Origin of the sequence: Arenibacter sp. P308M17, from assembly GCF_003426735.1 — a bacterium.
GTDB lineage: Bacteria > Bacteroidota > Bacteroidia > Flavobacteriales > Flavobacteriaceae > Arenibacter.
Window position 1 is genome coordinate 230,687 of record NZ_QVON01000002.1, and the last position, 57,671, is coordinate 288,357.

General features: G+C 41.4%; 33 protein-coding genes (2 of these 33 running past the window's edge). 25 read left to right on the top strand and 8 right to left on the bottom strand.

The window, feature by feature from the left end:
- The 6 genes from D0S24_RS04990 to D0S24_RS05015 all read left to right on the top strand — a co-directional run.
- Positions 1 to 7,423, top strand: the 3' portion of a protein-coding gene (locus D0S24_RS04990; protein WP_117018765.1) for a gliding motility-associated C-terminal domain-containing protein. The gene continues 101 nt to the left of window position 1, outside the view; the window shows 7,423 of its 7,524 coding nt (coding positions 102-7,524); its start codon lies off the left edge, out of view; the stop codon is at positions 7,421 to 7,423.
- A gap of 29 nt (positions 7,424 to 7,452) precedes the next feature.
- A complete protein-coding gene (locus D0S24_RS04995) occupies positions 7,453 to 8,451 on the top strand; it encodes a PorP/SprF family type IX secretion system membrane protein (protein ID WP_181938028.1) in 999 nt (332 codons plus the stop codon).
- Positions 8,452 to 9,317: 866 nt separating this feature from the next.
- Positions 9,318 to 12,416: a TonB-dependent receptor gene (locus tag D0S24_RS05000; protein WP_181938029.1), complete on the top strand. Its 3,099-nt coding sequence runs from the start codon at positions 9,318 to 9,320 to the stop codon at positions 12,414 to 12,416.
- 18 nt (positions 12,417 to 12,434) lie between these two features.
- Positions 12,435 to 13,904 carry a RagB/SusD family nutrient uptake outer membrane protein gene (locus tag D0S24_RS05005; RefSeq protein ID WP_117018768.1) on the top strand — a complete coding sequence of 490 codons (1,470 nt, stop codon included), beginning with the start codon at positions 12,435 to 12,437 and terminating at the stop codon, positions 13,902 to 13,904.
- A gap of 301 nt (positions 13,905 to 14,205) precedes the next feature.
- Entirely contained in the window at positions 14,206 to 15,051 is an 846-nt protein-coding gene (locus tag D0S24_RS05010) for an endonuclease/exonuclease/phosphatase family protein (RefSeq protein ID WP_181938030.1), read from the top strand.
- A 53-nt stretch (positions 15,052 to 15,104) separates the two neighbouring features.
- Positions 15,105 to 15,953, top strand: coding sequence for an endonuclease/exonuclease/phosphatase family protein (locus D0S24_RS05015; RefSeq protein WP_117018770.1), 849 nt, complete (start codon positions 15,105 to 15,107; stop codon positions 15,951 to 15,953).
- Positions 15,954 to 16,160: 207 nt separating this feature from the next.
- Here D0S24_RS05015 and D0S24_RS05020 read toward each other — a convergent pair whose 3' ends face one another.
- Complete coding sequence (locus tag D0S24_RS05020) at positions 16,161 to 16,490, bottom strand: hypothetical protein (protein WP_309545090.1); 330 nt, start codon at positions 16,488 to 16,490, stop codon at positions 16,161 to 16,163.
- Between the two features lie 12 nt (positions 16,491 to 16,502).
- A complete protein-coding gene (locus D0S24_RS05025; RefSeq protein ID WP_117018771.1) occupies positions 16,503 to 16,991 on the bottom strand; it encodes a DinB family protein in 489 nt (162 codons plus the stop codon).
- A 463-nt stretch (positions 16,992 to 17,454) separates the two neighbouring features.
- Between D0S24_RS05025 and D0S24_RS05030 the strand changes: the two genes are divergently transcribed.
- Positions 17,455 to 18,411, top strand: a complete 957-nt coding sequence (locus D0S24_RS05030; protein WP_117019315.1) for a YafY family protein — start codon at positions 17,455 to 17,457, stop codon at positions 18,409 to 18,411.
- Positions 18,412 to 18,681: 270 nt separating this feature from the next.
- Here the strand turns inward: D0S24_RS05030 and D0S24_RS05035 are convergent, their stop codons facing one another.
- Together D0S24_RS05035 and D0S24_RS05040 are read right to left on the bottom strand one after the other, a co-directional pair.
- A complete protein-coding gene (locus D0S24_RS05035; RefSeq protein ID WP_117018772.1) occupies positions 18,682 to 19,374 on the bottom strand; it encodes a LytTR family DNA-binding domain-containing protein in 693 nt (230 codons plus the stop codon).
- 367 nt (positions 19,375 to 19,741) lie between these two features.
- Positions 19,742 to 20,203 (bottom strand): Lrp/AsnC family transcriptional regulator, encoded by a 462-nt coding sequence (locus D0S24_RS05040; protein WP_117018773.1) that lies wholly within the window; start codon positions 20,201 to 20,203, stop codon positions 19,742 to 19,744.
- 155 nt (positions 20,204 to 20,358) lie between these two features.
- On the opposite strand from D0S24_RS05040, the gene metE reads away from it, so the two are divergent.
- Together metE and D0S24_RS05050 are read left to right on the top strand one after the other, a co-directional pair.
- On the top strand, positions 20,359 to 22,671 hold the full coding sequence (gene metE, locus D0S24_RS05045; RefSeq protein WP_117019316.1) for a 5-methyltetrahydropteroyltriglutamate--homocysteine S-methyltransferase: 2,313 nt from the start codon (positions 20,359 to 20,361) through the stop codon (positions 22,669 to 22,671).
- 629 nt (positions 22,672 to 23,300) lie between these two features.
- Positions 23,301 to 23,630 carry a YegP family protein gene (locus tag D0S24_RS05050; protein ID WP_117018774.1) on the top strand — a complete coding sequence of 110 codons (330 nt, stop codon included), beginning with the start codon at positions 23,301 to 23,303 and terminating at the stop codon, positions 23,628 to 23,630.
- Positions 23,631 to 23,723: 93 nt separating this feature from the next.
- On the opposite strand, the gene D0S24_RS05055 is transcribed toward D0S24_RS05050, so the two are convergent.
- The 4 genes from D0S24_RS05055 to D0S24_RS05070 form a co-directional block, all read right to left on the bottom strand.
- Positions 23,724 to 27,914, bottom strand: a complete 4,191-nt coding sequence (locus D0S24_RS05055) for a PAS domain S-box protein (RefSeq protein WP_117018775.1) — start codon at positions 27,912 to 27,914, stop codon at positions 23,724 to 23,726.
- Between the two features lie 188 nt (positions 27,915 to 28,102).
- Positions 28,103 to 28,510, bottom strand: a complete 408-nt coding sequence (locus tag D0S24_RS05060) for a response regulator (protein ID WP_117018776.1) — start codon at positions 28,508 to 28,510, stop codon at positions 28,103 to 28,105.
- Positions 28,511 to 28,832: 322 nt separating this feature from the next.
- Positions 28,833 to 30,182, bottom strand: a complete 1,350-nt coding sequence (locus D0S24_RS05065; protein WP_117018777.1) for a PAS domain-containing sensor histidine kinase — start codon at positions 30,180 to 30,182, stop codon at positions 28,833 to 28,835.
- Positions 30,172 to 31,545, bottom strand: a complete 1,374-nt coding sequence (locus D0S24_RS05070; RefSeq protein ID WP_117018778.1) for a sigma-54 dependent transcriptional regulator — start codon at positions 31,543 to 31,545, stop codon at positions 30,172 to 30,174. The genes D0S24_RS05065 and D0S24_RS05070 overlap by 11 nt, the downstream gene beginning before the upstream one ends.
- Positions 31,546 to 31,865: 320 nt before the next feature.
- Between D0S24_RS05070 and D0S24_RS05075 the strand changes: the two genes are divergently transcribed.
- From D0S24_RS05075 to D0S24_RS05150, 16 genes are all read left to right on the top strand, one after another.
- Positions 31,866 to 33,215 (top strand): TolC family protein, encoded by a 1,350-nt coding sequence (locus D0S24_RS05075; protein WP_251795718.1) that lies wholly within the window; start codon positions 31,866 to 31,868, stop codon positions 33,213 to 33,215.
- Position 33,216: 1 nt separating this feature from the next.
- The gene (locus D0S24_RS05080) at positions 33,217 to 34,467 is read left to right on the top strand and encodes an efflux RND transporter periplasmic adaptor subunit (protein ID WP_117018780.1); all 1,251 of its coding nucleotides are present in this window, start codon (positions 33,217 to 33,219) and stop codon (positions 34,465 to 34,467) included.
- Between the two features lie 161 nt (positions 34,468 to 34,628).
- Complete coding sequence (locus tag D0S24_RS05085) at positions 34,629 to 35,324, top strand: ABC transporter ATP-binding protein (RefSeq protein WP_117018781.1); 696 nt, start codon at positions 34,629 to 34,631, stop codon at positions 35,322 to 35,324.
- A 474-nt stretch (positions 35,325 to 35,798) separates the two neighbouring features.
- Entirely contained in the window at positions 35,799 to 38,231 is a 2,433-nt protein-coding gene (locus D0S24_RS05090; protein ID WP_117018782.1) for an ABC transporter permease, read from the top strand.
- Positions 38,232 to 38,847: 616 nt separating this feature from the next.
- A complete protein-coding gene (locus D0S24_RS05095; RefSeq protein WP_117018783.1) occupies positions 38,848 to 41,256 on the top strand; it encodes an ABC transporter permease in 2,409 nt (802 codons plus the stop codon).
- Positions 41,257 to 41,703: 447 nt separating this feature from the next.
- On the top strand, positions 41,704 to 44,073 hold the full coding sequence (locus tag D0S24_RS05100; RefSeq protein ID WP_117018784.1) for an ABC transporter permease: 2,370 nt from the start codon (positions 41,704 to 41,706) through the stop codon (positions 44,071 to 44,073).
- A gap of 201 nt (positions 44,074 to 44,274) precedes the next feature.
- Positions 44,275 to 44,940, top strand: coding sequence for an ABC transporter ATP-binding protein (locus D0S24_RS05105; RefSeq protein ID WP_117018785.1), 666 nt, complete (start codon positions 44,275 to 44,277; stop codon positions 44,938 to 44,940).
- Between the two features lie 842 nt (positions 44,941 to 45,782).
- Complete coding sequence (locus tag D0S24_RS05110; protein ID WP_117018786.1) at positions 45,783 to 46,187, top strand: hypothetical protein; 405 nt, start codon at positions 45,783 to 45,785, stop codon at positions 46,185 to 46,187.
- 53 nt (positions 46,188 to 46,240) lie between these two features.
- Entirely contained in the window at positions 46,241 to 47,134 is an 894-nt protein-coding gene (locus D0S24_RS05115; protein ID WP_117018787.1) for a pirin family protein, read from the top strand.
- A 295-nt stretch (positions 47,135 to 47,429) separates the two neighbouring features.
- Positions 47,430 to 48,014: a TMEM175 family protein gene (locus D0S24_RS05120; protein ID WP_117018788.1), complete on the top strand. Its 585-nt coding sequence runs from the start codon at positions 47,430 to 47,432 to the stop codon at positions 48,012 to 48,014.
- Positions 48,015 to 48,593: 579 nt separating this feature from the next.
- Positions 48,594 to 49,307, top strand: a complete 714-nt coding sequence (locus D0S24_RS05125; protein ID WP_117018789.1) for a FadR/GntR family transcriptional regulator — start codon at positions 48,594 to 48,596, stop codon at positions 49,305 to 49,307.
- Positions 49,304 to 50,224, top strand: a complete 921-nt coding sequence (locus D0S24_RS05130) for a dihydrodipicolinate synthase family protein (RefSeq protein ID WP_117018790.1) — start codon at positions 49,304 to 49,306, stop codon at positions 50,222 to 50,224. Before D0S24_RS05125 ends, D0S24_RS05130 begins: the two co-directional genes overlap by 4 nt.
- A 108-nt stretch (positions 50,225 to 50,332) precedes the next feature.
- Positions 50,333 to 53,599: a TonB-dependent receptor gene (locus D0S24_RS05135; RefSeq protein ID WP_117018791.1), complete on the top strand. Its 3,267-nt coding sequence runs from the start codon at positions 50,333 to 50,335 to the stop codon at positions 53,597 to 53,599.
- A 25-nt stretch (positions 53,600 to 53,624) separates the two neighbouring features.
- A complete protein-coding gene (locus D0S24_RS05140; RefSeq protein WP_181938031.1) occupies positions 53,625 to 55,073 on the top strand; it encodes a RagB/SusD family nutrient uptake outer membrane protein in 1,449 nt (482 codons plus the stop codon).
- Positions 55,074 to 55,143: 70 nt separating this feature from the next.
- The gene (locus D0S24_RS05145; protein ID WP_117018793.1) at positions 55,144 to 56,337 is read left to right on the top strand and encodes a sialidase family protein; all 1,194 of its coding nucleotides are present in this window, start codon (positions 55,144 to 55,146) and stop codon (positions 56,335 to 56,337) included.
- A 269-nt stretch (positions 56,338 to 56,606) separates the two neighbouring features.
- On the top strand, positions 56,607 to 57,671 hold the 5' portion of the coding sequence (locus D0S24_RS05150; protein ID WP_220377729.1) for a sialidase family protein. 600 nt of this gene lie beyond the right edge of the window; only the first 1,065 of its 1,665 coding nucleotides appear in the window; its start codon is at positions 56,607 to 56,609; the stop codon falls past the right edge of the window.

Here is a 57,671-nt window from a genome sequence, read left to right on the forward strand (position 1 = left end):
TTTCTCTTCCTGTGGCAGCAACCTACCACAGACCGAACTAAATCTTGGCAACTTGGTGCTTTCCGAAGCTCTGGCTACGGATTTCGGCTCGGGTACCTTTACCTTTTATATACAGGCTCCCTCCAATTTTGAAATTAATGCAACTTCATTTACGGAAACGGGCACCGATATTGGCAGTGCCTCCGTAGCCCAGGACCCAGGCAATGCCTCAAGATTGGAAGTCACCATAACCACCAACGCCCAAGGTTCTTTGGATGTATTTACAATCGAAAACATTAGAATTCAACTTATCCCCGGTTCAACAAGTACCAATGGCAGTTTACGCTATGTATTGGCAGGCAACGCCAATAAGTTGAACGGCCTTACCGACAATCAGTCGCTCGCAAATATTTCTTTCACCGCCCTTACCGGAGGAACAGGGGTAGACCAACAGGTTTGTGCCATTAGCGACGTACAGAACATCAGTATTACCGGTTCCAATATTACCCAAAGCAGAACGTTTGAATGGGAAAGGGACATTAACGGTACCTGGACCGCAATTGCCAATTCCAATACGGAGATTTTGGTAGTGGACAAGCCAACTTTTCCTAACGGCATAAGTAGATATCGTAGACTTACCACCTTCATGCTCAACGGGGAATCCTGTACCCAGGTCAGCACCGTTGCAACCGTTACCGTAAATGAAATATATGCCGGAACCATAACGGATGGGACCGGTCAAAATGTTTGTGCCACCCAAATACCGGCGCAATTAAGTACTTCCGGCGATGTGGCGGTTACCCCTTCAGGGACCACTACTTATCAATGGTACAAAAACGATTCAGGCCCATGGGATTTAATTACCGGGGCAACGGACAATTTTTATCAACCTGGCGCCCTGTCCAAAACAACCTCCTTTAAAAGAAGGGTTACCAACGTTTTAAACGGATTTAGTTGCTTTAAGGAAACCCCGGCGGTTTCCATCATTGTAAATGCTGCCGTATTGGGAGGTACGGCCACCAATCAAAATATATGTGCGCTGGGCGAATTACAACTGTTGACCGTAAACAATGGGGAAAACAACGGTACCTACCAATGGCAGAAATACGACGGAAGTAACTGGGTAAACATAAATGGCGCCACACAAAGCAACTACAATGCCAGTGCCAACCTAAATCCGGGAATAGAGCAATTTAGAAGGGTTACCACCATTTCAGGGGCTAGTTGCCAGGGTGTTAGTACAGTGGCCACCATTACGTATACCAATTTTTCCGTGGGAAGTATTACGGGTACCGATACGGTCTGTTACAATGAAGTTCCAAATGCGATAACATCCATCACCAATGCCTCCGGATCAGGTACTATTTCATATCAATGGGAACGATTTAACGGAAGTACATGGACCGCCATTTCGGGGGCCAATAACGCCGAGTATCAGCCAAGTGCCCTAAGCCAGACCACATCCTTTAGAAGACAGGATAACATACTCCTTAACGGGTATAGCTGTTCGGCTTATACCAATGAAATAGAGATTACCGTATTTAATCAAATCAGCGGAGGAACCGCAAGTGCGAACCAAACTATCTGCGCCGGGGAATTACCCAATTCCATTTCCATAAGCAACGGTACCGCTGCAGGCCCCAACATAAGCTATCAATGGCAATCTGCCACCACAGGTAATTTTACAAATATAAACGGGGAAACCAATGCCGTTTATAATTTTTCAGTAGCACCTGCGGTTACTACCAGATATAGAAGACAGACCATAGTTTCCAATAACGCCAAAGTATGTTTGCAAAATTCAACGGTAAGCACTGTATTTGTAAACAGCCTTAGTATGGGGATCATTGGTAATAATCAGGATGTTTGTGCCGGACAGGCGCCCGGCACTATTATTAATTTAGGGAATACTACCGCCCTGGGCAATCTAACCTATGCTTGGGAGGTATCCACCGATAATGGGACAAGCTGGAGCCCAATAGCTTCCGCTACAGGACCTACATATACCCCTGGACTGCTTACCATGTCTACCAAATATAGAAGACTGGATACCTCCACTCTAAACGGCTTGGCATGTACAGATTACACCAACGAAGTTTCCATCAACGTAGCCGGAGTTATTTCAGGTGGCGAAGCATCGGCAGACCAAGCTGTCTGCGAAGATGAAGCCCCAGCTACCATCACAGTTGCCAATGGCACACCGGCCGGACCGGGAATAAATTTCCAGTGGTATTCCTCAACGGATAATATCAATTATACCTTGATGAACGGGGAAGCAGGCGAAAACCTAAGCTTTTCCACAGGATTGGCCACATCGACCTATTTTAGGAGAAATGTTACCAACACCAACAATGGAAATATTTGTGAGGCCTCCAGTCTTCCAACCTTGGTTACCCTAATAAGCTTATCAGAAGGGGCAATTTCACAAACCCAGACGGTTTGTGGGAATGACAACATAGGTCCAATTACAAGTACGGCCAATGCCACTTCCAATGGAACTATTAGTTATACATGGCAGAGTTCCCCGGATGGAAACATCTGGTCCGATATTGCCAATACCGATCAAGCTACTTATACTCCTGTAAATTCTGGCGATTTACAGACGTATTATAGAAGAAAGGCCAGTTCAACTTTACAGGGCATCACTTGCGAGGCCATAACCACAGCGGTTATAGTGTATGTAAACAAATTTGACAATCCATCTGGACATAATATTACTTTTTCCTCCGGGGCCACCGGAACTACCGAAGTTTGCAATGGTGGGGATCCACAGCCTTTTAGCGCCAACTTTCCATTGATTGCCTCTGGAACCGTAAGCTACCAATGGCAGGTTTCCAGTGATAATGTATCCTTTTCGGATATTCCTGGGGCAACCTCCGTTACCTACGATCCTCCTGCCGTAACACAGGACAATTACTACAGAAGAATTACGACCTCCACTTTAAATGGCCTATCCTGCAGTGTAACCAGTAATGTCCTGACCATCATTAACGGTGGAAATGCAACAGGGGGCACCATTGGTACCACCCATGCCAACGGCACCAATGGACCAAATGAAGAGGTAATATGTAAAGGAAACGATCCCAGCCTAATAGAGGAACTTGCACCGTCTACGGGCCAGACATTGACCTACCGATGGTATGCCAATGGGGCCTTGATTCCAAGTGCCACGGGAACAAGCTATGACCCACCTAACATCACGTTTACAACAACATATATTAGAACTACTATCAGCACCGATATTTCCGGGGTGGAATGTACGGTAAACAGTAATCCTGTAACCGTCTTGGTGCCCCAAGCGGACAATATAGGCAATAATATCACGCTTTGCCTCAATTCCATGGCCCCGGCCCTGGGCAACCCGAGCGCCATAGAAGGACTCCCTTATTTGGATTTTCAATGGTACGAATCCATTGACGGAAGTACTTTTAATTCCATCCCTGGTGCAACAAATGCAACATATACCCCTGGAAACCCATTTACCGCCGATAAATGGTACCGTAGGGATTATCAAGCCACCGTAGATGCCGTTGTATGTGCTCCTTATGCACCAAGTAATGTGATCAGAATTCTTGTCAATGATGTGGACGCAGGCACCATTTCAGGTGACCAAAAAATTTGCTATGGGGAAGATCCTGCCGTTTTAGGAAATACCGTAGGGGGTACTGCAGAAGGAATATTGAAATATCAGTGGTATTCCTCAACGGATAACACTAATTGGGGTATTATTAATGGGGCAGTTAACAGTACTTATGACCCGGTTGCCGGCAGTTATCCCACTACCTATTTCAAAAGGACTTCATCATCAACCTTGAATAATGTGGTCTGTACGGAAGACAGCAATACCGTTGTGGTACAGGTTACTGAAGAATTGTTGCCAGGAACCCTGGTGAACGATCAGACTATCTGCGAAGGGGTTGTACCCGGAGCATTAACGGTAACCGGTGGCAGCACCTTTGTGGACCAGACCTATGACTGGTATGCTTCCCCTGATGCTAGCGTATGGACAGATCTAAACGTACATTCCGCTTCCTATACGCCTCCAGTCCTAACTTCTACCTTGTATTATAAGCGGACCATTACCAGAACCAGTTTGGTAGACCAGACCTGTGTGGTGGAGACCAACCCTATCCAGGTTATCCTTAACGCCGTTTATGCTGGAAAAATAACGGACAATCAGTCGGTTTGCGAAGGAAGTCAGCCTTTGGCCATTGTGGAACAGGAATCGGCAACGGGTGCGGGGGTACTCACCTATCAGTGGTGGTCTTCCCCTGACAATCAAACCTATACCGCCGTAGGCGGTGCCATACAGCAAAATTATACCCCTCCAAGTACCCTTGCCACCTCTACCTATTTTAAAAGAGTGGTTACCAGCACCTTAAATGGAGTGGCCTGTGCGGATGAGACCTCGCCAAAAATAGTAACCGTAATTCCCTATGCCATTATAGATAATGATGCCATTATTGACAACGACATCACCAATGTAAGTTGCAATGGTGGAAATGATGGAAGTATTGTAATTCCCAACTCCAGGATTACCGGAGGTAATACGGCCCAAAAGCAAATAAACACCATAACCCTTTTTGGCACCCCAACTTTTAACAATACCTATAGTATCATTATCGATAATAAGGTCTATGATCACCAGGTTACACTGAACGGTTCCAATCAGCCCCAGGATAACAATGAAGTGGCCGTAGCACTTGCACAAAAGATAAATACGGCAACCGGACCTAATTTAAGCGCTGTTGTGGCAACGACCAATTCCAATGAAATTATATTGACTGCCAAAGTTGAGGGAATTGGATTTACGGCCTTTGTGAGTACGGGAACCGATCCCAATGTTAGTACTTCCAATGTAATAACCCAATCCAATGCGGTTGCAAACACCTATGTATGGTCCAAAATTGGGGATAACAGCTTTACGGCCTCTACCTTAAGTATAAGCAATCTTACGGCAGGAGCCTACCAATTAACGGTATATAACGAATTCTGTGGAATTACGTCTTCCCCTTTTATAGTATCGGAACCGGAGGTTCTGACGCTGAACATTGGGGATACCTGTAATGCGGCCATTACGGCCTATAGCACTGGAGGTATTGCACCATTCACCTATACGATAACAGGGCCCAATGGTATTCCCTTGGTGCAGACATCAAATAATCCAAATATTACCTACACCAATTTAATAGGGGGGGCTACCTACAATATAAGTGTACAGGATGCCTCTTGTGGAATACTGGAATCGCAATCCGTAATCCTGCCGTTGGGACTACAATTTGATCAGGCCTCCGTGGTAGTGGAAAATGCCACTTGCTTTGGTCAAAATGACGGTAGCATTAGTTTGAACATTGGAGCTACAACGGTGACAGGGGGTAATCCTCCCTATAACTTTAGTTGGACCGGTCCGGATAATGCCAATTTTACCACACAGAACATTTCCAACCTGGCACCAGGGGTATATATCCTATCCGTAACGGACCAACTTGGTTGTTCCGCAACCTATACTGCCAATGTAGCCTCCAAAGCCCAATTGGAAATCAGTAGTGTCCAGGTGATCAACCAGCAGTTACAATGTGCCGGGGATGCCAATGCCGAAATTAGCATACAGATAAGTGCCGACCCTAGCAGCCAATTACAGATAAACTGGTTCAAAAATGGAACTAGCTATGCTACCAACAATACCAGTCTTACCAATTTAGGGGGAGGCAGCTACGAAGTGGTCATTATTGATACCAACAGTGATGCCAACGCACCATGTACGGTGAGACAAACCTTTAATATCGTGGCCCCGGCCATTTTTAGTGCCACTGCCATTACTACAGGCAACGGAAGTTGTGTAGATCCCAGTGCAGGACGTGAATTCACCTTTAGTGTACAGGGCGGTACGGCTCCATATCAATATACACTGGATAATGGAACAGCTGTAATCTTCAATAGTACGCAAATTACCATAAGCTCGCTTTCCAATAGCAGTCATGTAATAACGGTAACCGATGCCAATCAGTGCGTTGTACAAACATTTACCATGGATAGTTATGAAGCTATGGATTATAGCGGTGCCAAATCGTATACCATTCCACCTTGTGAAGCCGAATACGCCTTTAGCCTAAATACCAATTTAATAACGGGGGGAAAACCTTTTGTGGACGGAAACAATAATCCATATTATTTTTATGACTGGCGGGGTCCCAACAATTTTGTGGCCCAGGACATTACCAGTTTTGATGCGGTACCAGGTTCCTATTGGTTGACCATAACGGATAGTAATGACTGTTCTTCCGAAGAAATTGAGTTTACCTTCAATACCACCTATGCACCAATAGTTGTAAACAGGACCATTACCCCGGTAAGCTGTGGAGCCACCAATGACGGAACCATTTCCATTTCGGTGAGCGGTGGCCTAAGACCGTATTCTATTGTATGGGAGAAAGAAACTGCCGGTACGGCCAACAATCCCGATCCGGTGTTTACTCCTTTCGGCCAGAACATAACTCAATTGAGCGGATTGGAAGAAGGAAGGTTAAGACTTACCATTACCAGTAATATCAATGGTTGTACCAATGCCGACCCGGCTTATTATTATCAGGAGATCATTACGATCAACAAAGCGGAATCCCTTCAGCTGTTGGACGGACCTTATTTGGACCAGTCCCTTTGTTTGGGGAATCCGGGTAGTATTTCCGTATCGGTTTTCAATAGTCAACCAGGCGATTTAAGTTTTTACTATGAAGGTGCCTTGGTACCTTCCGTAAAAACGGGAACCAATACATATGCTGTCCAAATTGGAAGTCCGTTGGAGAATGCCAGTCTAAATGTGGTAAATGACCAAGGGTGTGGAATAACCATGCCGATAAGTGCCGGGGTAACAGACCCTTCGTTTACCTATAGCTCGGACGAATATGAAATTACAGGTCTTTTAATGGCCAAAGAAGATATTCGGTTCAGCATCAGCAGTGAAGCCGGTTTTGGTAATGCCTCGTGGGATTTTGGTGATGGGAGCCCCATTGTCAATATAGATCCAGCTGCGGACGGAATAATGACCACACATGTATTTAGCTACCCAGGTATTTTTACCACCACCCTAACATTGTTCAACGATCAGGGCTGTAGTAAAACAGTGCAACAGGATGTACAGGTGGGCAACGGCTACGACGTAATGTTTCCCAATGTTTTCTCGGCCAATACGGATGGCATAAACGATTACTTCCAAGGCGAATTTACGGGGATAGCCTCCTTTACCTTTCAGATTTATGATATGTGGGGCGCCTTGGTCTATAGTGTTGCCTATGACTATGACAATATGCCCGTAAACTGGGGTTGGAATGGTAATTATAGTTCCGGAAAACCCTATAAAAATACTTCTTTCAGATATCTGTTTGTAGGAACCACAAGAGATAATAACCAAATTACCAAAACTGGGGAAGCCTCAATTTTAAGATAGACTAAACGAGCATTAAAAAATATAAACGTGTGAAAAAGCTTAATCTAATAACCCTACTAATTGTTCTTATTTCGTTGGGGACCAACGCCCAGGAAAAATTTGTGAACAACCTTAGTAAGGTACCAGCGTCCCTAAACCCCAGTTTTCATGCCTTTAAGGATAAAACTAGGATAGGGGTATTGGCCGAATTTGCCAGTCAAAGCCAAGGTAATCAATCCCAACATAAATATGCCTTTGGTTCAACTGCCTTTGAGGAATACAATTTTCAGCTGGGCGTGGATCTGTTCAATAACAATCTGAACAATTCGGGGTTTAATTACACTTCTGCGGCCTTGAGCTATATGTATAAATTGGTTTTGAAAAACGATTGGATCATATATCCCGGAATAACGGCCGGCTATAGCAATTACAGATACGATTTTAACAATCTTACCTTTCAGGATCAGATAAACATCTTTACGGGCCAAATTAGTGCTAATACCATAGACCCCATTACTGCCTCCGAAAATGTAGGCTATTTGGATATGGGCGCATCGGTACTCATACATAACGATATCAATACGCTTTTTGGTCTTTCCTTTAAGCATTTGAACCAACCACGGATATCCTCCAAACAGAGTGAAAATAACGTGAATTTAAACATGCTCATTTCCGGGCAGTTTGGGTATGAATTGGATATCAATAAATACGGACAGGCCAAATTACCGGAGCATTCCTACTTGTACTTCTTTAATGCAGTCTCCGTACAAGGTCCGAATACAAGGTTGGATTTTTATCAGGACGTTACTTTGGGCAACTTTAGTATTGGCATAAACGAACATCTCAACTATTTGGAAAATGCCTCTTTTTCCGAAATTGGTTTTGCCACCAGCCTTACCCTGGAAACCTTTGAATTTGGTCTCAACTATAGACTGCCCTTTGGTGGTGAGGCCAAACAATATATTCCCAATTCGTTGGAATTGTTTTTAGTCTTTGATATTTCAAGGTTTAAGGATAGGGGAAGATCGGATTACAGTAAGTTTTATTGATTATTTGGTTCTACAAGGTACTGTTTACCGCCCCAAAAAAGCTCCTATCCAAATCGACAGAAATTAATTTTTGACTTTAACTCGGCTATAAACCATAGTTGAACAATGCAACACTTCCTTAAATGGGTATTGAAAAAGTAATTTTCAATGGTTAACCCACTCCGCTATATCAGGAAAAAATTCCCTTTTGGTACCTCAAAAAAACTAAGATAAACCCAATGCAAACCTTTGCATTGATATTTATTTCATTCTAATAGGTGATTCGCTGCTTTTTTTGTTGATTTGATTGTCCACATTGTAAAATAATTTATATTTAATTAATATAATTATAAAAAATTAACTATTTGTTAATATTGGACCTGAGAACACTAGGAAAAATAATCAATAATTTTAGAATCGAAAAAGTCGTCAAAAAGAAATCGGGAAATGTACCAGCATTCCCCGATCAAATAAAAAGCGATTAAACAAATGTCTAACCCCCTTTAAGCACTTCAAATATATGGAAAATCTTCTATAACTTTTCGGGTCAGCCGCCCATTTTATGATTTAATTTAGATTTAGGGACACCTTTTCCTACAATTAATCAAGGCTTTTACGCATTATTTCCCGTTATGCAGTACTTGTTCCAACAAGTAGGAGAAATTAACGGCATTACCTAGAATTTTTTACTTGTTTCAGTGGAACTGTGTTATGTAGTACAGTTCATTTTGCCAATGCTTTACCAGAGAGGAATGTTTACTTCTGTCCGGTATGGAGTTATAAGCCTCAAATCGTATCCACGCTACATTTGGATGTACATGTATACCGTCTTACTAGAGCCCTATAGAATAATTTAACCAAAAATCAACTTAAAATTTGTAATGGAAATGAAATTAAAACTCAATTTAAGACAAAAGCCTAGAGCAGCGGGCTTATTCTTGGTAACTGCATTGTTTGCTGCCGGAATACAACCCATGTTCGGCAATAAAATCGCCGAAAAAACGATTTTCGAAGCCAATTATCAATCCATTACCGTCAATGGCGTGGTCAGTGACGATAGTGGTGCACCTCTACCGGGTGCAAGCGTTATAGTCAAAGGAACCACCAAGGGAACCATTACGGATTTTGATGGCAAGTATTCCATCGAGGCCGATTCGGGCAGTATTTTGGTATTTAGTTATCTGGGTTACAAGACGATCGAGGTCAGTGTGGATGGCAATACCAATATAAATGCCGTTCTACCCATGGATGCGACCCAGTTGGACGATGTGGTAGTGGTTGGTTATGGAACCCAGAAAAAAAGTGAGGTAACCTCTTCCATTTCCCAGATAGACGGGAAGGATTTTCAGACTTCCACAGCTTCAAACGCTGCCATGGCATTACAGGGCAGGGCCTCCGGAGTTGAATTTGTAAACTCTGGCACCCCGGGAAGTACCCCTAGTATTAGAATCAGGGGTATCGGCACCATTAACAACTCCCAACCCCTTATTGTTTTGGATGGAGTACCAGTAGATGGTAATGTTTTGGCACAAATTGCATCCTCGGAAATACAGTCGGTGGAGATTTTAAAAGATGCCGCATCCGGTGCCATATACGGTACAAGGGCTGCCAACGGTGTAGTTTTAATAACGACCAACAATGCCAAATTTAACGAGAAAACCACCGTAAGGCTCAACGCTTCTACTGGTTTTAACAGTGTTATAAAAAAATATCCCGTTACCAATGCCGAACAGCTCTATGAATTGAAACGGGAACGTTACACTATGGACGGTCTTCCAATAGATCCTAATTCACCCTGGGCCGATGAGTACTACAATCAGACCAGGACCGATTGGCAGGATGAAATGTTCAGGGATGGCCTTTTTCAGGATTACAACATGAACATAAGTGGAGGTTCGGATAAATCGACCATCAACGCCAATATTTTTTATAGGGATGAAGAGGGTACCCAAATCAATACCTACCTTAAGCGTTTGGGAATTTCCATGAGGGGGACCCAAAAAATATCCGATCGTTTTAGAATTGAGGAGAATATAAGAATAACCAACAACCATACTTTATTGACGCAGGATGACGGTGCCACAGGTACTTCCCAGACCATTTATTCCTCTTATAGGTATATGCCGGCAATTCCGGTAAAATATGAGGATGGCAGTTATGGTTCCGGCCTGGCCTCGACCCAATTGGGCGATATGTGGAATCCAGTATATAAGGCAAAAGAGGAATGGAAACATAGATATAGATTTAATACATTGGTAAGTATTAAGGCCGACTATGATCTAACCGATGCCTTAACACTCACTGCCAGAGCGTCCTATCAGAAGTCGACTTCTAAATTTGAAGAGTTTAATAACATTACACCAAATCAGTCCAGGACCATAAACCTGCCCATTTTGAGAGTCAATACGGATGAAACCACCGTAACTTTGGGAGAATTGTTCACAAGCTATACAAAATCTACGGGATTGCACAATATTGGGGCAGTTCTCGGTATATCCGGCCAAGTGGACAAAGGAAACTTTATGAATATGTCCGGTGAAGGTTTCGCCTCAGTCGACAAAAACCAATTGGTGATGGACAATGCCTCCATAATTAGGGGCAACGGCAATGATTATTTGGCAACTGGCCTGGCTTCCGCTTTTGTCCGTGGAACCTATTCCTATAACAATAAGTATTATTTATCGGCCATTTTTAGGGCGGATGGTTCTTCAAGGTTTGCAGATGGAAACCGCTGGGGATACTTCCCTTCCATATCCGGGGGCTGGAGAATTTCGAACGAAAGCTTTTTGGAAGACAACGCCACTATTTCCAACATGAAATTAAACGTAGGTTGGGGCCAGCTTGGAAATCAAAATGTGAGTGCCTTTCAATATTTGAATACCTATAGCAAGAACATCAGGTATACTTTGAACGACACCAATTTAACTGGGACACGCTTGGCCTCCTTTGCCAATCCGGATATTACCTGGGAAACTACAAGTGCCTTGAACATCCTATTGGAGCTGGGGCTGTTCCAAAACAAATTAAATTTGGATATTGCCTATTTTGATAGACTTACTTCCGATATGTTGATTCCTTTACCTGGTCTGAATACCGCTGGTTTGGTAGCCATTCCCGATTCCAATATTGGAGAAATGCGCAATTCCGGATTTGAAATTGAACCATCCTATTCAGGACAGTTGGGCGAATTAAGTTTTGAACTCGGCGTTAACGCTACAATCATAAAGAACGAAGTGACCAAGCTCTACGGCTCCAGCAAGTTTATTTCTGGAGGAGATCAGACCAGGACCTATGAAGGGGAACCGATCAGTTCGTTCTATGGCTGGAAAACGGATGGAATATATCAAAACCAAACAGAAGTAAACAACGACCCCAATATTTCATTGGATCCCAGAAGAGCGGATATTACCCCAGGGGATGTTCGTTTTGTGGATACCAACGGCGATAATATTGTTGATGAACAGGACAGGGTGCATATAGGGGACGCCAACCCAAGTTTGCTTTTGGGCTTTCACGCCGATCTTAATTATAAGGGGTTCGACTTTTCAGCCGTTTTTAGCGGGGCGTTTGGGCATGAACTTTATGATGCGATGATGATGAGGGGAATTGATCCTACCCAAAGCGCCAATATGGATGCAGTGGCCTATGAAAGATGGACGGGAGAAGGTACTTCCAACAGGTTCCCAAGAATGTCCACCATACGCGCAAATGACAATTACAGGGTTTCCGAACTAGGCTTAAAAAGCGGTAATTATATGAGAATGAAAGATGTTGTCCTAGGCTATACCATTCCGAAGACCCTGACGGAACAAATAGGGGTAAGCAACTTAAAATTTTATATTTCTGGACGTAACCTGTTGACCATCACTAAATTTGATGGCGTGGACCCAGAGGAAAGCGGAACCAATAACTTGACCCGTGGTGTTATATTCAACAATTATCCACAATCCAAAAGTGTTGTTCTCGGAGCAAACATTACATTTTAACTTTAAAGACATATAACCATGAAAAAATTCATATTCATATTACTGTCCATAATCATGACCACTTCTTGTGATGATATATTGGAACAAGATTTAGTTGGGAAAAGAACGGATCAGGACTATTGGACCACAGAGGCGGATATGGTCGATGCCTTGGCCGCTGCCTATGGACAATGGCCTACAAGGGCCTTGGGCATGCACGACCTGTTTTTTGACAATCAGGGCGATGACCATTGGAGGGCAGGGGATCATGCCGAAGATGAAGAAATTGAAACATTCAACACCAATCCCGCCAACTATAAACTAAGGGATACCTATAGATACAAATACGAAGTGATCAGTAGTGCAAATGGCATTTTGATCAATGGCCCCAAAGTTAAGGAGTTGGGGGCCATAAGTGATGCCTCCTACAATTCCATTATGGGACAGGCCTATTTTTTACGCGCCTATGCGTACTATCGATTATATTTAATTCATGGTCGGGTTCCTATCATTACTGAAGAAAATGTTTTGACCAATGAATATAATGTTCCCAAATGCGAATCCCCGGAAATATTAAGTGATTTTATTCTGGCCGATCTGGAACAGGCCGTTTCCCTTTTGCCCATGGACAATGTTCCGGGAAGTGTTGGCAAGGGTGCTGCCTGGGCGGTAATGACTTCCATATTCATGCATAGGGCCGAAGATTACGGAAATGCCGAATTTTTGAACAAGGCCATAACCGCTGGTCAAAATGTAGTGGACAATTATCCGTTGGCAGATGATTATCTTTCCCTATTTCGTGAAGGCAATCAATATTTAAAGGAAAACCTTTTTATAATGATGAACGATTTGGATTGGATCAACCAAAGTATCATGTCCAAACATAGGGGCCCAAGACCTTGGGGAATGTATGGCTTTCAGGAACCTTTGGACGATCTTGTAAATGAATTTGAAGACGGGGACGTTCGGAAAAGTGTAACCATTATTTCTGATGGGGAATTTGCACTTCAAGGATCTTTGGGATTGGTGGAACATACTCCAGACCTGACCAACACGGGGCATAGTTATTTTAAGTATATGGATTGGACCGAAAGCGGAAATTTTAACCACGGCTTAAATATTCCATTTTTGAGGGCTGCCGATACCTATTTATTGGTGGCAGAGGCACAGATCAGATTAAACGGCGCCGGTGCGGGAGACGATTTGATAAACGCAGTGCGCGAAAGAACTGGTCTGGGTCCAGTCTCAGGAGCGGATATTGATGATCTGATCCATGAAACAAGGGTTGAACTGGCCGGAGAAAATTTCCGCTATCAGAACCTTCTTAGATGGCACAAGGCAGGTATTTATGATCTGGAAGAGTTTTTGGCGAGACCTGAAAAAATGATTCCTGCCGATCTGGGAAGGAAAATATGGAATGCTCCCAAGAATTTTTATCAACCGCTATATCAAACGGATATTGATAATTCGGATGGCGTGCTTGAACAAAATCCGGATTGGGTCAATTAAAATTGATTCGGTAAGTCTGCTGCAAAGGGAAAAGTAGTTAGTATTGATTAACTTCATTATCTCATTGCAACCGGCCAACCTGAGGGTTTTAAAATAATAAGAGTTCAGTTTTTTTCAATTATATTTTTACAATTGTGTTGTCACTTAAATTCCCCAAAAAGTATTTTTAGTACTTTTCTATATTAGGAACTGTACTGAAATATTCCTGGGGAATTTAAATTGATAACAGTTACAAATCAAGGAGATAGGGATAGGATTTTGACTCCCAAAAAAATTGTTTAACCAAAATAAAATTATGACGATGGAACATAAAGCAAAAAAAAATATTTATAGGGCATTGATTCCGGTCTACCTGATTATGCACCTTTCCTATGGTCAAAGTTTATCCCAAAAGGAAACATTGGATCAACAGGATCCAATAACACTAAAGGTAGCCGCTTATAACGTAGAGTTCAGTGACAAAGGCACCGCTGAGGAAATAGGGGAGTTCCTGAAGTCTTACCAATTTGATGCCGTATGTTTTTCGGAAGCGCCAGGAGGGGATTGGACCAAAAAAGTGGGTGCAGTGATGGGACTAAATCATGTCTTGGTTGGTAAATATTCCACCGCAGGCCATAAAGACAAATACAAGACCATAGCGAGCCGTACCCCATTATCAAATTATGAAGAAGTGCTAATGGCCGATACCTTACATACGGCAACCAGGGCTACCACTATGGTAAAAGGTAAAGAAATCACCTTGTACTCCGTTCATTTTCCTTTTGGTTGGAGAGATCAGGCACATATAGATGAAACTACCAACAAGATAGCCACCTTTGTAAATTACTTAAGGGAGAAGCAGTCCGATGAAACTTCTTTGGTCATGGGCGATTTCAATTTCGTACTATCTACCAATGATTATGTAAGCCCTTATTATGAAATGTTTGTAGAATTGGGGATGGTTTCCAGTTGGCGCGATTTGGGCATTGATGTCACCGGTTTGGGAACCATGGTAAAATTTAAACCTGAAAGCAAACCTGCAGGTGGGGTAATAGATCATATTATCTACCCTACCAACAAAGTGAAAGCTATAAATGGACAGATTATGGAAATGGAGAAACCGTTATCCGATCACAAACCGGTATGGGCATTGTTGGAAATAAATTAAATACAAATAAAAAATTATTACCTTCATTTTAAGATCAATAAAAAATTAAAAAGATGAAAAACGGTCTCGTCCTGACAATGATGATCATTGTTAATTTTGTGTATTCCCAAAACGCTATAAAAACAAATGTAATGTCCTTTAATATTAGGTATGACGAACCGCAGGACAAGGAACAGAACTGGCACCAAAGAAAGGAAAATGTGGTGAGAATGCTAAAGTTTTACGATTTGGATATGATCGGTTTACAAGAGGTATTACTTTCCCAATTAAATTACCTCAAATCTAATTTGGATGCCTATGAAGTTGTTGGGGTTGGCAGGGAAGACGGTAAGGATAAAGGGGAATTTGTCCCCATATTTTATAAAAAAGACAGATATGCCCAAATAAATACAGGTACCTTTTGGCTTAGCGAAACTCCAAATGAAGTGAGTAAAGGATGGGATGCCAATTTGGAAAGGATAGTAACCTGGGTAATTTTATTGGATAAAAAAAGTAACAGGGAAGTTGTCTTTTTTAACACCCATTTTGATCATAGGGGAGTGGAAGCCCGAATAAAAAGTGCGGAACTATTAAAATCCAAAATCGTGGACCTTGCACAGGGCAGGCCGGTTGTCCTTACGGGCGATTTTAATTCCGTACCAGAGTCCGATGCCATTAGAACCTTAACGAATACAAGTGACGACAACAGTCTTGTCAACTCCAATGAATTGGCCAAATTAACTTACGGGCCAAATTGGACTTCAGGTGGTTTTGATAGCAAACCTTTTGATCAGCGAAGGATTATTGACTATATATTTTTGAAGGATATCACCGTGGTGAACAGATATGCCGTTTTCACTGAAAAATTAAATGAAATTTGTTTGTCAGACCATTGCCCTGTATTCACCCAAATTGAAATGTAAATTTTTTCTGAATGCCCTAAGTGACGACCCCAGTCATTTCGACCAACGGGAGAAATCACACTTGCTGCTCCTTGTAAACATCAATTGCCAGAATAATTTATCGTCATTGGGCAAGAAAAAATATGCATTGCCATAAAAGATAATTTGTGCGACTTCCCCTCGTTCATGCTTCGCTCTGTCGAAGTGACCACCCCGCCTTAATCAATATTATAATTCCTCACATAGAAAACCATGCTCGTTCAACAGTTTTGTTATGGAAATGGCCGGTACCAAATGGGTTTCGACCCGGAGGATATTGTCGCAATCCTCCAGATCAAAATTCCAGTAACCTCTTTTAGCAATCAATTTGTTCAGATCCGGTTTCAAGACTTTCACTTCACGTCTACTGTTAATCGATGTCTTAAATACCAATACTTCTTTCATCTGTTCATATTTATTGTCATTTTGTCGGTAAGACCTGCCTTTGCCGGCAGGCAAGTGTACTATCCAAGTAACCGTTTTCTGTGGATTTGAAAATTTTACTAATGGATATTTCATGCTACAATGCTATTAACGTTCATAAAAGGCAGGAGGTTCTATTCCCAATGATCTTAAATAGACGTAACCCTGTCCTCGATGGTGTATTTCATTGTCTATAAAGTAGAAAATGGAAGATATCACTGTACCTTCATACTGACCAAAAATTTTGATCTTCTTTTGGAATTGTTCTTCCTTGATCTGGGGCCAAAAAGTATTGATTTCTTCGGTAGCCTTGTCCCAAAGTTCCAGTAATACTTCCTTTTTGTTACCGTGTTCCAAATGCTCGTTAAGAGGAGCTGTATTCCCCGTAGCAATTTCCTTAATACCCGGTCCGGCAATTCCCAAAAGTTCCATAACCATTTCGGCAAAGGTGCGCATTCCCCCAATGGTATGGTTAAAAAAGGCTTCTTCGGGAAATGCTTCTATAGTTCTCCGTGTCAGTGCCCTATGTCCTTGCCAATGCTCTAGCAATTCCTGTGATGAAATAACTTGTGGGACCTTGTTCAATGTAGTGTGCATAATTCTATTTTTTAAGTGATTCATATTTCATGACCAAAATTAAGTATGGGGTGTGACAGCCCTATGTCAGTAGTAAAAAATAATTTTTTTAAAATATTCAACACACTAATTATCAAATAATTACAAGCATATATATACATAACGAACTACTTGGAATTAAGACCGCTGCGCTACAAGAACCAAGATAATAGAGAAATAATCCATTGCCGTGCATCGAGACTATTTGTGCACTTCAATCGAGGCCCGTCCGACAGGAAACCGGCCGGGTAGAGCCTCTCGATTAAAAACAATGTTGACAATAGGTTGTCACTTGGCCGTCTTTAATTTGTAAGCCGATCTTAAAAATAATCGGTACTCAAAAATTTAACAATATTAGCACTGTGACCAAATGGACAAAACAAAGTCGGTTTTAGGATTCTACTTTTATCTGAAGTCCTATCTTTGGAAAATATGTTGGGCAATTATGGGCAATAATACGGTAAATCGTTTTGATCGTATAGTAGCGATCTTGGTGCAGTTACAATCCAAACGCATTGTGAAGGCCCAGGAATTGGCGGACCGATTTGAGGTTAGTTTACGCACTATTTATAGGGACATTAGAACTCTTGAAGCTTCGGGCGTACCTATAATCAGTGAAGCCGGTGTTGGTTATTCCATTATGGAAGGCTATCGGCTGCCACCTGTCATGTTTACCCGTGAGGAAGTAGGGAGCTTTGTGGCTGCCGAAAAACTTATGCAGAAGTTTGTGGACAAGTCCCTTGGCAGCTACTATCAGTCCGCCATGTTCAAGCTAAAATCAATTTTAAGGGGGCGTGAAAAAGATTGGATTTCTGCCTTGGAGTCCCAAATATCGGTAGACCCTTCGCAACAGCTGTTCAATGAAGATTTGCCCAACGCCCTCGAAATTCTTTTTGAAAGTATAGCAGAGAAAAAACAGGTATTTTTAAGGTATCACTCCATACAGAGCGAACACCCTTCGGATCGGCATATTGAACCCGTAGGACTGTTCCATGAAAATAGTTTTTGGTACATTCTTGGGTATTGCCACTATAGAAGAGATTATAGACAATTTAGAACGGACCGGATGTTGGGCATTGCAAGAACCGCTCTCACCTTTACAAAAGAGCATGGAAGTTTGGATGAACATTTGAACAAAGAGGTGAATGTTCAAAAAACCAAGGTACGGATTTTGGTGGATAGAAGCATCGCCAGGTTTATTAACAACAATAGGAAACATTACGGCTTTGTTTCTGAAAAAATAAAGGGCAACAGCGTAGAAATGACATTTATGACATCGGACTTGGAACACGGATTTCCTAGATGGTACCTGATGTTTGGAGATTATGCCAAGATAGTAGAGCCCGAAGTCCTGAAACATAGGGTAAGGGCCATTATGGAAAAAACGGCTTCCAATCTATGATGGTTGCACTTTATGCAATTATTTTTCCTCACCCGGAATTGCCGAAAAGGCAGTCCCGACCTCTCCCAAGGAGAGGTAAATCCGTCCGAACGGCACGGGCGGGCACAGATCAAAGGTTGGAGAATCTTTAGATTTATATGTGATTTAAGTCTAGTCAATAGGCAAAAAACGGATTTTAATGCTCATAGCCGCAAGTATTAAGTCAACGTTAAAACGATTGGTATGCATGGGTTCGACTGCAAACTATAAAACCAATATTTGGGGAAAGCGTTAAACGTTGTAAAGCGCCTCCATCAATTCATTTTTTTTGTTTCTGCTCAATGGCACCTGTCTTCCTTCAACTTCAATATTCCTGCTATTGAACTTTTCCACTTTTTCCAGATTCACTATGTAGGATTTGTGGATCCTTAAAAATTTATCCTCGGGCAACTGTTTTTCAAAAGATTTCATTGTAGAAAGAATAACTATATTGCCCTCGTTGGTAACCACTTTAATATAATCCCCCAGCGCTTCAACCCATTTTATGTCATTCAAAACAACCTTGCGCTTTTTTAGGTTACTTTTTACAAAGATATATTCTTCTTCCTCGTTCGGCTTTTGCATTTGTTCATGTCTTGCCACTGCCCGTTTTATGGATGCCTCAAAACGGGAGGAGGAAATGGGCTTGTAGAGGTAATCGGTTACGTCATAATCAAAGGCCTTCAAGGCATAGTCCGGTTTACCGGTAATTAAAATAACCTGTGGTGGGTTTGTCAGGGATTCCAAAAGATCAAAACCATTGATGATGGGCATTTCAACATCTAGAAAAATAAGGTCGATGTCATTATTTTTAATCCCATTATTGGCTTCAATGGCATTGCTGTACTGGGCTACCAGAGCCAGATTGGGATTCTTGTTCACTAATTGGGCTACCGCCATCCGTTGCATAGACGAATCGTCTACAATTATACTTTTTAGTTTCATAATAAGCGTCTCGTGGGTTTAAATCTGGATGAAATTACTTAAATAGCCCTCCAAACCCTCAAAAATGATGTGAACGGCACATAATATGTTGTGTAAATGAAGATATAAGTGGTTTAACAATTTCCCTATGTTCCATTAGCTAATTTTAGCTTTGTACAGCACTGGAATCTGTTGTTCATATCCCTATAATAATTCTTTGGCCCCTTAAGCAAGAGGTTGGGCTACATACTATAAATTTGAAGAATAGGCAAAGTCAAAAATACCGCCCTTTGCCTGGATCTATTGGCAAATTCATTAATTTAAACGGAAAGAGGATAGGCAACCAACCTGAGGGTCCAATGGGAAATTAACGGATGATGGATTTCGGTCACAAAGGAACGGAATAAGTATTTTTAATTTCGCCCATCACAAAAGTACTATGGGCACTACCGATATTCTTTATTTCACCAAGGTGGTTCAGCACAAAATCCTGATAGTGTTTCATATCCCTGACCATTACCTTTAGCAAGAAATCATAATCCCCTGAAACATTATAACATTCAGATACTTCCTTGATGGCCAAAATATCCTTAACGAACTTATTGCCAATTTCCCTTGTGTGCTGTTTTAGGGTAATATTGCAAAATACGGTCAGGCCTTTGTCCAATTTCACCGCATCAAGTACCGCTACATACTTTTTTATATAGCCATTTTTCTCCAGTCGCTTAACCCTTTCAAAAACTGGGGTAGTAGACAAGTTCACCTTATTGGCCAAATCCTTGGTGGTCAGGTTGGAATTGCTTTGCAATAATTTTAGAATCTGAATATCGATCTTGTCCAAATCCGTCATAGAATAATATTCTTTTATTGAAACTACCTCCTTTTTAATTAGAATTATTTTCTAATTAATTATACATTTTTAGTATAATATTTCAAATATACACATATATATAGAAAATTAAAACATAATTACAAGCTTTGTCGAGAATTATGAAAATTATAAAAATGAAGACAAACCTTTTGGGCTACCCTAGAATTGGAGCCAACAGAGAGTTAAAAAAATCCTTGGAAAAATATTGGAGGGGCAGTATTACTATAGAAGAACTACACAAGGTCGGCAGGAATATTCGTCAAGAAAACTGGCAAATACAGCAATTCTACGGTATTGATTTAATTCCTTCCAATGATTTTTCCTTTTATGATCAAGTATTGGATGCCAGCATAACCTATGGCTGTATTCCTGAAAGATATTCTGAAATTAAAAAAGATAAATCTGAAATAGAGCTTTATTTTGCTATGGCAAGGGGCCTCCAAAAGGATAGTTACGACCTAAAGGCCATGGAAATGACCAAATGGTTCGACACCAATTATCACTACATAGTGCCGGAGTTCACAAAGGACCAATCTTTTTGCCTTAATTCCAATAAGGTAATAAATGAATATAAGGAGGCACTGAACCTTGGGATAAGGACCAAACCCGTGTTGATTTCCCCCTTTACCTATCTCTATCTCGGAAAAGAAAAAGAAAGGGGATTCCACAGGTTGGATCTTCTAGAGTCTTTATTGCCCGTATTTTATGAATTGTTGGAGCAATTATCCGATGAAGGAGCAGAGTACATTCAACTGGACGAGCCATGTTTGGCTTTAAACCTTGATAAACAGGAGCTTAATAAGCTGAAGGAACTTTATAACACCATTGCTCTAAAATTTCCCCGATTAAAAATAATCCTGACCAATTACTTTGATTGCTATGGGGATAATTTGGACACTGTATTGCAACTTCCGGTGCACGCGCTGCACCTGGATCTGGTAAGATGCCCATTACAATTGGATGATATCCTGGGGTCTACGCTGTACACTGGAAAACAAATACTTTCCTTAGGGATAGTGGACGGCAGGAATATTTGGCGAAACAACTTTGATGATACCCTGATCACGATGGACAAGGCAAAACAAAGTGTTGCCAAGGATAAGATTTGGATAGCCGGTTCCTGCTCCTTTTTACATTGTCCATATGACCTGGACCAAGAGAGCAATGAAGAGGGTCTGGATCCAAAAATTGCACAATGGATGGCATTTTCGAAACAAAAACTTCAGGAGTTGGTAATCCTAAGCCAATTGGCAACCGATAACCCCACGAAGGAAGCTGCCATTGAACTTGTCAATAACAGGCGCCTTTTTACGGAAAAAAGCACCTCGGAATTAATTCATCATCCAGAGACCAAACAAAGGTTACAATCATTGACGGAAGGCACAAATAATCGTACAAGCAGTTTCAATATTCGTAAGGAAAGACAAAAACAGGAGTTAAATCTTCCATTATTTCCCACCACCACTATTGGATCCTTTCCCCAGACCCAAGAGGTAAGGGCTTGGAGAAGTAAACTCAAAAGAAAGGAGGTTACCCAAACGGGATATGATGAATTTATTAAAAAAGAAACTGAAAAGACCATCCGTTTTCAGGAAGATATTGGATTGGACGTCCTGGTCCATGGCGAGTTTGAAAGAAATGACATGGTGGAGTATTTCGGGGAGAGACTAGAAGGATTTGCTTTTTCAACCAACGGCTGGGTGCAAAGTTATGGTAGTCGTTGTGTAAAGCCCCCTATAATATATGGCGATGTGCATAGGGATAAACCTATGACGGTAAAATGGACATCCTATGCGCAATCCTTGACCAAAAAGCCGGTAAAGGGCATGCTAACGGGTCCCGTTACCATTTTACAGTGGTCCTTTGTAAGGGATGACCAACCCAGATCCACCACCTGCAGGCAGATAGCCCTGGCCATTAGGGATGAAGTTTTTGATCTGGAAAGTACTGGAATAAAGATCATTCAAATTGATGAACCGGCCATAAGGGAGGGACTTCCTTTGCGGAAAGAGTATTGGAACACTTACTTAAAATGGGCCATTGAATGTTTCCGGGTGGCTTCGAGTGGAGTAGGGGACAGGACACAGATCCACACCCATATGTGCTATTCCGAGTTTAACGATATAATAAGGAACATATCGGATATGGATGCCGATGTTATAACTATAGAAACCTCAAGATCGGAAATGGAATTATTGGACGCCTTTGTCCAATTCAAATATCCCAACGAAATAGGACCTGGAGTATACGACATTCATTCTTCAAGGGTACCCAATAAGGAGGAAATGGAGCAATTATTGCAAAAGGCAACCCAACTTTTGCCAGTAGATAATATATGGGTCAATCCGGATTGTGGCCTAAAGACCCGGGAATGGCCGGAAACCAAATTGGCCCTGACCCATATGGTGGAAGTAGCCAAGAAAATGAGGAAGAAATACCACGCTTGACCAAACTATACAATGAAATTATATACCTGCCGACAAAGGCAAGGGACTATTGAGCAGTGGACAGCTGGCAGTGGGCAGTGGGCAAAAATTGCCTACTGTCTTTTTACTGAACACTGCCTTTTACCAACTATGGATACCCAAAATTTATAGAAACTAATCCCGAAAATTATCGAAAGCAGGGTTTTAACCTTTAACTAACAATACATGACAAAACCGATAAGAGCATATAAAATGCGTCATTGCAAACAAAGTGAGGCAATCTGCCCAATGGGCGACAGATCGCTTCGTACCTCGCGATGACGAAAAACTATTTTTCTCATGTACCAAACCTTTAACCGGATAATAAAATGCGTCATTGCGAACAAAGTGAGGCAATCTGCCCAATGGGCGACAGATCGCTTCGTACCTCGCGATGACGAAAAACTATTTTTCTCATGTACCAAACCTTTAACTGGATAATAAAATGCGTCATTGCGAACAAAGTGAGGCAATCTGCCCAATAGGCGACAGATCGCTTCGTACCTCGCGATGACGAAAAACTATTTTTGGTAATTTATGACCGACTATTTTTAAAAAATTCACTAGATTGTATCCTAATAGGTATATGTCCAATTTAACAAACATTTACAATGGGTAAATTTGAAATTAAAAAAGATAAGTCAGACCAGTTTAGATTTAGTTTAAAGGCCTCAAATGGTCAGGTGATTTTAAGCAGTGAAGCTTATAAGACCAAATCCTCATGCGAAAATGGGATTGCGTCCGTTAGGACAAATGCCAAGGATGACGGTAAATATGAGAGAATGACCGCCAAGAACGGTAGCCCTTACTTTAGCTTAAAGGCTTCAAATGGCCAGGTAATTGGTTCAAGTGAAATGTATTCCAGTACTTCGGCCATGGAAAATGGAATTGCATCGGTAAAGAGCAATGCCCCGGAGGCAGGGATCGAGGACAATTCTTGATCTCAAACAACTATTTTTTGGATTTTACGGAAAGGACGGCTTTGGGCCGTCCTTTTTTAATTCGGGGATTGTGTAATTAAAGGACCTTATAGATCATTTATTCGAAATTACCGATTGTGATTTGGATACAATTTCCTTAATAATGGTATCCAGTTCTATGGCCGAAGAATAAATATGGTCCAGCATTTGCTTTTTTTCGCTATCATCTACCAGGTCTTCATTAAACAAATCTATAATACCCATGAGTCGGGCCAAAGGGGCCCTTACAAGATGGGATTGTGTCCAGGCTATTTCCCTCAATTTTTCATTTTGCTTTTCAACAGCGCTTTGGATCTGTCTTTTTTCCGTAATATCCTTTATATAAAGCGATATAGTTCGTTCCGAGGGGTAGGCACTAACCTCCAGCCATTTATTCAATGTTGGAATGTATTCCTCTAAATTTACCATATTTCCTGCCTTAATTCTTCGGTAGTATTTCAGGTAATCCTTTGCATTTATATTATCCCATTTAAAATCCCAAAAATTCTTTCCAACGGTATTTTCCTTATCAACTCCCAATAACTCTTTTGCCTTTTCGTTCCAATAGGTAATGGTCCACTCATGATCCAACGAAATAAACGCATCCCCAATGCTTTCCAGGATATCATTTTTATCATTGTTGGCCTGTAGCATTTTTAGTTCGGCCGTTTTCAGGTCGTTTATATCCTGGATACTTCCTATTATCCTAAAGCATTTATCAAAGGCAAATTCCGGTTTTCCTATCATTCTCACCCAACGCTCATTCCCCTTGGCCGTTATAATTGGAAGTTCCAAATCCCAAGGCTTCCCCTTATGAATCGCATTATTGATTTCCTGCAAAATCCTTTCCCTAGTTGGCCCATCCTTACAAAAACCAAGAACACTTTCTATGGTAGGGGCGTAGTTCCTATCCACCTCATGTATTTTCTTTACCATGGGAGACCAATATATGGTAGAGCGATTAAAACTCAATTCCCAAGTACCTATTAGGGCCAGATCGGTTACCTCGTTCAAAATGCCTTTCAGTTCCCTATTCTCCGTTACATCTTTTGCTACGGCAAAAATAGCATCTTCTTCCTCGTTGGATCTCGCTGTCCAACTAAGCCATATAGTTTCCCCATTTTTACTAAGGTAGCGGTTCTCAAAATGCTTGTATGATTTGCCAGTGTATAAAAATAATTGTTTGTTTCGCGTTCTTTCCCGATCTTCCGGATGTACAAATTCTATTATTTTCCTTGATAATAATTCCTCTTCTGAATATCCCAAAAGTTTGGATGCCGCCGGATTTATTTTTTTAAAGAATCCGTCCTTACCCGCTTTACAAAGAATGTCCGGTGCAAAATTAAAAACATGCTCAAGTTCGGTTTCTATATGCTTTCGTTTAATTTCGGCCGCTAAATGGCCGGCCACTTCCTTAAACGGTTCACTGCGGTACAATTGTGAATTTATTCCGTGTTCGGCACCCAAAAGAAGTACACCAATGAATTTTTTATTGTGAACCAAGGGAATACCCATAACACACTCCATTCCCAATGTTTTCAATATCCCCTTTTTTTGTGGATTCTTCAGTTTCCCTATATCCCATACTTCCAAACTTTGCTTCTCCCGGATGCTATTCACTAATTCTTCCAGGTATCCCAATGATTCTTCCTCTTCAGAGTGGTCATGAAATTGTGTATCGATCCTCACTATATTATATTCGTCAGGGGACTTTAATTCGATATTTTCGGACCTGGGCAACCATATTTCAGCAAGCTTGAACCCTCCAATATCCACGAAATGGTCCAAAACACTTTTTAGGCACTGCCTTAAATACTTTTCGTGACCGAAAATTAGACTTATATCGATCATTAGGGTATTGAGCAACTCTTGGTTTTTTTCAACTGTAACATCCCGTTCTATGGATATCCAATGGGTAAACCAACCTTTCTCGTCCGCTACCGGACTTATTGAAAAATTGATCCAAAACTCCTCTCCATTTTTTTTATAGTTGATGATGGTTATTTCGCAAGGCTCCCATCTACTCATGGCTGTCTTCAACCTCTTTAATTCCGCTATATCCGATTTAGGTCCCTGCAACATTCTCGGTGTCCTACCAATCACCTCTTCGGCCGTATATCCCGTCATTTTTGTAAAGGCTTCGTTGACGTACAATATTCTAGGGCCCGGTTCATCAATTGGCTCCGCTTCTGTGATCAAAACCGCATCCCTGGTATTGGTTACTACTGATTCCAACAACTTTAGCCTATGATCTTCCGTTTTTTGTTGGGTAATATCCTGTACGGTACCATCCAATTTGGATGGACTCCCATTAATTATCAATTCTGGTTGACCCAAATGACGGACCCACTTTATGGAATTGTCAGGTATAATAATTCTATATACATGGTCATATTTCCTGCTCTGGGAAATGGCCCGTTCATTTTCCCTTTCAAATTGTTCCCTATCATCTGGATGCATGGAATCCATGAAGGACTCATAGTTCAGTTGAAATGTATCGGGATCCCTTTCCCATATCCTATAGACCTCTTCAGAGCAGTTTAGGGACATATCCTTTAAATCTATCGACCAATAGCCCAGCTTTGCAATGGTAGTGGCACTTTTAAGCTTATTTTCGGAATGTTTTAGTTTGCTAAAATACTCTTCCCTCTCGGTTACATCGGTACAAGTGGCTAGGACACACCTTAGTCCGTCTATATTAAGAGGTTGCCCAACAATCTCCATTTTTACCAATTCCCCATTCCGCTTTTTGTGGATATAGATTCCGGCCATAAGGGATCCCGTTTGAAGTTGTAATACATCCAGTCCCTTCAACAAAGCCCCTATTTCTTCTTTGGGCCTTAAATCTTTTGCGTTCATTTGAAGTAACTCGGCCCGGGAATAACCATAAAACGCTATCATGGCATCGTTTACATCTACAATTTTGCAACTTTCCAGTTCCAGAATGTATTTGGGATAGGGACTACTGGTGAAAAGCAATCGGTGCTTTTCCTCGGAAGCCTTTATTTCCTGATATGTCATCACCCTATCCGTAATGTCCCTAGCATTGATCACAATACCTTGGATCATTGGGTCATCATTCAAATTCACCATCAATATTTCCAACCATTTCCAACTGCCATTTTTATGTTTAAAACGAAATGGCTTGGAAACAAAGGGCTCATTTTTGACGAACTTGGAAAAGTAATAATTTACCTTTTTCTTATCGGAACCATGAACATTACTAAATATATTCTTCCCGATCAACTCGTCCGAGCAATATCCCAAAGCAGATTCCCATATAGGATTTACATAGGTATAAGTACCCTTCAAATCCACTATGGACAGCCAATCATAACCCGCCTGTATTACGGAGGTATACTTTGGGTGTATCAATTCTATTTGTTCCCATACTTTTTTTTGTGATGTAATGTTCTGGATATCCCCTTCAATTTGATACACTGAACCGTTTTTCTTATAGCTGGTATTGAGAACCCTAATGGTAACAAAAACAATGTCCCCGGACTTGTGTACCAGCCTACATTCCAACTCCTCGTCCTTTAGGTTATTTTCAAGCCAAGCTTGAAATTTGATATTTACCTTATCCTGATCAAAATAATGGACCAGATCCAGCCAATTGGCAAATGAATCAAGATGAAGTTCGTCCTGGCCATATCCCAAAATACCAAGAAATAATTCGTTGCACCAAAAATTTCCTGTAATTCCGTTCAATTTCCAGAGCAAAGAGCCATTTGTTTCCAAAAAGTTACCAGCGGTAAGCCTTGTGTTGTCTACAAAAGTCCCCTGATTTTCAGATAAACCATGCGGGTTATGAAGTAAACCCAATAATGCCGCCTGATTGGCCAGGATTTTTATACTTCTCTCTTGACTATTGGTTATCTTATTTGGTCGGGTATCATAAATGCACATGAAACCCAAAATCCCCCCATCGGAATCATGGATGGCTGCAACAATCAGAAATAGGGGGGAATAGGAGGATATTGTTTCAATATCGGCCAATATATCCGGATTTTTAAATTCATCCTCCAGAACAAGTAATTTACCCGACTTGTTGCGAATGTGCTCCCAAATGAGCTTTTCTATTTTGGAACCTTTGAAATGGGGATTTAAGAAAGTCGTCAGGTCCCTTGGTAATTTTAATATGGCTGCCTTGGCGGTAGAAGATCCAATGATATCAGCAGCTAAATGGCAAATATCCATGGAAGTATTTTCTCCAAGTTCCAAGCTTGGGTAGGAGGGAAGAAATTCAACGCTATTATGATACATTAATCCATATTATATATTTTCTAGTCTACATTAAAAACAAGTATCAATACCGTTTTTGGGGCTTAATTCCGAAAACCGTAGAAATTTCCGAAGCTAAAAAGCTGTGCGCAAGAAAATTAAATGAGTGTCAATTGGGCTCTAATCTATTGACAAAAATTAGTTTGTAAATTCCATTAAACAAAAATGTTCTAATGAACAGCGGTCAACCAATTATCTTTAATGTCCCTGAAAATGCCAATAAACTCCTGGATTTCCAAAGGTTTGTTTATAAAGCAACAGGTTTGCCCGTTAAATTGAGGAGGAGCTTTATGTCCACTGGAAGTCATAATAATTACCGGGATATAAAAATTACTCAAGCCCTTCATTTTAGAAAGTATATTTTCCCCGTTGATCATTACCAACTCTTGGTTGGCAATGATCAAATCGGGCACCTCCTTACTTTTATGTTCAAAAAGGCTTTGAATATGAAGTACGGCTTCAAAACCGTCTTCCATTAAGTGAACATTACAAAATTCGCCATTTTGTTGAAGGGATTCTTTGATCAAAAGGGCATCGAGCACACCATTTTCTATCAAGAGAACATTCTTTATTTTCATATGGTTAAGATTCTATTGGATTTGGGTATTATTCTTTAACCCCGAATTTGACTTTTTATTCTATTAAAATCAAACTATTTTAGGTTGAAAACTGTTAAAGTTTTTCCCTTGCCGTGACACCAAAATTATAATTGCTGAAAATGAGCGACTTACATATGTGTATATATCTGTTTCACATCTAATCTAAACGTACCCCTTACTACAATTTAAAAAATACGGTTATGCCAATCAACTACCTCGGGCAGGTCCGTAAGAAATTAAAGCGAACTAAATCTTACCCATTTCGATGCAGGTCATCGGGGAATTATACCCATTTAATGGGTTAAAAAAATAGCAAAAATGAAGTTTCTATATCAGGCGTTGAAACTACTTTTAGGCTCCCCCCATGCAAGCGTAATATCTGTTTCGAGAAACTAAGGCCTACCCCCGTACCTGTATTTTTAGTAGTGAAAAAGGGAACAAATATCTCGTTGATCAATTCGGGGGAAATACCCGGTCCATTGTCTTGCACTTCTATAAATTTTTGCCCTTCCGCATTGGTTCCGGCAATTAATTTAATAAAACTATTTTCTTGATTGGCGAGCGAATGTAGCGCATTTTTACATAAATTGATCAATACCTGGGTAATTTGTTTTTCATCAATGAAAAGTTCCAGGTCCGGGGTCTTTACTTGTAGTTCAATGGAGGTATTGGAATATTCATGGTCTTGCCCTACCAACAATTTCACTTTTTCCAATAAATTTTGGACCCTTACAATTTTTTTGTCCGGTACGGGAACGTTTAAAAAACTTCGGTACGATTGTACGAAACTCATTAAATTGGTGCCTTGATCCCTTATGACCTCCAATCCTTTTATAGTGCTGTCCAATCGTTTTTGATATTCCGTGCCATTCTCAGTCGGCAGATCCCTTTTTTCGTGATATTTTAAAATGGAATCGGAAATGGAAGTTATGGGCGTAATGGAATTCATAATCTCATGGGTCAGGACCCTGATCAATTTGGTCCAGGATTCGGTTTCCTTTTCGTCCAATTCCTGATGTATGTCCTGGATAACCACCAATAACAATTCTTGCCCGTCCAAATTAAAGGAGGAAGACTTTATAGCCAGATCAATTTTTTCGCGCTCGTTGGTCAATTGGAACATTCTACGCTCAAAAGGCTTTAATTCGCTAAATATGTGGTATAAACTTTCATCCACTTGCGAAAGTTGCTTTATGTGGTTAAGTGGCGTATAATTCAGCATCTGCTCCAATCTGGGGTTGGCAAAAAGTATATGTCCCTTGTTGTTAATGGCCAAAATACCTATGTCCGCCTGTTTTAAGATCTCTTGGTAAAATCGCTCCTGGGTCTGATTTTTCAAATGTATCCTCTGAATCATTTCATTCAGCATATTCAGACTGTGGTTAAGCTCTTCAAGGGACTTCACGCTTAATTTTTCAGGGAATCGCAGCGTGAAATCCTCATTTTTTATCGCATCAAAGAAATAGGCTATTTTTCTGTTGGTCTCATTGACATATCGTATCAAATAATAGGTTTGCAGTATCAGGACGGCCAATGTCAGAACGGCAAAAAGGTACTTTTCCCGAACAAGAAGAAATCCTGTCAACAAGGCCACAGTGGTTATAAGGCCAACTCGGAAAATAGTCTGAAAATAGAAATTTTTACTCACCATTATTTTCCTGCCTTTTAATTTTATTGTAGAGCGTTTGCCTTGAAATTCCCAATTGGGCCGCAGCGGCACTATAATTGCCATCATTGTCCTGCAGGGCGTTCATAATCATAAAATGCTCCATTTCATCCAAGGTTTTTGGGCCCACCTCCAAAGATGGGGACGATTTGGCATTCAAAATGAAGTCCGTCGGCTTTAAAATGTTGCCTTCGCATAATATTACGGCCCTTTCCATAGTGTGCTGTAGCTCCCTTACATTTCCAGGCCAAGAGTATTGTTTTAATTTTTCTTCGGCAATATCGGTGATTCGAAGTCCATGTTTGCCGTATTTGGCTCTAAATTTTTTTAGATAAAAATCGCTCAGCACCAGAACATCATCGCCTCTTTCCCGTAATGCCGGTACTTTTATGGGAATGGTATTTATTCTATACAACAAATCCTCCCTAAACAGGCCATCGGCCACCATTTGCTCCAAATTGCCATTGGTAGCACAGATCAATCGAATGTCTACCGGAATCTCCTTGTTGGAACCCACACGGACAATCACTTTATTTTGAATGGCCGATAATAATTTGGCCTGCATTTGCAAGGAAAGGTTGCCTATTTCATCCAAAAATAAGGTACCCCCATTGGCCGCTTCAAACTTACCGGTTCTATCTTCCTTGGCATCCGTAAAGGATCCTTTGAGATGTCCGAACAGTTCACTTTCAAATAAATTTTCTGAAATAGATCCCATATCTACCGATATAAAGACTTCATTCTGCCTTGGGGACATTCTGTGCAATTGTTTGGCTATAAGCTCTTTGCCCGTCCCGTTTTCACCTGTTATCAAAACATTCACATCGGTTTTGGCTACTTTGTTGGTCAAATTTAAAACAGAGGTCAAAGCTTTCGAATTACCAATAATATAGTTACTGTCCTGGTTGATCAACTGCTTTAAATTACTTTCCTTTTGTTTTAATTGGGATATTTCTTTCTGGGACTTGCGAAGCAAATAGGCCGCCTTTACGGTTGCCAAGAACTTGTCATTGTTCCAGGGTTTAAGTATAAAATCGGATGCGCCTTCCTTTAGGGCCTGTACGGCCAATTCTACGCCCCCATATGCCGTCATCATTATAACGGCGGTAAGAGGCGCCTTTTTCTTAATTTCCTTCAACCAGTACAAACCTTCGTTCCCTGTATTTACCCCGGCAGAAAAATTCATATCCAACAATACCACATCAATTTGGGATAAATCCGGAAATGAGGATATTTGATTGGGGTTGGAAATAACGGATACGCTGGAATATTCAAATTGTAAGAGTATTTCCAAAGCGGTCAGTACACTTTTGTTATCGTCTATTACCAAAATTTTTCCTTGGATCATAAGAACTACTTTAAGTGGTTTCAATTTTTACATTTCCCTTCTTTAAGTCGAGATGGGAATTAAGGTCCCGCCTTCCAAAAAGTGGATAAACGTATATTTTTGGCCTAATTCCATAACCAAAACTACAATATGGAATTTGCATATCATACAAAGTGTCAAAATTTTGGACATTAATTGTACAACTATTTTACAATAAAATTTATATTAACGCTCATACTGTTTGTAACTTGTTTTTAATCAACACTTTGCATTTGTGGCATGAACTTGGGTCAGGGTTCTTGGCACATTGTAATATTGGTGCCATTTATAATTGGATTTGAATGATGAATTTTAAGAAAGGAAAATTATTTTTTTCACTATTGCTGATTACGATGTATGTAACAGGCCAGGAGAAATGGACCTTGGACAATTGTGTTGCCTATGCTTTGGAACATAATCTTACGCTGCTCGATTATCAATATTTGGAAAATTCCGATAAGGAAAGTTACAAGCAGTCCATTAGGGATCTACTCCCTAGGGTCAGCGCATCTGCGGATTACAATATTCGCTATGGCCGATCTACCGATCCCAATACCAATGATATCATAAATACCGATTTCTTTTCCAATGGCTATTCCATGGGCGCTTCCATTAATCTGTTTCAGGGCTTTCAAAAAATCAACACCATTAAGGCTAGAAAGCTTTTGTTCAGGGCAAGCAAGGAAACGGCCCAGCAACAAAGGTTCCTTTTGGCCCTGAGGGTAATGAAGGCCTATCATGACATTCAATTTTATGAAGGGCTATTGGCCATTTCGCAGGAGCAATTGACGATCTCCGAGGCCAATTTTAAGCTTGCCAAAAAACAAATAGAGCTGGGATTAAAGGCAGGGGCCGATCTATATGAGGCAGAATCCCTACTCTATACCGATCAATTGGACCTTACCCAAAATGAAAACCTGTTACAGGCGGCAAAACTGGGCCTGATCCAAGAAATGAATTTGGAAAATACCAACACTTTGGAAATAAACCCTATCCTTCCCAATATTACGGCAGAATCGGATATGGTAACGGATAGTATTTACGGTTTGGCTAAGGACTTTGTACCCTTATTAAAGGCACAAAGGTATAGGACGGAGGCTGCCAAAAAGGAACTGGCCGTAACAAGGGGCAGGCTTTATCCATCACTATCCTTTGCCACGGGCTATGGTACCGGGTATTATGAAACTACCAGGGATACCATGGGGCTGACCATCCCGTTCAAAAATCAAATAACGGACAATGCCTCCAGATATATAGGCTTTTCACTTAATGTTCCCATCTTTAATGCCTGGTCTACCCGCTCCGCCATTAAACAGCAAAAAATAACACTGGATAGGGAGCAAAATAATTTAAAGATCCAGGAACAGGAAATATTTAAGGCCATACAACAACTGGTTCAGGAAAACGAAGCCTTAAAAGTAGAACACCTCCTAAGCGAAAAACAAATTATGGCCCAAGAGCAGGCCTTTGAAGTGGCCCAAAAAAAATATGAGAACGGATTGTTTACATTTATGGAATTGGGCCTTGCAAAATCGATGTATGCCACTGCACAAAATAAAAATTTGCAGGTAAAACTGCTACTTCAAATTAACAGGAATACATTGTCCTTTTACCAAGGCCTGCCAGTTTTTAACATTAATAGCATCAATTAAAATGGATATACAATTAGAAAAGAAGAAAGGACTTAGACCAAAACACTATGGCTACATTGCGCTTGGGGGCCTGCTACTGTTCGTAGGCTGGAAAATGGTAACGGGCAGTGTAGGCAATACGTTTAGAACGGAGAAAGACAAATTGTCCATTGCCGAGGTCGTCCAGGGAAAATTTGACGATTACATTACCATCAATGGTACGGTGGCACCCATTGCTACCATATATATGGATGCATACGAAGGGGGGAGGGTAACCGAAAAACTGATAGAGGAAGGTGCCATGGTAAAAAAGGGCGACATTATCCTTAAGTTGGATAATATTGGCCTTTATGAGCAAATTTTGAATAGTGAAAGTAATTTGGCCCTAAAGCAGAACGACCTTAGGTCTACCAAACTCACCTTCGACTCCAGACAGGTTGAAGGCAGAAAAGCCCTGGCAACTGCCAAGACCGAATTACAACGTATGGAAAGAAATTTTGAACAAAACCAAGCTTTGTTTGAGGAGGAATTAATTTCCAAAGAAGTGTATCTCACCTCAAAGGAAGATTATGAGCTTTCCAAAAAACAATACGAAATTGTAAAAGTACAGACAGAAAATGATGACGAACTCAGGAGGACTTCCCTGCCTGTACTGGAGACCGATCTAAGCCGAATGCAAAAAACGCTGGGTATGGTCTATCAGCGTTTGGATCACCTGAACGTAAGGGCACCGGCGGATGGACAATTGGGATTTTTGGATGCCGAGATAGGGCAGAACATTGGTCAGGGCCAGCGTATTGGGCAGGTAAATGTGCTCACGGACTATAAGATAGAGGCGGATATAGACGAACATTATATAGATCGGGTGAAGCGGGATTTAAATGCTTCCTTTGACCGTAATGGTACAGAACATAAATTGAGGTTGAGAAAGGTATATCCGGAGGTACGCAATGGCAAATTCAAGATAGACCTGGTTTTTACGGGTGAAAAGCCGCAGAATATTCGGGCCGGTCAAAGTTATAATATAAAACTGCAGTTGGGGGAATCCAATGATGCGCTTTTGTTGCCCAAGGGAAGCTTTTTCCAAAGTACGGGCGGACAATGGATCTTTGTAGTAAATCCGGATGGCAATCAGGCATTAAAGCGAAATATAAGAATAGGCAAACAAAACTCCAGATATTATGAGGTTTTGGAAGGCTTGGAGAATGGTGAAAAAGTAATCACCTCCAACTATGATAGTTTTGGGGATGCGGATAATATTGTGCTGAAATAAGAGACCCCACCCCAAAGGAGAGGGGACTTTTAATATTAGGAAGGAAAAAAGAGGAAAGAAATAAGAGGAAAGAAATAAGAGTAGAGACATAAGAATAAATTTAAAACTGTCACAAATGGGGTGGTAACAACATCCTTACATTAACCAGTAAACCTTTTAGAATGATACAAATACAAAACCTTAAAAAGAGCTTTAGGACCGAAGAGGTAGAGACCTTGGCTTTGAACAATGTAAACCTCAGGGTACAGGAAGGGGAATTCGTAGCCATAATGGGCCCTTCGGGCTGTGGCAAATCTACCTTGTTGAATATAATAGGTATGCTGGACAACCCTAGCTCCGGAAGCTATCAATTTGCCGGCCATGAGGTGGGGCACTTAAAGGAAAACCAGCGTACCCAGCTACGTAAAGGGAACCTGGGCTTTGTCTTTCAAAGTTTTAATTTGATAGATGAACTTACCGTCTATGAAAATGTAGAACTGCCATTGATCTACCTCAAAATGAACAAAAGTGAGCGTAAGCAAAAAGTGATGGCGGTATTGGAACGGATGAAGATAGCGCACCGCGAAAAGCATTTTCCGCAACAGCTCTCCGGGGGCCAGCAACAGCGCGTTGCCATTTCAAGAGCGGTAGTTACCAATCCAAAGCTGATTCTGGCGGATGAGCCTACCGGAAACCTCGATTCCAAAAATGGGATCGAAGTGATGAATTTGTTGACGGAGTTAAATCAGGAAGGCACCACCATAGTGATGGTAACCCACTCGGATCGGGATTCCCACTATGCCCATCGCATTGTGAACCTGTTCGATGGTCAGATTGCCACCGAAAGCCATAATAGGGCGATGGTTAGTAAACAGTGAACAGTTTAAAGTTGGCAGGGGCAGTGAGCAGTATACAGTGAACAATTAACAATAAAACAATGGACATAGAATAGGCCCCACCCCGGCCCTCCCCCAAGGAGAGGGAGTTATTGGGTTAGTGAGTTGGAGATATAAGTTAAATTAAAACCGGATCCATTCCCCCTCCTTGGGAGGGGGTTAGGGGGAGGTCAAAAAACAAGCTCCTTCCCTTTTCAGGCCTGTCCCGCAATTTCAGCGGGAGGAAAAGGTGGCTTCGACGCTAGGAGAAGACGGAAGGGGTGCTTTGGAACAATGAACAATAAGCAATGCACATAGAATAGTCCCCACCCCGGCCCTCCCCCAAGGGGAGGGAGTTGTTGGGTTGGTGAATTGGAGATATAAGTTGAATTAAAACCGGATCCACCCCCCCTCCTTGGGAGTGCCTGTCCCGCTTTTGGGCGGGAGGGCTAGGGGGGAGGTCAAAAAACGAAAACCATGTTTAAAAATAATCTTAAAATAGCGTGGAGAAGCCTTAAAAAGCATCCCTTCTTTACTTTCCTAAATATATTTGGGCTGGCCATAGGAATGGCCGGGGGAATTTTGGTTTCATTGTACATCTATGATGAATTGAGCTATGACAAAATGTTTGTTGATGCCGATCGTATATATAGAGTTAATGCGGACCTGAAATTCGGAGGGAATATCCGAAACTTTGCGGTAGTAACGGCACCTATGGCCGATGCCGTTAAAAGTGATATTCCAGAAGTGGAACTAACAACAAGATTTCGTACCGTTGGAAGTATGCTTCTCAAGAAAACCGGGTCGGTCCTCAATGCAAAGGAAACCCATGCCACCTATGTGGACGATACCTTTTTTAGCATGTTCGGGATAGATCTGTTGGCAGGGGACCCGACATCGGCATTAAAAAATCCAAATACCTTGGTATTGACGAAAACCGCTGCCAAAAAGCATTTTGATCTTGATCACGCCTTAGGGCAGACCCTTGTATTAAACAATGGCGACACCTATACCGTTACCGGGGTCATCGAGGATTTTCCGGAAAATTCATTTCTAAGGGATTATGGCGTATTTATGTCCATGAAAGGGTACGGCGATGCATGGGGTACGAATTGGGCCGGGAACAATTATCAGACCTATATAAAACTAACCCCCGGTACAGCAGCGAACGACATACAAGCACGTTTGCAGGCCATTGTCGGCAGGTATGTGATACCGGGAATCCAAGAAGTTTTTCCCGGTATTACCGAAGAACAGCTGATAGCATCGGGCAGTTACTTGAATTTTAGCACGATAGCATTAAAGGATATTCGACTACACTCCAACAGGTCGGCAGAAATGAATCCGAACAATAGCATCCAGAACGTATACATATTATTTTTTATAGCCTTATTTCTTATCGTTTTGGCCAGTGTGAATTTTATGAACTTATCTACGGCAGGTTCCTTAAAAAGGACAAAAGAAGTAGGTATCAGAAAAACCTTGGGATCTAACAAAGGGGCACTTAGGGTACAATTTTTAACCGAATCAGGGCTGATTACTTTGGGGTCAATGTTCTTGGCCATCTTTCTTGCCTGGGGTGTAATGCCCTTTTTCAATCAATTGTCGGATAAATCTCTTGGAATACCCTTTGCCGAACCTCTGTTTTGGGGGTGCGTGTTATTGGCAACCGTATTACTGGGTTTGCTCTCCGGTAGTTACCCGGCCTTTTTTATGTCCAAATTCGTGCCCGTCAAAGTGTTGAAAGGTAGTGGAGGAGACAATGTGGGTGGGGCAAAGGTGCGTAACGCCCTGGTAGTCTTCCAGTTTGCCATCTCCGTCTTTTTAATAATAAGTACCCTGGTCGTTTATCAGCAATTAAGATTTATTCAGAGCAAGGATCTGGGATTTGCAAAAGATCAGGTATTGCTCATTAATGATGCTTATGCGGCGGGGGAACAGCTACAATCGTTCAAACAGCAAGTGAAACAATTAGGGGGGGTGCAAAATGCCAGTTTAAGTAGCTTTTACCCCACGCCTTCCAATAGAAGTGATGAAACTTTTAATAGGGAAGGGGCCCTGGGCGGTGAGCATTCCATAAGCATGCAGGATTGGGAAGTAGATTACGATTACGTTTCGGTGATGGGATTGGAAATAATCGCCGGGCGCGATTTTGATTCCTCTTTTGGCACGGATTCTACGGCCATAATTATCAATGAAGCGGCACTTAAACTTTTTGGGGTGAAGCCTGAAGAGGCCTTAGGAATGAGGATTACTAAAGTTATGGAGGAGGACAATACTTCATTTTCTAAGGTTATCGGAATCGTTAAAAATTTTCATTTCCGGTCGCTCCGCGATGATATCGATGCCCTAAGTATGTCTTTGGGAAATTATGCCAATGGAATGGCCGTAAAGTTAAGTGCTGGCAATTTTGGAGCGACCATAGCACAAATTGAAGATATCTGGAAGCAGGTAGCCCCTGGACAACCTTTCAGCTATAATTTTATGGACGAAGCGTTTAATAGCACCTATCAATCTGAACGACGTCTGGGCCAAATTTTTGTTGTCTTTACCATCCTGTCCATTCTTATTGCCTGCCTGGGACTTTTTGGTCTAGCAACCTTTAACGCGGAAAGGCGCATTAAGGAGATTGGGGTCCGTAAAGTTTTGGGTGCCAGCGTAGGCCAAATAACCTATCGATTAACTACCGACTTTTTAAAAATGGTTGGGATTGCCATACTAATCTCATTGCCCATTGGTTGGTATGTAATGGACAAATGGCTCGAAGATTTCTCGTACCGTATTGAAATTGGTTTCGAAATTTTTGCTCTGGCCGCTTTTTTGGCAATCATGGTAGCCGTTTTAACGATAAGTTACCAAAGTATCAAGGCAGCGCTCGTAAACCCGGTAAAAAGTTTACGAACGGAATAGGCCCCACCCCAGCCCTCCCCCAAGGAGAGGGAGTTATTGGGTTAGTGAGTTGGAGATATAAGTTAAATTAAAACCGGATCCATTCCCCCTCCTTGGGAGGGGGTTAGAGGGAGGTCAAAAAACGGAATAGGCCCCACCCCGGCCCTCCCCCAAGGGGAGGGAGTTATTGGGTTAGTGAGTTGGAGATATAAGTTAAATTAAAACCAGATCCATTCCCCCTCCTTGGGAGGGGGTTAGGGGGAGGTCAAAAAACAAGCTCCTTCCCTTTTCAGGCCTGTCCCGCAATTTCAGCGGGAGGAAAAGGTGGCTTCGACGATAGGAGAAGACGGAAGGGGTGCCTTGGAACAATGAACAATAAGCAATGTACAATTAACAGTGGGCCTGTTAACTGTTGATTTGGCCCCATAGTCATTTCGACCCAAAGGGAGAAATCGAAGATTCAGCGAAGCTAAACCGAGGATTCACGAATACCCGTAAAATAAAAATGTTATGAGTTAAATCGCACTAGAGGTGCTCCCGCTTAAATAATATAAAATAAACAGTGTACAGTGAACAATAAGTAGTGAATAGTAAACAGTTGTCAGTGAGCAGTGAATGTAAATAGAAATAGAATATCATGATAAAAAACCATTTTAAGATCGCCTGGCGGAACCTGTCAAAGGACAAGGTATTCAGCTGTATCAAAATCGGGGGCTTTGCAATAGGAATTGCAGCCTGCCTCCTTATTGCCCTTTTTATTCGGGATGAACTAAGTTATGATCGGCATTACAAAAACACCGATCGCATCTACAGGGTAGTAATGCAAGGGGTCATGGATGGGGAGGTGGTAAAGAGCGTGCACTTTCAATTGCCCTTTGCCGATGCCCTAAAATCGCATTTTCCCGAAATTCAAAAAGCGGGTAAAATGAACATGTCCGAACTTTTTGGCGCCGGAAGTAGATCTATGCGGCGAACAGGGGAAATACAGAACAATATAGAGGAAGGTTTTGTCTTTGCCAATCAGGAACTGTTCGAAATCCTGGAAATTCCTTTGGAAGAGGGAAGTGCCCATAATGCATTGGCCAGCCCCCAGAGTATCGTTATTTCAAAGAGTAGGGCCAACATCTATTTTCCCGATGGTAATGCTGTGGGAAAGACCGTTGTTCTGGACAATAATACCGACCGTCCTTACACGATAACAGGGGTTATGCCCGATTTCCCAAAAAACTCCCACCTTAAATTTGATTTTCTGCTTCCAATTGAGGATACCAATATGGGCTGGACCAATAACAATTATTTCACCTATGTCCTGCTCGATAAAAATACGGACATCGATCAACTGGAAAAGAAGATGTACTCCATAGTGAAAAACTATATGATCCCGGCCCAAATGGAACGCGGCCGGGCACCCGATTTTATCGAAGTCCTAAAAACAATCGAATACAAACTGCAGCCCATATCCGATGTCCATCTAAAATCCGACCTAAAAATGGGCGACGGGCTGGATCATGGGGATATTCGTTTTGTATGGCTTTTTGGTGCCATAGCCTGTTTTATTTTAATCCTGGCCTGTATCAATTTCATCAATCTTTCCACGGCAAAATCTGCCAACAGGGCCAAAGAAGTTGGTCTTCGAAAAACGGTTGGTGCCTTTAAGGCCGATCTGGTGGCACAATTTCTTACCGAATCGGTACTCTTTAGTTTTATTTCCTTTATACTGGGTACCTTACTGGCCTGGGTACTGCTCCCCCTATTTAATTCTATGGCCGACAAGACTATTGTGATGCCCTGGACGGCAGTTTGGTTTTTCCCTATCCTATTGTCCTCGGCTTTACTGATAGGCATTATAGCGGGTTTATACCCTTCCTTTTACCTCTCCGCTTTCCGCCCTGTAAATGTACTAAAGGGAAGATTGGTAATCGGGAACAAAAGTGGGAGCCTGCGCAGTGGCCTGGTGGTCTTTCAATTTGCCACCTCCGTTATTCTCATAATTGGCACCTTGGTCATCTACCAACAAATGGAGTATATCCTAAACAAGGAATTGGGTTACAACAAGGAGCAGGTATTGGTAGTGGAAGGAGCCTCCATCTTAGGGGGTAAATTGGAAAATTTTAAGGACCAAATACGAAATGTACCAGGGGTCGTACGTGTCACCGATAGTGATTATCTTCCCGTGGAAGGCAAAAAGCGGAACGGGAATACCTTTAAGATAAACAATGAAAACCACCGTTCCATAGCCTCACAAATTTGGAGGGTAGATTATGATTATATCAAGACCATGGGCATGCATGTGCAACAGGGGCGCGACTTTTCAAGGGAATTTGCTTCCGATTCCGTTAGTTCTATGATAATCAACAAAAAAATGGCAGAAGAAATGGGAATGGAAAACCCTTTGGGAACCTATCTGAACAATGGCCAGGATTGGATAATCGTGGGAGTGGTGGAGGATTTTCACTTTAAATCCCTTAAAGAGGACATTACACCGCTCGCCCTGGTCATTGGAAAGAATTCGGGTACGCTTTCCATAAAGATCAATGAAGCCAATACCATGGGTGCCTTGAACGCCATTGAGCAACTCTGGGACCAAAATATACCTACTATGGCCTTCAATTACAGTTTTCTGGACCAGGATTTTGTAAAAATGCATGCAGGGGTGCAACGTATGGGGAAAATATTCAACAGTTTTGCCCTCTTTGCCATTTTTGTGGCCTGTCTGGGGCTATTTGCACTGTCCGCCTTTATGGCGGAGCAGCGAAAGAAGGAAATTAGTATTCGTTTGGTACTGGGGGCACCGTTTAAAAGTATTTATCGTTTACTGACCTTGGACTATCTGAGGTTAATACTGTTGGCCATCGTACTCGCCGTTCCTATAGGATGGTATATTATGGGCCTTTGGTTGGAGGATTTCGCCTATCGAATTACTATAGGTTGGGAAATATTCGCTATTGCCGGAAGTATGGCGCTGTTCATCGCCCTTTTGACCATTAGCTATCAAGCAGTAAGTGCCGCCTTGTTGGAACCTTTAAAAAGTTTAAGGGCGGAATAGACCCCACCCCACCCTCCCCCAAGGGGAGGGAGAAGGGAAAGAATTAAATAAAAAAAGCAAATAGACTAACCGTTCCCCCTCCTTGGGAGGGGGTTAGGGGGAGGTCAAAAAACAGAACAATCAGTAGGCCGTAAACGGTTGGCAGTAAACAGTGAGCACTGAACAGTAGGCAGTAGACAGTTACCTATGGGCCTGTACGCAGTTGAGTTGACCCCAAAGTTATTTCGACCCAAAGGGAGAAATCGAAGATTTAGCGAAGCGAAACCGAGGGTTTACGAATACCCGTAAAATAAAAATGTTATGAGCTAAATCGCACAAGCTGTGCCCTTCCCTGAAAAGTAGACAGTATAACTATCTGGAGAAACAAAATTGCGGGATTTTAAGCTTTAACTTAATAATAAAAAACAGACTATCTGGCTAGAGTGGGGCCACTAAAAACTAAGAATCATGTTAAAACACAACGTACAGCTTTTTATAAGGAACATCAAAAAAAACAAAGGTACTTTTTTGATCAATGTCCTTGGTCTAGGAGTAGGGATCTCCTCCTTTTTGGTCCTTTTTCTGTATGTCCAAAATGACCTTACCTACAACCATTTCCATAAAAACCTTTCCGATATCTATCGGGTAAGGGAAGGGGAAGGAATTCAGACCAAGGGTCTTTTACTGCCCCAAATGTTGCAGGAAATTCCGGAAGTGGAGAACGGAACACGGATTTTTGACTGGGGCGGGAATCGTTTACGCCATGGAAACGAGGCCTTCTTTGAAAACATACATTATGTAGATCAGGGATTCTTCAAGGTATTCAGTTTTCCCTTTGCAGAAGGTGCTTCCCATGAAAGAAACTTAGAAAAGTTCGGGGCGGTGATCAGTAGGGAAATGGCCGATAAATATTTTGGACAGGAACCCGCCCTGGGGAAACAGCTCCAGGTGGATTTTTCAGATCAGTACCTGACCGTTAACGGAGTAATCGATATCCCTGCGAATTCCTCCATACAGTTTCATATTATAGCTTCCTATGAAACAGGGGAGGCCATTAATCCGTGGATGAAAGGGATACATGATTGGTACAATACGTTCTCCAATACCTACGTCTTATTGAAAGAGGGCTCAAAACCGGAAGCCCTACAGCATAAATTGCAACGTATCGTAACCGAAAATTTCCTTCCGGTAGGCCAAAATACTACCAAGCTTAATCTTTTGCCCTTTAAGGACTATCATGCTGTAGAGGAATCCAACCAGACCCTGATCGTTATTCTGGCCATTATCGCTTTGGGGATCATAGGGATCGCAATCGTTAATTTTATCAACCTGAACATTACCCATGCCATTGCCAGGATCCGGGAAGTAGGGATCAAGAAGGTCCATGGCGCCACTAAAAGAACATTGTTCTTTCAGATCATGACAGAATCCTGTGCGACGAGTTTCGCGGCCCTGGTGCTGGGCGTAGTATTAATAATCCTGCTACTTCCCGTGTTCAACGGGCTTTTTGAAACCCAGCTACGGTTCGATCCCTTTCAAAACCAACTCCTGACAGTCACCCTCTTTGTAATATGGGGACTTGTTAGTCTTTTATCGGGCCTGATCCCATCCCTATTTTGGACCAGGGGCTTAACGGTCCAAAGTTTAAAGGACACACCCTTATCGGGGAATAGGGCTTCCGCTTCCCGCTATGCCCTTATAGTAGTCCAATTTGTAATTGCGATCGTATTGATAGCCGGAACTTTTCTGGTCAGGAAACAAGTGAACGCCATGATCGAAAAAGACCCTAAATTTGACGGTAAAAACGTAATTGTTGTAGAATTGGATTACTGGCAATATGAGGACCAGGAAAAGGCCTATCAAAATTTCTATAGAATAGCGAAGGAGATGGAAACCGATCCCTATGTGGAATCCATTAGTTTTTCCCAAAGTGTTCCCGGCAATTATAATGAAAACTACAATACGTTCTATCCGGAAGGAAAAAAAAAGGAAGAGGCTATTGGGTTAAGAAAAGCCTATGTAGGGGAAGACTATTTTAAAACTTTGGGAATTGAACTGTGGAGCGGGAGCGATTTTGATCCGGCTTTGGCCTCCCTGGAAGAGGGGGTCGTGCTGAACCGAAAGGCCATGGAAACATTGGGCTATCTGGAGGCAAAAGGTCAGATCCTCCATGAAAGCTCGGAAACCGGCACTGCTTATAGGGTGGTAGGGGCCATTGAGGATTTCAGTTATCAAGGGGTACAACGGGAGGTACAGCCTTTGGTCCATTTTATTAGGGATCAAAAAAATCTTGCCGATTGGGGAGCCTTCCTGCTTATCAAGACCAAACCAAGTGCAAGTATTCAAACCCTTGAAACATTGAAGGACCAATGGGAAGAAATGGGCCCTTCCTCCAACCTGAACTATTTCTTTGCCAATGACAAACTAAACGAACACTACAAAGAATATATGAAGATAGAAACCCTGGTAGCTTGGTTTTCCATATTGGCGGGGCTCTTATCATGTATGGGGCTGTTCGCCTTGGCATCCCATAGCATGGCGCGTAGGAAAAAAGAAATAGGGATCCGCAAGGTAAACGGGGCCACCATTGGGCAGATATTGGCCCTTTTGAACAAGGACTTTGCGAAATGGGTCGGCCTGGCCTTTGTCATTGCCGTCCCCCTTTCCTGGTATGCGATGAATCAATGGCTGGAGGGCTTTGCCTACAGGACCTCAATAAGTTGGTGGATTTTTGCCCTGGCAGGATGTATTGCTTTGGCCATTGCCCTTCTCACGGTGAGTTGGCAAAGTTTTAAGGCGGCCACCAATAACCCTGTGAATGCATTAAGGGATGAATGAAACAATGGAACAATTAATAATGTATTAATGGGATAATGTAGCAATGAAAAAATGGAGCAATGGAGCAATGGAACAATTTGCAATATATTCCCAATTGCCAACATTTAAATTCTAAGATCTAACATCTCAATACCAGCATCTCAATTCTAAAATCTAGTATCTCAATACTAACACCTAACATCTAACATCTAAACAAAACATATGTTACTACAATTGAACAATATTTTTAAATGGGTAAATTCGGGAGGACAAAGGGTCTTCCTTCTAAAGGATATTAACCTCTCTGTGGAAGAAGGGGAATTTATTTCCGTTATGGGACCATCTGGTTCTGGAAAATCCACCTTGCTCAACGTCATTGGCATGTTGGATAATTTCGATGAGGGGGAATATAATTTTTTGGATGAACCCGTTCATACCCTAAAAGAAAAACACCGGGCCAATCTGTACAAGCAGTACATTGGCTTTGTTTTTCAATCCTACCATTTGCTGGACGACCTTACGGTGAAGGAAAATCTGGAAATGCCCCTGCTCTATAAAAAAGTGGGCAGCTCTGAACGCAAATCCCTGGTAGCCGATACCTTGGACCGATTTAATATTGTAGGCAAGAAAGATTTGTTTCCGGCACAATTAAGCGGGGGGCAGCAACAATTGGTAGGTATCGCAAGGGCATTGATCTCATCGCCCAAACTCATTTTGGCCGATGAACCCACAGGAAACCTGAACTCCAAACAAGGGGAGGAGATTATGGAACTTTTTGGGCAATTGAACAAGGAAGGGGTCACTATAATTCAAGTAACACACTCAGAAAAGAACGCCACCTACGGATCAAGAACGATCAATCTTCTGGACGGACGAAAAATAAACTGATCTGTAAGCAAAAAGCAGTACGCGATAGGCTATAGGCAGTAATCAGGTAGGCAAAGGCAGGGTTGCAAGCTTTAACTAGATAATATTCAGCCTTTCCATCCTAAAAAATAGGACAGAAGCTATGATCAGTGCAGGCTTATGGCGGGCAATAATATGACCATTAATAAGCTTAAATTTTAGCAACTATTTAATTATAAATCAATTATAAAATTAAGGAGCTCTAGTTAAGAATAGGTGTTATATTAATTCCCTAACTATTCGGCATTTTCGGCTCCCTTTAGGGGCAGGGGGACAACGAAAAGGCCGAAAATTCGATTATTGCCCCATCCCTAAAGGGTGTAATCGAATTTACTATGGAGACCGTTCGACATAAAAATAATTACAAGATATTGATTTTGTGTAAATTAAAAAATTACTGCAGTCCCCTCGACCCGACAGGTGTAATATAAATAACTGATTTTAAACAAAATATATATCGAACTCACGTTGAATAGATCAACCGCACTATTGTTCATCATTAATGTAAGATTATGAAATAGAGTGGATAAAACCGTTAATAATTTAGGGGATAAGTATTTTTGACCTGTGATCATTGAGAATAAAAATATGGTAGATTTGGTATTATGAAATGAGCATAAACAAAATAAATGTTTTGCATACCTCCCGATAATTATCGGGACAAAATAATTAATTTTCCTGCCAGCCGGTAGGTAGGTTTATGCGAAACCGAAAAGTTCACGAACACAATAAAAATAATATGTCCGTGAGTAAAGCACAGCGGATGATTTATACATAAAATTTTTATTACACTAATTTTCACATTAATAAAAATTTTCTAATAAATGAAAAGTGTTGGAAATACCTTGATCGCAAATAACGAACCTTTCGAAGGACTTGGGGAAAATACAGTGTCCCTAGTGGCAGAAATACCAGTATGTTCCTTTTCGGGCGGACCTGCCGATGGTTATATTGGTCTGTCCGGCCCAGGTTATCATGACGAAATCAGATTGATAGGGGCCATTGGTTCAAAATTTGTGGAGACGGCCATCGTCAACGTATTGGGACAAGGGGTGGAACAAGTTCAATGGCCGGTAATATTGGATCTCAACAAAAGAATTTACTACCATTCCTATCAGGCCCACTTAAAGGGACTATCGGCCATTATGGGCTGGAAGGAGTTTTTAAGGTCCAATGATAATGTGGGTAAGAAGTATCCCCAAATTGGCACTAATAATAAAACCTTATAGTCTCTTATTTTTCCCTAAAAAGAATCGACTCTTAATATAATACAAAAGCAACAATGTCCAATATAAACCTCATTATTGAAGAACGTGCGGCCGACATTGGTAATTTTATGGTAGGAAGGTTATTGCCATTTCGTCAAAAACGTATGGTAGGCCCCTTTATTTTTATTGATCATATGGGGCCTGCACTTATGGGTCCCAAGGAGAATATGGATGTGGATATGCACCCACATATCGGCCTATCCACGCTCACCTATTTGTTCGAAGGATCGGTCTTCCATAGGGATAGTTTGGGAACGGCCGTTGAAATAAAGCCCGGAGCGGTAAATTGGATGACCGCGGGCAAGGGAGTTGTCCATACCGAACGGACACCGGATTATTTAAGGGATAAAACAAAAAAATTACACGGGCTGCAGATATGGGTAGCGCTTCCCAAGGAACAGGAACAATGCAAGCCTTCATTTGTACATATAGATGCCAATGACCTGCCAGTTTGGAAGGATGACGGACTTGATATCAAACTAATTGCCGGGGAAGCTTTTGGCAAGATCTCCCCAGTTCCCGTTTACAGTCGGCTATATCTTATAGAAATCAAATCCAAGAACGAAACATTGGTCAATATAGGTAAACACCTTTTTGGAGAAAGTGCATTATATATTTTAGAGGGAGCCATCAAATCCGACGGCAACACCTATCAACCAAAACAGATCTTAATCGCAAAGGACAGCACCCTATGCTCGTTTGAAATGGGGCCGGATACAACGGTATATATCTTTGGGGGCGAGGCATTCCCAGAGGAACGCTTTATTGAATGGAACTTTGTTGCCTCGGATAAGGCTGTTATTGAAAAAGCAAAGTCCGATTGGAAAAACGATAAATTTCCTTCGGTTCCAAATGAAACCAAACGCGTACCATTACCTTCGTCCCAACCATTTATTAAGCCGAAATAGCCAGGGTACGGTAATTAAAGGTATAAGGGCAACCGTAGCAAATAGGAATCGGCCATAAAATTAACTAACTGGACGCAGAGCGTACGAGGTACCAGAATCAAGACCGCTGCGCTACAAGAACCAAGATACAAGACAAAATAATCCAAGGCTGTATATCGTGTCTACCTATAGACCTAAACCAGAGGCTATACCTCGGGGAATTTTATTGATTAAACTAAAAATGTAACATCACAGCAGAGCCAGTATAAAAATAATCGCAGTAAGTGATCCTATAATAACCAAACTAACAAACATTATGAAAACGGGAAGATTGGAAGCTTTTAGTGATGGGGTTTTGGCCATCATTATTACCATTATGGTTTTGGAAATGAAAGCCCCTGAAGAAGTAAGTTTAAATGCACTCTTAAAAGTAGCTCCAGTCTTCATAAGCTATTTGTTAAGCTTTATCTATGTAGGTATCTATTGGAACAACCACCACCATTTAATGCATGTAACCCAAAAGGTAAACGGTAAGATCCTTTGGGCAAATCTCCATTTGCTATTTTGGTTGTCCTTGATACCTTTTACAACAAGTTGGTTGGGGGAACACCAACACTACAAAGAATCCTTACCTGTTGCAGCGTATGGATTTGTACTGTTAATGTGCGCGGTGGCCTATTTTGTTTTAGAGCGGGTATTGATCAACTATCATGATGACCACTTCGCGTTGAACAAGCTTCCCAAGTTAAAATGGAAGGACTACGTGTCCACCACACTATATATATTGGCACTACCATTGGCGTTTATAAATACGTTGCTCTCCATTATTTGTTTTGTTGGTGTTGCCATTATCTGGATTATGCCGGAACGTCGTTTGGAAGAATTTATGGAAAAGGAATAGGTATAGTCCTGCTGGAACATATAAATTGAAAATCCTATATCGCCTGTATCGACAGCCTGAATTGATAATTCAACTAAAGAGACCTTATTCTGGATCAATGGATTATCCACACGGAAAAGGGGGATCAATTTATCCGGATATGATATTAAATCAGATCTGCTTTTCAATGTATATTGTCGGATAGCACCGTAACATCCAAGTTATGGGTTTCCCAATCGTAAAAGGCCCATTGGCATATCGCTTAAGATATTTCTATGATCTTAATGTTTCTGTCCCCTCCGTACCAGTCGTGTGGTTTTGGACACCCCTATCTTAAAACCTTCAACTGTTAATTGTTAATTGATCCATGAACTTTCTCCCTGCCAACTGTCACTGCCCACTGAAAACTATCCAACCTCAATACTCCATACTATGTACTCAATTCTTAGCCGAACTTTGAACCTTGAGCTTTCAACATTAAACATAGAACCGATTTAAATGTAAATGGATTCAGAACAATTCAGTTTTGATCCTAAAAATTTTGCCCATAAAATTATTTTGTTATATTTGTAGGACAAAAGGGATTAATAGGATTTAAAAATGAAATCGAAATTAATAGTAACCACGCTTACCGATCAAGTAGAGGCCAACATCATTGAGTACATAAAGGAGAATAAACTTGTTCCGGGAGATCCCCTGCCCAATGAAAAAGAATTTGTTGAAATGTTCAGCGTAGGGCGCAATGTGGTGAGGGAGGCCATGAGCCGTTTAAGAATGTTGGGCATCCTGGAATCTCGTACAAAAAGAGGGATAATTGTAAAAGAACCGCCATTGTTGAATGGTTTTAAGAAGGTTTTGGACCCCCAACTTTTAAGTATCCCCACAATAAAGGAATTAATGGGTATGAGGATTGCCATGGAAGTGGGGATAGCGGAGTTTGTATTTACCAATGTCACCCACAAGGATATTGAAGAACTGGAACAGATCATTTCAAGACAACAGGCAATTGGTATAAACAACCTATCCATTGAGGATGAAATGCAATTTCACAAGAAGATTTATGAGGTGGCCGGTAATAATTTCATACTAAATTTCTACGAATTGATGCAACCCGTTTTTTTATTCGCCAAACATAATTATGAGAGTTATTTTGAGCCGATCAACAAGAAGTTGCAAGAAAGTGGGGAGCTTGTGACCCATACGGATTTATTGCAGGCCATTAAGGATAACGACAAAAATTTATATCAGGAAAAAATCAGAAGACACCTAAGACCGTATTGGGAGTTCTTATATAATTATAACAAGAGAAAATGACAATAAGCAAAACAAAAGGATTGATTGCCGCGCCATTTACCGGAATGGGTGTAAACGGCAGTATTAACGTAAAAAATGTGTCTTCCTATGCGGACCATTTGAAAAAAATGGGGGTGAAGGGCGTTTTTGTTGCCGGAACCACAGGAGAAGGAATGTTGATGACGGACTCTGAAAGGTTAGAGGTAATCGAGGCCTGGGCTTCCCAAAAATCGGATGATTTTAGGATTATTGCCCATGCAGGGAGTACCAGTATTGCCAGTGCCACATTATTGGCATCGGAATCCGCGAGATTGGGAGCCGAAGCCATAGCTATAATGGGACCTCCGTTCTTACCCCCAAAAAGTGTGGCCGACTTGGTCGGGTTTAGTAAGGAAGTGGCAATGGCAGCACCTGAATTACCCTTTTATTATTACCACATTCCAGTACTATCCGGGGTCGACTTTCCAATGTCCCAATATCTGGAGGAAGCAAAGGGTAAAATTCCAAATCTGGCCGGTATCAAATTCACCGACAACAACTTTATGGAAATGTCCAAGTGCATAACCATGGACGATGGAAAATGGGATATCCTTCATGGATATGATGAATTGCTGTTGGCAGGATTATCGTTCGGTGCCGTAGGAGCAGTAGGAAGTACCTATAATTTCATGGCGCCTTTGTATTATGGGATCATGGAGGATTTTAATAATGGCCATATGGAAAAAGCTAGGGAAAAACAGCAAAAATCCATCGATCTGATCAATATTCTTATCAAATATAAAGGGGCCCTGGTATCGGGTAAGGCCTTAATGGGTTTGATAGGCATAGATTGTGGTCCATGTAGAAAACCGCTACAGACCCTTTCCAATATTGAAATAAAAGCATTTGAAAACGAACTAAGGAATTGTGGTTTTTTTGAGATGATCGATTCTTACTAAAAACTTTTGAATAAACATTGACCGATTAGACTAAAAAGCCCCGCGTGGCAGCGCAGGGCAAATAATTAACCCAAAATGAGTATGAATTAATTCAAACACTTCAAAATTATGAAAAAAATAACTGAATTCTCTTTAAAAGGGAATATTGTTTCTATGCTTAGAAAAACAATATTTTCCTGCTTTCCCTTGATTTTCTTTATTATTTCTGTACAGAATGCCAAATCACAAGACCTGATCAATGTAAAGGGAACCGTTACCGATAGCCAAAATGTACCGCTTCCAGGGGTAAGTATTGTAGAAAAGGGCACTACCAATGGCGTTACTACGGATTTTGATGGAAATTACGCTATAAATGTACCCGCCAATGCTATCTTGGTTTACACCTATATCGGCATGGCTTCCCAAGAACTTACATTGAACGGACGAGTAAACGTTGATGTTAGTCTATCGGAATCTACCGAAAATCTGGATGAAGTGGTAGTGGTCGGCTTTGGTACCCAATCCAGGTCATTAATGTCCAGTTCGGTGTCCAAAATCAAGCAAACCGAAATACAAAATAGTCCGGCTGTCAATCCAGTTCAGCTACTGCAGGGTAAGGTGGCAGGATTGAGCGTAAATGTGGATTCGGGCCAACCGGGTTCCGGTGCTGCAGTATATATTAGGGGCGGTACCCAAACTGACCCCCGCGCAGTGGCGAACGAGCCATTATATATTATTGACGGTGTCTTCAGGGAAGACCTTAATGGTGTTAGTCCCAGTGATATTAAATCTATTGAAGTACTTAAAGATGCCGCTTCTACTGCCATATATGGAGCGCGTGCCGCCAATGGTGTTATTTTGGTGACCACGGTTTCTGGTAAGGAATCGGGAAAGGGACAGATCAATATCCGCTATTCCACTGGGATAGATCAACAGGCCAAAGATTATGACTGGAGTAGTGTGGAGGATTATCTTAGGGTGTCTAGAATTGCCGCCCAAAAAGGTATAAATCTTAACAGTCCGGGGGCACGATTAACAAATGCAAATTTTGGCTATTCGGTTCAAGAATTGTCTAGTAGTGGGGAATTTGGATTTGAGCGTATAGCACTGACTTATTTGGATGAATTGACATCTTTGGAAGGACAAGCCTATGTAGATAGCCTGCTCAAGAACGGGTACAGAACCATGATGGACCCAGTTACGGGAAGGGAATTAATATTTATTGATAACAAGCTAAATAAAATAAGGGTCCGGTCGGCAATTACACATGACATCAATGTTGGAATGTCCGGTTCTTCAGAAATGGGCAATTATAATATCAGTGCAGGCTATTTAAATCAGGAGGGGGTAATGGTCGGAACTGCGGCCACTAGATTTAATACCTTAATGAACGGTACTTTCAATGTAAACGACAATCTAAGGGTAAACGGGCAATTTACGTATCAATTCAATGATATAGATCAGCCAAGAAATACGAACAATACCATCAATAGATCATCACGATTACCCCATACGTATAGGATTTGGAACGATGATGGTACCCCGGCCTTAGGAGAAAGCACCAGTTCGCCCAGAAATATATTCCATGAACTCTATTATCAGGATGACGAACGGAAGCAGTTTAGGACCAGTAGTAAAATTGGACTTGATTGGAATATTATAAAGGGGCTTTCCTTTTCTCCAAGCGCTTCTGTATATAGACTTGAAAGCAATGGCAACTTGTTTGAAAGGGCTTCCAGGGAGATAACGAACAGGGCAATGTCGAGATTTAATGAGACCCAAAACCAGGTGATGTTGGATGGATTGTTGAAGTATACGAACACTTTTAAAGAAAAGCATAACGTTGATGTCCTGCTAGGAACCCAATATGTTAAAAATCATTACGAAGATTTCAGTGGAAGTGGAAGTAACGCACCAACCGATCTTATATCCACATTAAATGCCTCGGAGACGGAAAGGGAAAGGGTAACTTCAGATATATCCACCAATAAGTTGATGAGTTTCTTTGGAAAGTTGGACTATAATTTTGACAGGAAATACCTTTTAGGTTTTAGTATAAGACGTGATGGTTCTTCCAGGTTTTCCCAGAATAATAGATTTGGTATTTTTCCGGCAGTATCCGCGGGATGGAATTTGCATCAGGAAAATTTCTGGAAATCCGATCTAATCAGTAAAGTTAAATTTAGGGGAAGTTGGGGAAAAGCCGGTAATGATAACTTATCACTTACCGATACCCAGGGAGGATTTGGATCTACCTCGTACGCCCTGGGCAGTGCCGTCCGTATATCAAATCTTCCGAATTTTAATTTGAAGTGGGAAACAACCACCCAAACCAATATAGGGTTGGACTTAGGAATAGCCAACGACCGGTTCAATATTTTATTGGACTACTATGATAAGGTAACCTCGGACAGATTGCTAAATATGCCACTTCCCGCCCAAACAGGGTTTAGTAGCATCAGAAGTAATTTTGGATCATTGACCAATCGTGGGGTGGAAGTGGAGCTTAATGGAACCATTATCGCCAAGGAAAATTTTTCATGGAATGTGGCCGCAAACCTGGCCTATAACAAAAGTGAAGTAACTAAACTACCAGAAAACGAATTTGATAAAAATAGAAGTGGAGGGTTTCTAGTTTGGGATGAAGAAGGTAATGAAATAATGGTTGGCGGTCTCGCAGAAGGAGAAAGGCCCAACGGAATTTGGGTTTATGATATGATAGGAGTTTATGCAACAGATGCTGAGGCTGCCAATGCCCCGGATGATCAGATAATGTCCGGATTTTATAGATCGCAATATGGTGGTGCCAAAAAAGGAGGGGATGCCATTTGGAGAGACGTAAACGGAGACAATATAATTGATAATAGAGATCGGGTTTTCATGGGGTATAGGGATCCAAACCTAAGAGGGGGTATGGTGAACACTCTTAATTATAAAGGTTTCTCATTTAGGTTGGTAACAGATTGGGCAATGGGGCATACCATTGACAATAATTATAGGGCCAGATCAAATGGAAATGCCAGAAATAATGTTGTTATAACTAACGATGTTCTTGGTAGTGCAGTATGGAAGGAGCAAGGAGATATAGCAACGATTCCAAGGTATGATAATGCTTCGGATTTTGATAATGGTCCACAAAACCATGTTAGACCATCATCTTTATATCATAAAAAAGGAGATTATTTTTCCTTTAGGGAAGTATCCTTAAGCTATCAATTTCCTCGGGACTTGAGCAGTAAATTGGGAATGAGTAGTACAAGGTTGGGAATGGAATTTTACAATTTGGGATATATCACCAAATATGATGGATTAACACCCGAACAATTTGATGGAACTGATGAGGGTATTTATCCAAGACCGTTTCAAATAAGACTTAGGTTAACCGCTTCTTTTTAAGTAAAACAATAATTTAATTATGATTATGAAAAATATATATAGAATATTTATGTTTCCAATCATCTTTGGGCTCTTCATTTGTCTTACGGGATGTGAGGATGCTTTGGATACGGAAGTACCTTCCGATATAGTTTTTGGAAATTTTCCGGCCAATGGAGATGAAGCTCAAGCGCTTTTAAATGGAATCTATAGGGATTTAAAGGACGATTATAACAGCACTCTGTATCATGAAGATAGAGGGGATGGTTTTGATGTAGGGATCATCGGCACCGTTTCAGATGCCTGGAGTCATAATATAAATGCTACTAACGGAACCTCTTGGACTGCGTTTTATGGGGCCATGAACAATATTAATTTTTTATTGTCCGTAGTAGATGATCTTTCTTTTTCCAATGAACAAACTAAGAACCAAATGAAGGCCGAAGCCTTGTTTTTAAGAGCTACCTATTATTTTTACATGGCAAGGATATGGGGAGATGTTCCTTTGATTACAGAGCCCATTTTGTCTCCGGATGCCGAAGTGATTGCAAGAACACCGGTTGCCCAAGTTTTTACTCAAATAAATGAAGATATTTCAAATGCCATATCATTATTTCCAAGGGACGGATTTGCCGATAAAAATTTTGCATCCAAACCCGCCGCCTATGCTTTACAGGCAGATGTAAAAATGTGGACAGGAAAAGTGTTGGGTGGTGGTGTTCCTGATTTTGATGCGGCCTTGGCCGCCATTCAAAAAATAGAAGATCAAGGTGCTTCACTAATGGATTCTTTTAATGATGTCTTTGACACCAAAAAAAATGATGAAATAATTTTCGCTATTTTTAATGACAGGGACGAAGTCAATAATCATTACGCCAGTACACTATCGGTTAGGGATGTTAATTATGATCCCGTAGCAAGTCCGGATATCCCTGGAAGTAGTGCCAATGTTAGGCACAATTATTCCCCTAGCGAAAACATAAGGAATCTATTTACAACTAATACGGACGTAAGGAAAGACAGAACTTTTCTGCCGTTTTATCTGGAAGTTGAAGGGCCAATAATTTCCTATTCACAGACCAGGTATTATGGCGAGGTCATTGATGGGATCCGTCTATTTACCAATGATTTTATTATATATAGATGGGCCGATATGTTACTGTTACGTGCCGAGGCCTATGCAGCCAAAAACGATTTGGAAAATGCGGTTATAGCATTAGATTTGGTACGAAACAGGGCCAATAACGATGATTACACCGGTTTAATGAACCAAAATTCCATAAATCTGGAAATATTGGCCGAAAGGGGCAGGGAACTGTTTTTGGAACCGAAAAGATGGTGGGACCTAAGAAGGTTCCATGCAGATGGCACTATTGATATCTATGATTTTGTGCCCAATTTACAAGGACTGACAACTCCATTATATTGGTCCGTGAGCCAATCCGTTATGGCCCAAAATACATTAATAGAACAAACAGAGGGATATGATCAATAACCCGTCAGTGTGCGTTAGGTGGGATACTAGATACAGTTGGTAGTTACCATATAATTTTAAATGAAATAATATGAAAAATGCATTATTATTTACTTGGGTCGCTTGCACCTTTCTGGCCACCACAACTATGTTTTCCCAAGTATTTGGAAAACTGGGACACGATTTGCCCATAATCGATTTAGATGGGGAAAACCAATTACAGGTTGTAGTGGACAGGGAACAGGGACAATATCTTGGGCACCCGACCACTGTCCTATTGAAGGACGGGAAAACCATCATCTGCGTATATCCCAAGGGCCATGGGAAAGGTGGGATTGTTATGAAGAAATCAACAGATGGGGGGAAAACCTGGTCGCAACGTTTAAAGACTCCTGAGAGCTGGGCCACTAGCAAGGAAGTCCCCACTATCTATCCTACTACCGATGCTAAGGGAAAAGATAGACTGATCCTATTTAGTGGGGCCCAACACCGTTTTGATGAAGCCATACGAATGTCGGTATCAGAGGATAATGGTGAGACCTGGAGCGAGTTGAAGGCCATTGGCGATTACAAAGGAATCGTAGCTATGGCAGATTGCATTCCCTTAAAAGATGCCGGACATTATTTGGCCACTTTCCATACACAAGGTCCTGAAAATACCATGATCTTATATCAGGTAGAAAGTTGGGATGGCGGGCTTACCTGGGGAGAACCAAAAGAAATGTATAGGGCTTCCAGCCACCATCTTTGTGAGGCAGGCTTGATCTATAGCCCTGATAAAAGTGAAATTGCCATGTTATTACGTGAGAACGCCAGAAATTATAATAGTCAGATAATGTTCAGTTCCGATGAAGGAAAAACTTGGAGCAAACCCAAACCGATGCCAGGATCGCTCAATGGTGATAGGCATCAGGGAATATATATGCCCGATGGAAGATTGTTGATACAATTTAGGGATAATACACCTAGAAATAGGCCTGGAAACGAGATGAGTCCCACCGAAGGGGACTGGGTTGGATGGGTAGGCAGCTGGAATGATCTAAAAAATGGACATGAAGGCCAGTTTCGAATACGCTTTAAAGACAATACAAAAGGCTGGGATTCCACCTATCCGGCAGCGGAACTATTAGCTGATGGTACTTTGGTCTGCACTACATACGGGCATTGGAACAAGGAAGAACAGCCTTATATCCTGTCCTTTAGATTCAAAACGGATCTGTTGAACCATAAATTGAATGGGCAAAGGAAAAACTCATTGGCCAAAATTCAAAATATCATGAAATAGACCAATTATTGTAACCGGCATTTGGAGCGGTTGTTGTTAAATGGTAATGATACCAAGTGAATTGTTAAAATTTTCAACACAGTACCGTAAATTATATCTTGCCGTTAAACAGGTCATTTTGGGAGGTAGACCTGGGTATAAAAAATTGAGTTGAGTTAGATTAGTTTGTTTAATTGAAGCAGGGGGGAACCGCTGCTTCAATTCTATGTGACTGAAATTGCCAAAGGACTTCCCAAACTAAAAATAATCCTAATTAAACAATGATATTGATGAAACAAAAAAATACAACTTCGGTATTGAAAATGATGTTACTGTTGCTATTTGTAATCCCATGGGGTTGTAAGGACAAAGTGGAGATTAGCGAAAGACTTACAGCCATAACCTTTAACTACCCAGTACTAAAAGGTAAAGTAGACAATCCCATTTTAAGGATACAATTGAATGATGGGAAGGAAGGAGAAATAGTGAATGCCATTCAAGTATCCACTGAAAACACAAAACAGGAAAACCTTAAGAATATTCGGGTCTATTATACCGAGAATGATTCTGTATTCAGTAATAAGAGGTTATTCGGCCTGGCGGAAAAACCAAAAAAGACCTCGCTAATCAATGGAAATCAAAGCTTAAAACCAGGAACCAACTATTTCTGGGTCTCCTATGAACTGGCAGATAGTGTTGACCTGACCAACAAGGTACATGCAAATATTGATTATGTTAACCTCGGGGAACAAAAACTTGGAGTATCAAATAATGCGGAAACTAAGGCTTTACGCCTTGGAGTAGCAGTAAGGCAACACCAGGACGACAATGTACATACCTACCGAATTCCAGGTCTGACCACTACCAAAGAAGGTACCTTATTGGCGGTTTATGATGTACGTAGGGAATCCGGAAGGGACTTACAGGGACATATGGATATTGGAGTTAGTAGATCCACAGATGGAGGTAATTCCTGGGAACCAATGCGCATAGCTTTGGATATGGGCCAATGGGGCGGATTGCCAGAAAAATTCAATGGGGTTAGTGATGCAAACATTCTGGTGGACGAACAAACGGGCACCATATTCGTTGCAGGATTATGGATGCACGGTGTAATCAATGCGGAAGGCGTTTGGCAGGAAAACTTGGGCGAGGAGAGCAAGGAATGGAACCATCAGTGGAGAACCAAAGGTTCCCAACCGGGTTTTGGCGTTAAACAGACCAGTCAATTTCTGATTACCAAAAGCACGGATGATGGCAGGACCTGGAGTGAACCCATCAATTTGACCAAGATGTGCAAAGACCCAAAATGGTGGTTATGGGCACCTGCGCCAGGACATGGAATAACCCTGAAA

Excerpts from the sequence above, each read along its gene's own strand:
- D0S24_RS05000 (WP_181938029.1), top strand. The coding sequence starts at position 9,318 with ATGAAATTAAAACTCAATTTAAGACAAAAGCCTAGAGCAGCGGGCTTA.
- D0S24_RS05005 (WP_117018768.1), top strand. The coding sequence starts at position 12,435 with ATGAAAAAATTCATATTCATATTACTGTCCATAATCATGACCACTTCT.
- D0S24_RS05010 (WP_181938030.1), top strand. The coding sequence starts at position 14,206 with ATGGAACATAAAGCAAAAAAAAATATTTATAGGGCATTGATTCCGGTC.
- D0S24_RS05015 (WP_117018770.1), top strand. The coding sequence starts at position 15,105 with ATGAAAAACGGTCTCGTCCTGACAATGATGATCATTGTTAATTTTGTG.
- D0S24_RS05020 (WP_309545090.1), bottom strand. The coding sequence starts at position 16,490 with ATGAAATATCCATTAGTAAAATTTTCAAATCCACAGAAAACGGTTACT.
- D0S24_RS05025 (WP_117018771.1), bottom strand. The coding sequence starts at position 16,991 with ATGCACACTACATTGAACAAGGTCCCACAAGTTATTTCATCACAGGAA.
- D0S24_RS05030 (WP_117019315.1), top strand. The coding sequence starts at position 17,455 with ATGGGCAATAATACGGTAAATCGTTTTGATCGTATAGTAGCGATCTTG.
- D0S24_RS05035 (WP_117018772.1), bottom strand. The coding sequence starts at position 19,374 with ATGAAACTAAAAAGTATAATTGTAGACGATTCGTCTATGCAACGGATG.
- D0S24_RS05040 (WP_117018773.1), bottom strand. The coding sequence starts at position 20,203 with ATGACGGATTTGGACAAGATCGATATTCAGATTCTAAAATTATTGCAA.
- metE (WP_117019316.1), top strand. The coding sequence starts at position 20,359 with ATGAAGACAAACCTTTTGGGCTACCCTAGAATTGGAGCCAACAGAGAG.
- D0S24_RS05050 (WP_117018774.1), top strand. The coding sequence starts at position 23,301 with ATGGGTAAATTTGAAATTAAAAAAGATAAGTCAGACCAGTTTAGATTT.
- D0S24_RS05055 (WP_117018775.1), bottom strand. The coding sequence starts at position 27,914 with ATGTATCATAATAGCGTTGAATTTCTTCCCTCCTACCCAAGCTTGGAA.
- D0S24_RS05060 (WP_117018776.1), bottom strand. The coding sequence starts at position 28,510 with ATGAAAATAAAGAATGTTCTCTTGATAGAAAATGGTGTGCTCGATGCC.
- D0S24_RS05065 (WP_117018777.1), bottom strand. The coding sequence starts at position 30,182 with ATGGTGAGTAAAAATTTCTATTTTCAGACTATTTTCCGAGTTGGCCTT.
- D0S24_RS05070 (WP_117018778.1), bottom strand. The coding sequence starts at position 31,545 with ATGATCCAAGGAAAAATTTTGGTAATAGACGATAACAAAAGTGTACTG.
- D0S24_RS05075 (WP_251795718.1), top strand. The coding sequence starts at position 31,866 with ATGATGAATTTTAAGAAAGGAAAATTATTTTTTTCACTATTGCTGATT.
- D0S24_RS05080 (WP_117018780.1), top strand. The coding sequence starts at position 33,217 with ATGGATATACAATTAGAAAAGAAGAAAGGACTTAGACCAAAACACTAT.
- D0S24_RS05085 (WP_117018781.1), top strand. The coding sequence starts at position 34,629 with ATGATACAAATACAAAACCTTAAAAAGAGCTTTAGGACCGAAGAGGTA.
- D0S24_RS05090 (WP_117018782.1), top strand. The coding sequence starts at position 35,799 with ATGTTTAAAAATAATCTTAAAATAGCGTGGAGAAGCCTTAAAAAGCAT.
- D0S24_RS05095 (WP_117018783.1), top strand. The coding sequence starts at position 38,848 with ATGATAAAAAACCATTTTAAGATCGCCTGGCGGAACCTGTCAAAGGAC.
- D0S24_RS05100 (WP_117018784.1), top strand. The coding sequence starts at position 41,704 with ATGTTAAAACACAACGTACAGCTTTTTATAAGGAACATCAAAAAAAAC.
- D0S24_RS05105 (WP_117018785.1), top strand. The coding sequence starts at position 44,275 with ATGTTACTACAATTGAACAATATTTTTAAATGGGTAAATTCGGGAGGA.
- D0S24_RS05110 (WP_117018786.1), top strand. The coding sequence starts at position 45,783 with ATGAAAAGTGTTGGAAATACCTTGATCGCAAATAACGAACCTTTCGAA.
- D0S24_RS05115 (WP_117018787.1), top strand. The coding sequence starts at position 46,241 with ATGTCCAATATAAACCTCATTATTGAAGAACGTGCGGCCGACATTGGT.
- D0S24_RS05120 (WP_117018788.1), top strand. The coding sequence starts at position 47,430 with ATGAAAACGGGAAGATTGGAAGCTTTTAGTGATGGGGTTTTGGCCATC.
- D0S24_RS05125 (WP_117018789.1), top strand. The coding sequence starts at position 48,594 with ATGAAATCGAAATTAATAGTAACCACGCTTACCGATCAAGTAGAGGCC.
- D0S24_RS05130 (WP_117018790.1), top strand. The coding sequence starts at position 49,304 with ATGACAATAAGCAAAACAAAAGGATTGATTGCCGCGCCATTTACCGGA.
- D0S24_RS05135 (WP_117018791.1), top strand. The coding sequence starts at position 50,333 with ATGAAAAAAATAACTGAATTCTCTTTAAAAGGGAATATTGTTTCTATG.
- D0S24_RS05140 (WP_181938031.1), top strand. The coding sequence starts at position 53,625 with ATGAAAAATATATATAGAATATTTATGTTTCCAATCATCTTTGGGCTC.
- D0S24_RS05145 (WP_117018793.1), top strand. The coding sequence starts at position 55,144 with ATGAAAAATGCATTATTATTTACTTGGGTCGCTTGCACCTTTCTGGCC.